At 73.8% G+C, this 54845-nt stretch carries 45 protein-coding genes; 25 read left to right on the top strand and 20 right to left on the bottom strand.

Features of this window, described 5'->3' with window-relative positions; all coding sequences use genetic code 11:
• The 6 genes from Cco03nite_RS30765 to Cco03nite_RS30790 all read right to left on the bottom strand — a co-directional run.
• Positions 1-1768, bottom strand: a 1768-nt coding sequence (locus Cco03nite_RS30765; RefSeq protein ID WP_203696496.1) for an N-acetylmuramoyl-L-alanine amidase, incomplete at its 3' end; no start/stop codon positions are given.
• A gap of 26 nt (positions 1769-1794) precedes the next feature.
• Positions 1795-3243, bottom strand: a complete 1449-nt coding sequence (locus Cco03nite_RS30770; RefSeq protein WP_203696498.1) for an FG-GAP repeat domain-containing protein — start codon at positions 3241-3243, stop codon at positions 1795-1797.
• A gap of 232 nt (positions 3244-3475) precedes the next feature.
• Complete coding sequence (locus Cco03nite_RS30775; protein ID WP_239167796.1) at positions 3476-5761, bottom strand: exo-beta-d-1,3/1,6-glucosidase; 2286 nt, start codon at positions 5759-5761, stop codon at positions 3476-3478.
• 65 nt (positions 5762-5826) lie between these two features.
• Positions 5827-6888 (bottom strand): LacI family DNA-binding transcriptional regulator, encoded by a 1062-nt coding sequence (locus Cco03nite_RS30780; RefSeq protein ID WP_203696500.1) that lies wholly within the window; start codon positions 6886-6888, stop codon positions 5827-5829.
• A gap of 147 nt (positions 6889-7035) precedes the next feature.
• Complete coding sequence (locus Cco03nite_RS30785) at positions 7036-7560, bottom strand: hypothetical protein (RefSeq protein WP_203696502.1); 525 nt, start codon at positions 7558-7560, stop codon at positions 7036-7038.
• A gap of 18 nt (positions 7561-7578) precedes the next feature.
• Positions 7579-8166, bottom strand: a complete 588-nt coding sequence (locus Cco03nite_RS30790) for a DUF998 domain-containing protein (RefSeq protein WP_203696505.1) — start codon at positions 8164-8166, stop codon at positions 7579-7581.
• Positions 8167-8321: 155 nt separating this feature from the next.
• Between Cco03nite_RS30790 and Cco03nite_RS30795 the strand changes: the two genes are divergently transcribed.
• Together Cco03nite_RS30795 and Cco03nite_RS30800 are read left to right on the top strand one after the other, a co-directional pair.
• Positions 8322-9218 (top strand): GNAT family N-acetyltransferase, encoded by an 897-nt coding sequence (locus Cco03nite_RS30795; protein ID WP_203696507.1) that lies wholly within the window; start codon positions 8322-8324, stop codon positions 9216-9218.
• A 47-nt stretch (positions 9219-9265) separates the two neighbouring features.
• Positions 9266-9790 (top strand): DinB family protein, encoded by a 525-nt coding sequence (locus Cco03nite_RS30800; protein WP_203696509.1) that lies wholly within the window; start codon positions 9266-9268, stop codon positions 9788-9790.
• A 12-nt stretch (positions 9791-9802) separates the two neighbouring features.
• Here Cco03nite_RS30800 and Cco03nite_RS30805 read toward each other — a convergent pair whose 3' ends face one another.
• A complete protein-coding gene (locus tag Cco03nite_RS30805; RefSeq protein ID WP_203696511.1) occupies positions 9803-10156 on the bottom strand; it encodes a MerR family transcriptional regulator in 354 nt (117 codons plus the stop codon).
• Positions 10157-10216: 60 nt separating this feature from the next.
• Between Cco03nite_RS30805 and Cco03nite_RS30810 the strand changes: the two genes are divergently transcribed.
• On the top strand, positions 10217-11323 hold the full coding sequence (locus Cco03nite_RS30810; protein WP_203696513.1) for an oxidoreductase: 1107 nt from the start codon (positions 10217-10219) through the stop codon (positions 11321-11323).
• Positions 11324-11406: 83 nt separating this feature from the next.
• On the opposite strand, the gene Cco03nite_RS30815 is transcribed toward Cco03nite_RS30810, so the two are convergent.
• Positions 11407-12036 (bottom strand): TetR/AcrR family transcriptional regulator, encoded by a 630-nt coding sequence (locus Cco03nite_RS30815; RefSeq protein WP_203696515.1) that lies wholly within the window; start codon positions 12034-12036, stop codon positions 11407-11409.
• Positions 12037-12172: 136 nt separating this feature from the next.
• Between Cco03nite_RS30815 and Cco03nite_RS30820 the strand changes: the two genes are divergently transcribed.
• From Cco03nite_RS30820 to Cco03nite_RS30830, 3 genes are all read left to right on the top strand, one after another.
• A complete protein-coding gene (locus Cco03nite_RS30820; protein WP_203696517.1) occupies positions 12173-13081 on the top strand; it encodes a C40 family peptidase in 909 nt (302 codons plus the stop codon).
• Positions 13082-13443: 362 nt separating this feature from the next.
• Positions 13444-14028 carry a hypothetical protein gene (locus Cco03nite_RS30825; protein ID WP_203696518.1) on the top strand — a complete coding sequence of 195 codons (585 nt, stop codon included), beginning with the start codon at positions 13444-13446 and terminating at the stop codon, positions 14026-14028.
• A 33-nt stretch (positions 14029-14061) separates the two neighbouring features.
• Positions 14062-15834, top strand: a complete 1773-nt coding sequence (locus tag Cco03nite_RS30830) for a hypothetical protein (protein WP_203696520.1) — start codon at positions 14062-14064, stop codon at positions 15832-15834.
• Between the two features lie 14 nt (positions 15835-15848).
• Here the strand turns inward: Cco03nite_RS30830 and Cco03nite_RS30835 are convergent, their stop codons facing one another.
• A complete protein-coding gene (locus tag Cco03nite_RS30835) occupies positions 15849-17054 on the bottom strand; it encodes an RNA-guided endonuclease InsQ/TnpB family protein (protein WP_203696522.1) in 1206 nt (401 codons plus the stop codon).
• Positions 17055-17209: 155 nt separating this feature from the next.
• Between Cco03nite_RS30835 and Cco03nite_RS30840 the strand changes: the two genes are divergently transcribed.
• The 10 genes from Cco03nite_RS30840 to Cco03nite_RS30885 all read left to right on the top strand — a co-directional run bounded on the left by Cco03nite_RS30840 (position 17210) and on the right by Cco03nite_RS30885 (position 29099).
• Entirely contained in the window at positions 17210-18829 is a 1620-nt protein-coding gene (locus Cco03nite_RS30840) for an NHL repeat-containing protein (protein ID WP_203696524.1), read from the top strand.
• A 20-nt stretch (positions 18830-18849) separates the two neighbouring features.
• The gene (locus Cco03nite_RS30845) at positions 18850-19863 is read left to right on the top strand and encodes an AAA family ATPase (protein ID WP_239167797.1); all 1014 of its coding nucleotides are present in this window, start codon (positions 18850-18852) and stop codon (positions 19861-19863) included.
• The gene (locus Cco03nite_RS30850) at positions 19860-20975 is read left to right on the top strand and encodes a DUF58 domain-containing protein (RefSeq protein ID WP_203696526.1); all 1116 of its coding nucleotides are present in this window, start codon (positions 19860-19862) and stop codon (positions 20973-20975) included. The genes Cco03nite_RS30845 and Cco03nite_RS30850 overlap by 4 nt, the downstream gene beginning before the upstream one ends.
• Positions 20972-23239, top strand: a complete 2268-nt coding sequence (locus Cco03nite_RS42975; protein WP_203696528.1) for a transglutaminase TgpA family protein — start codon at positions 20972-20974, stop codon at positions 23237-23239. The genes Cco03nite_RS30850 and Cco03nite_RS42975 overlap by 4 nt, the downstream gene beginning before the upstream one ends.
• Positions 23240-23311: 72 nt before the next feature.
• On the top strand, positions 23312-24055 hold the full coding sequence (locus Cco03nite_RS30860; RefSeq protein ID WP_203696530.1) for a hypothetical protein: 744 nt from the start codon (positions 23312-23314) through the stop codon (positions 24053-24055).
• A gap of 137 nt (positions 24056-24192) precedes the next feature.
• A complete protein-coding gene (locus Cco03nite_RS30865) occupies positions 24193-25044 on the top strand; it encodes a S1C family serine protease (RefSeq protein ID WP_203696532.1) in 852 nt (283 codons plus the stop codon).
• Between the two features lie 50 nt (positions 25045-25094).
• Complete coding sequence (locus tag Cco03nite_RS30870; RefSeq protein WP_203696534.1) at positions 25095-26129, top strand: AAA family ATPase; 1035 nt, start codon at positions 25095-25097, stop codon at positions 26127-26129.
• 71 nt (positions 26130-26200) lie between these two features.
• Complete coding sequence (locus Cco03nite_RS30875) at positions 26201-27085, top strand: DUF58 domain-containing protein (RefSeq protein ID WP_203696536.1); 885 nt, start codon at positions 26201-26203, stop codon at positions 27083-27085.
• A complete protein-coding gene (locus Cco03nite_RS30880) occupies positions 27082-28059 on the top strand; it encodes a VWA domain-containing protein (protein ID WP_203696538.1) in 978 nt (325 codons plus the stop codon). Before Cco03nite_RS30875 ends, Cco03nite_RS30880 begins: the two co-directional genes overlap by 4 nt.
• The gene (locus Cco03nite_RS30885; RefSeq protein WP_203696539.1) at positions 28059-29099 is read left to right on the top strand and encodes a VWA domain-containing protein; all 1041 of its coding nucleotides are present in this window, start codon (positions 28059-28061) and stop codon (positions 29097-29099) included. The genes Cco03nite_RS30880 and Cco03nite_RS30885 overlap by 1 nt, the downstream gene beginning before the upstream one ends.
• On the opposite strand, the gene Cco03nite_RS30890 is transcribed toward Cco03nite_RS30885, so the two are convergent.
• Together Cco03nite_RS30890 and Cco03nite_RS30895 are read right to left on the bottom strand one after the other, a co-directional pair.
• Positions 29096-29845 carry a hypothetical protein gene (locus Cco03nite_RS30890; RefSeq protein ID WP_203696541.1) on the bottom strand — a complete coding sequence of 250 codons (750 nt, stop codon included), beginning with the start codon at positions 29843-29845 and terminating at the stop codon, positions 29096-29098. The two genes, Cco03nite_RS30885 and Cco03nite_RS30890, sit on opposite strands and share 4 nt — an antisense overlap.
• 58 nt (positions 29846-29903) lie before the next feature.
• Positions 29904-31913: an RCC1 domain-containing protein gene (locus Cco03nite_RS30895; RefSeq protein ID WP_203696543.1), complete on the bottom strand. Its 2010-nt coding sequence runs from the start codon at positions 31911-31913 to the stop codon at positions 29904-29906.
• Positions 31914-32169: 256 nt separating this feature from the next.
• Here Cco03nite_RS30895 and Cco03nite_RS30900 point away from each other — a divergent pair, with 256 nt between their 5' ends.
• Entirely contained in the window at positions 32170-33261 is a 1092-nt protein-coding gene (locus tag Cco03nite_RS30900) for a winged helix DNA-binding domain-containing protein (protein WP_203696545.1), read from the top strand.
• 47 nt (positions 33262-33308) lie between these two features.
• Here the strand turns inward: Cco03nite_RS30900 and Cco03nite_RS30905 are convergent, their stop codons facing one another.
• Together Cco03nite_RS30905 and Cco03nite_RS30910 are read right to left on the bottom strand one after the other, a co-directional pair.
• Positions 33309-34040: a hypothetical protein gene (locus Cco03nite_RS30905; protein ID WP_203696547.1), complete on the bottom strand. Its 732-nt coding sequence runs from the start codon at positions 34038-34040 to the stop codon at positions 33309-33311.
• Positions 34041-34058: 18 nt separating this feature from the next.
• Positions 34059-35114 carry a hypothetical protein gene (locus Cco03nite_RS30910; RefSeq protein WP_203696554.1) on the bottom strand — a complete coding sequence of 352 codons (1056 nt, stop codon included), beginning with the start codon at positions 35112-35114 and terminating at the stop codon, positions 34059-34061.
• A gap of 84 nt (positions 35115-35198) precedes the next feature.
• Here Cco03nite_RS30910 and Cco03nite_RS30915 point away from each other — a divergent pair, with 84 nt between their 5' ends.
• Positions 35199-35567, top strand: coding sequence for a hypothetical protein (locus tag Cco03nite_RS30915; RefSeq protein WP_239167799.1), 369 nt, complete (start codon positions 35199-35201; stop codon positions 35565-35567).
• Between the two features lie 85 nt (positions 35568-35652).
• On the opposite strand, the gene Cco03nite_RS30920 is transcribed toward Cco03nite_RS30915, so the two are convergent.
• Complete coding sequence (locus Cco03nite_RS30920; protein ID WP_203696558.1) at positions 35653-38466, bottom strand: ATP-binding protein; 2814 nt, start codon at positions 38464-38466, stop codon at positions 35653-35655.
• Between the two features lie 130 nt (positions 38467-38596).
• Between Cco03nite_RS30920 and Cco03nite_RS30925 the strand changes: the two genes are divergently transcribed.
• The 3 genes from Cco03nite_RS30925 (at position 38597) to Cco03nite_RS30935 (ending at position 41103) form a co-directional block, all read left to right on the top strand.
• A complete protein-coding gene (locus Cco03nite_RS30925) occupies positions 38597-39925 on the top strand; it encodes an MFS transporter (protein WP_203696560.1) in 1329 nt (442 codons plus the stop codon).
• Positions 39926-40066: 141 nt separating this feature from the next.
• On the top strand, positions 40067-40423 hold the full coding sequence (locus Cco03nite_RS30930; RefSeq protein ID WP_203696571.1) for a VOC family protein: 357 nt from the start codon (positions 40067-40069) through the stop codon (positions 40421-40423).
• Positions 40424-40500: 77 nt separating this feature from the next.
• Positions 40501-41103, top strand: a complete 603-nt coding sequence (locus tag Cco03nite_RS30935; protein WP_308440671.1) for an HAD family hydrolase — start codon at positions 40501-40503, stop codon at positions 41101-41103.
• A 60-nt stretch (positions 41104-41163) separates the two neighbouring features.
• On the opposite strand, the gene Cco03nite_RS30940 is transcribed toward Cco03nite_RS30935, so the two are convergent.
• On the bottom strand, positions 41164-44493 hold the full coding sequence (locus Cco03nite_RS30940; protein WP_203696575.1) for a S8 family serine peptidase: 3330 nt from the start codon (positions 44491-44493) through the stop codon (positions 41164-41166).
• Positions 44494-44851: 358 nt separating this feature from the next.
• Entirely contained in the window at positions 44852-45304 is a 453-nt protein-coding gene (locus Cco03nite_RS30945; RefSeq protein WP_203696583.1) for a MarR family winged helix-turn-helix transcriptional regulator, read from the bottom strand.
• A 59-nt stretch (positions 45305-45363) separates the two neighbouring features.
• Between Cco03nite_RS30945 and Cco03nite_RS30950 the strand changes: the two genes are divergently transcribed.
• Complete coding sequence (locus tag Cco03nite_RS30950; protein WP_203696585.1) at positions 45364-46479, top strand: hypothetical protein; 1116 nt, start codon at positions 45364-45366, stop codon at positions 46477-46479.
• Positions 46480-46483: 4 nt separating this feature from the next.
• Here the strand turns inward: Cco03nite_RS30950 and Cco03nite_RS30955 are convergent, their stop codons facing one another.
• Together Cco03nite_RS30955 and Cco03nite_RS30960 are read right to left on the bottom strand one after the other, a co-directional pair.
• Positions 46484-46987 carry a hypothetical protein gene (locus Cco03nite_RS30955; protein ID WP_203696587.1) on the bottom strand — a complete coding sequence of 168 codons (504 nt, stop codon included), beginning with the start codon at positions 46985-46987 and terminating at the stop codon, positions 46484-46486.
• Positions 46988-47034: 47 nt separating this feature from the next.
• Positions 47035-47334: a hypothetical protein gene (locus Cco03nite_RS30960; protein ID WP_203696589.1), complete on the bottom strand. Its 300-nt coding sequence runs from the start codon at positions 47332-47334 to the stop codon at positions 47035-47037.
• Positions 47335-47551: 217 nt separating this feature from the next.
• Here Cco03nite_RS30960 and Cco03nite_RS30965 point away from each other — a divergent pair, with 217 nt between their 5' ends.
• The 3 genes from Cco03nite_RS30965 (at position 47552) to Cco03nite_RS30975 (ending at position 52734) form a co-directional block, all read left to right on the top strand.
• Positions 47552-48493 (top strand): alpha/beta hydrolase, encoded by a 942-nt coding sequence (locus tag Cco03nite_RS30965; RefSeq protein ID WP_203696591.1) that lies wholly within the window; start codon positions 47552-47554, stop codon positions 48491-48493.
• A 259-nt stretch (positions 48494-48752) separates the two neighbouring features.
• Complete coding sequence (locus tag Cco03nite_RS30970) at positions 48753-50411, top strand: beta-1,3-glucanase family protein (protein WP_203696593.1); 1659 nt, start codon at positions 48753-48755, stop codon at positions 50409-50411.
• A gap of 190 nt (positions 50412-50601) precedes the next feature.
• Entirely contained in the window at positions 50602-52734 is a 2133-nt protein-coding gene (locus tag Cco03nite_RS30975; protein WP_203696601.1) for a bifunctional diguanylate cyclase/phosphohydrolase, read from the top strand.
• 222 nt (positions 52735-52956) lie between these two features.
• Here the strand turns inward: Cco03nite_RS30975 and Cco03nite_RS30980 are convergent, their stop codons facing one another.
• Both Cco03nite_RS30980 and Cco03nite_RS30985 read right to left on the bottom strand, forming a co-directional pair.
• Positions 52957-53979, bottom strand: coding sequence for a LacI family DNA-binding transcriptional regulator (locus Cco03nite_RS30980; RefSeq protein ID WP_239167798.1), 1023 nt, complete (start codon positions 53977-53979; stop codon positions 52957-52959).
• A gap of 136 nt (positions 53980-54115) precedes the next feature.
• On the bottom strand, positions 54116-54845 hold a 730-nt coding region (locus Cco03nite_RS30985), incomplete at its 5' end, for a substrate-binding domain-containing protein (protein ID WP_203696605.1).

The following is a 54845-nucleotide window of genomic DNA, read 5'->3' on the forward strand; positions in this document are numbered from 1 at the left end:
GACCCGGGCCGAACGACGAACCATTGGACAGGCCCACGATCACGTCGGCCGCGGTCGCCGCCGCACCCTGCGTGAACGTGATCAGGTCGTCCTTGCCGTCGCCGTTGACGTCGCCGAGCGCCGGGAACTCGTTGGCCGGCGAGAAGAACTCGTGCCACTTCACACCCGCGCCGAACGACGAACCGTTGGACAGCGCCACGTACACGTCACCGGCGGCGTCATGCGTGAACGTCACGATGTCGTCCTTGCCGTCACCGTTGACGTCACCGACCGCGGGCACCTCCGCGCCCGGCGCGAACCAGTCGTGCCACTTGGCGCCACCGAGGAAACCGGTGCCCGTCGACAGGGCGACGTAGACGTCACCGGCGGCCGTACCGGTGGTGCCGTGGGTGAAGGCGACGATGTCGTCCTTGCCGTCGCCGTTGAAGTCACCGGTCAGCGCGGTCTCGCCGGTCAGCGCGAAGAAGTCGTTCCACTTCACCGACGTGCCCGCGAAGCCACTGCCGGTCGAGGTCGACACGTACACGTCGGCCAGCGAGCCGTGCGTGAACGTCACGATGTCGTCCTTGCCGTCCCCGGAGAAGTCCGTCGGCGAACCGCCGAAGTACTTCGCGCCGCCGCCGGAGTTGACCAGCGACATGTAGTAGTTCCAGTTCCAGTGCGGGCCCGGGTCGGTGTGGTCGTTGCCCGGCATCTCGTTGTGGCCCCGGATGTGGGCGCGGTCGCGCGGGATGCCGAACTTGCCGGTCAGGTGCCGGGTCAGCGCCGCCGAGGAGCGGTACATGGCGTCGGTGAACCAGGCCGGGTTGTCGACGAAGCCCTCGTGCTCGATGCCCAGCGCGTACGGGTTGGCCGAGCGCGCGTGGTAGGCGGTGTCGCCGTCGCGCACCATCTGGGTGACCTCGCCGTTGCTGGACTTCACCACGTAGTGCGCGCTGACGCCCGCGGACGGGTTCTGGAACCAGCTGACCGTGCCCGCGTACGAGCCCTGGGTGACGTGGATGACCACGGTGGTGATCGCCGACGAGCGGCCCACGCCGTAGTTGCCGGCCGCCGCGGAGATCCACCGGGCCGGCGGGTATTCCGGCAGCGCCGCCGCGGCGGCCAGTGGAGCAGCGCCGGAGGCGGCGAGCGGGCCCGACGCCGTGGACGGGCCGGACCCGGCCGGGGCGACCGCGGCGTAGCGGCCGAGCTGCGGCTTGACCGCGCTGCCCTGGACGGCGATCAGCTCGCCGGACTCGGCGCGGCCGGACAGGCCGCTGTTGAGCAGGCCGTACACGTGGTCGGCGTAGAGCCGCGCGGTGCCGTCCTCGGCCGCGGCCGAGTACTTGGCGACGACCGGGTACCAGGCCGCGAGCCGGGTACGGTCGGCGGCGCGCAGGCCGAGCTCGTCGGCGTACGAGCGGAGCACCGCGGCGGCCCCGCGGATGTTGGCGGCGGTGTCGGCCTTCAGCCGCGCCGCGGACTCGCCGGTGATCTTCGCGGCCAGCGGCAGGCTCCGGTTGCCGGGGTTGTCGGCCAGGTGCATGACGCCGTAGCCGTTGGCGGAGCTGGGCAGGCCGTCGTGGCCGTCGAGGCGGCTCTCGCCGTAGCCGACGGCGACGAGCAGGTCACGGGGCACGCCGGAGGCGGCGGCGGCGCGGTCGAAGGCGGCGGCGACGGGCGGGGCCGGGGCGGGCGCGGCGAGCGCCGGGGTGGCCGCGGTCGCCAGTGCCGCGGCGAGCGCGGCGCCGAGCAGGGCGGCCCGGTGGGGCGTACGGGATGGCATGGTCGTCCTCTTTCGGGGGTGGGAGGTCAGAGGGTGGTCTCGCCGGTCAGGCCGAAGAAGTCGTGCCACTTCGCGCCGCCGAGGAATCCGGTGCCGGTGGAGATGCCGACGTACACGTCGTTGGTCGCGCCCTTGGTGAAGACGATGATGTCGTCCTTGCCGTCGCCGTTGACGTCGCCGAGGATCGGGAACTCGCCCGCGGTGCAGAAGAAGTCGTTCCACTTGACGGTGGTGCCGGCGAAGGACGTGCCGGTGGAGACGGCGGCGTACACGTCGGCGTCGGCGTTGCAGGTGAACGTGACGATGTCGTCCTTGCCGTCGCCGTTGACGTCGCCGACGCGGGGCAGCTCCGCGCCGACCGCGAACAGGTCGTGCCACTTCAGGCCGGGTCCGAACGACGAACCGTTGGACAGGCCCACGATCACGTCGGAGGCCGTCGCCGGGCCCTGGGTGAAGGTGATGATGTCGTCCCTGCCGTCGCCGTTGACGTCGCCGACCGCCGGGTACTCCGCCGCCGGGGCGAAGAACTCGTGCCACTTGACGCCCGCGCCGAACGAGGAGCCGCTGGACAGCGCGACGTACACGTCACCGGCGGGGTTGTGGGTGAAGGTGATGATGTCGTCCTTGCCGTCGCCGTTGACGTCGCCGACCGCGGGGACCTCCGCGCCGGGGGCGAACCAGTCGTGCCACTTCGCGCCGCCGGTGAACCCGGTGCCGGTGGACAGGGCCACGTACACGTCGCCCGCGGCGGTGCCGGTGGTGCCGTGGGTGAACGCGACGATGTCGTCCCGGCCGTCGCCGTTGAAGTCGCCGGCCAGCGCGGTCTCGCCGCCGAGGGCGAAGAAGTCGTTCCACTTCACCGACGTGCCCGCGAAGGCGCTGCCGGTGGACGGGGCGGCGTACACGTCGGCGAGGGTGTTCTGGGTGAACGTCAGGATGTCGTCGCGGCCGTCGCCGGTGACGTCGGTGGAGGCGTTGGCGGCCGTCTCGGCGACGCGCCGGGCTTCGGCCCACAGCGCGCGGGCCTTGCCCTCGACCTGGTCGTAGCGGTCGGGGAAGCCGGAGCGCTGCACGCACTGGGCGACCTGGCCGGGCCGGTAGCCGGGGTTGTCGCGGGCGCAGCCGATCGCCCGGCTGAAGTACTGCGTGGAGGCGTAGACGACGTCCATGATCTGCTCGGGGGTGCCCCAGCCGTAGTCCCAGCGCTGCTGGAACACGCCGAGCGAGGACTTGTCGCCGCAGGGCAGGTTGTTCATGTGGGACTCGACCCAGCCGGCCTCGAAGCCGGAGAGCATGACCTTGTCGTTGACGTTGAGGCTGCGGGCCGTCCGGTAGACCATGACGATCACCGCGGGGTCGTGGTTGGCCGGGATGGACGTGCAGGCGGCGTGCGCCGCCGGGGCCTGGACCGCGACGGCGACGGCCGTGGCGGCGAGAGTGGACAGGATCAGGCCGGTGAGGGTACGGCGAATCATCGTTCCTCCGGATCGGGGGTGCCGGGGGCGAGGGGGTGTATGGTGCTGGAGGGTGGCGTGAAATCGATATCACGCGAAACTTACCGCCGTGCCATATCGGCGTCAAGAAATGAATCTACATAAACGTATATCGATCAATAGGGCGGTTCGACATCGCTCCGCCGCTCCCCGGAAAACGGAGAACGGCGGCCCCCGAAGGGAACCGCCGTTGCTCGACGTGCCTCGCACCGTCCTAGGCGACGACCGTGAACGCCGCCCGCCCCAGGTCCTCGATCCGCGAGGACGGGCCCACCCGCAGCTCGAACTCACCCGGCTCGACCACCCGGACGCCCTTCGCGTCCACGATGGAGCAGACGGCCACCGGCAGCTCCAGCTCGACCACCCGGGCCTCCCCCGGCGCCAGCGGCACCTGCCGGTACGCCTTCAGCTCCTGCTCGGCCCAGGTCACCGAGGTCACCGTGTCGCTGACGTACACCTGGACGGTCTCCAGCGCCGGCCGCGACCCGGTGTTGCGCAGCTCCACCTGCGCCCGCACCGAGCCGCCGAGGTCCACGGTCGGCGTCAGCACCCGCAGGCCCGAGTACTCCACCGTGGTGTAGCTCAGGCCCTGCCCGAAGGCGAACGCCGGGGCCTGCGTCAGGTCGGCGTAGCGGTGCCCGTGCTGGCCGCGCACCTGGTTGTAGTAGGTCGGCTGCTGCCCGGCGTGCCGGGCGAACGAGATCGGCAGCCGGCCGCTCGGCTCGATCAGCCCGAGCAGCAGCTCGGCGACGGCCCTGCCGCCGCGCATGCCGGGGTTGGCGGCGTACACGATCGCGGCCGCGTCGGCCACCGACGGCGGCAGCACCAGCGGCTTGGAGCTGAGCAGCACCACGATCAGCGGCTTGCCCGTCGCGGCCAGCGCGTCGAGCAGCGCCACCTGGCCGCCCATCAGCTCCAGGGTGGCGGTCGAGCGGTACTCGCCGACCAGCTCGATCCGGTCGCCGACCACGGCGACCACGTAGTCGGCCCGGCTCGCCTCGGCCACCGCCGCCGCGATCATCGCCTCGTCGACCGGGGCGGGCAGGGCGACGTCGGGGCGTGGCTGGCCGTCCGGGAAGAACTCGCCCTCCGGGTCCGGCCCGGTCACGACGATGTCCGCGCCGCGGGCGTGGGTGACCGTCCACCCGGCCGGGGCGACCTCGCGGAAGCCGTCGAGCACCGTGGTGATCATCTCGCGCGGGTGGCCGTCGGGCAACCACTCGGCCTGGCCGGACGCGCCGGCCCAGTCGCCGAGCTGGGTGTGCGGGTCGTCGGCGTTCGGGCCGACGATCGCGATGGTGCGGGCCGGGGCGTCCGGCGCGGCGGCGCGGCCGTCCGGTCCGGCGGTCAGGCCCCCGGCCAGCGGCAGCGTGCCGTCGTTGCGCAGCAGCACCAGCGAGCGCCGGGCGACCTCCAGGTTCAGCTCGGCGTGCGCGGCCACGCCGATGACCTCGGCCTGGCGGGCGGCGTCGGGGTGCCGGGGATTCTCGAACAGGCCCAGCTCGAACTTCAGGGTCAGGATGCGGGCGACCGCCGCGTCCAGCTCCGACTCGTCCAGCAGGCCCTTGGCCACCGCGTCCTGCGCGCCGTCGAAGAAGTCGGGCGTGGTCATCACCATGTCGTTGCCCGCCTTCACCGCGGCCGCCGACGCGGCCGTGAAGTCGGGGAAGATGTGCTGCTCCCAGACCATGCGCCCGACGTTGTCCCAGTCGGTGACCAGGGTGCCCCGGTAGTCCCACTCGCCGCGCAGCACCTCGTTGAGCAGCCAGTCGTTCACGGTGACCGGCACGCCGTCCATCGACTGGTAGCCGAGCATGAAGGTGCGGCAGCCCTCGCGGGCGACCCGCTCGAACGGCGGCAGGAACCACGAGCGCAGCTTGCGCCGGGAGATGTCGGCCTCGCTGGCGTCGCGGCCGCCCTGCGTCTCGGAGTAGCCGGCGAAGTGCTTCGCGCAGGCCAGGATCGCCGTCGGGTCGGCCAGGCCGTCGCCCTGGTAGCCGCGCACCATCGCCGAGGCGAACTCGCCGATGAGGAACGGGTCCTCGCCGAACGTCTCGCTGACCCGGCCCCAGCGCAGGTCCCGGGCGATGCACAGCACCGGCGAGAAGGTCCAGTGCACGCCGGTGGCGGCGACCTCGACGGCGGTGATCCGGGCGACCTGCTCGACCAGCGCCGGATCCCAGGTCGCGGCCATGCCGAGCTGGGTCGGGAAGATCGTCGCGCCCTCCCAGAACGAGTGGCCGTGGATGCAGTCCTCGGCGATCAGCAGCGGGATGCCCAGCCGGGTGCGCCCGGCCAGCTCCGCCGCCTCGCGCACCCGCTCCGGCGAGGCGTGCAGGATCGAGCCGACGTGGAACTCCTCGACCAGATGGCGTACGCCGTCGCGGGCGGTGAGCTGGAGCATCTGCCCGACCTTCTCCGGCAGGGTCATCCGCCCGACGAGGTCGGCGACGCGCTGCTCGGTCGGCAGCGTGGGGTCGAGGTACGGCAGGGAGGACACAGGTTTCCTTTCACGGACACCGGCGGTGTCCTGGCTGGCGGGGGTGGGAAAGCGCGGCGGGCCGGTCAGCGGCGTCCGGTGAGCGCCGACGTCCGGTGCAACGAGCGGGCGGGCGGGATCAGCAGGGCGGCGTCGGGTCCGGTGCTGTCCCGCACGACGAGGTCGATGGCGAAGAAGCGCCGCCAGTGCGGCGCGGCGGCGCCCTCCAGCAGGGCCCGGGTCGCGGCGGCGGCCATGTCCTCGACCGGCAGCCGCATGCTGGTCAGCGGCGGGCTCATGCAGGCCGCGACGACGCTGTCGTCGAAGCCGACGACGGCGATGTCGCCGGGCACGCGCCGGCCCGCGTCCGTGATCGCCTGGACCGCGCCCGCCGCCATCTGGTCGCAGGCCGCGAAGATGCCGTCGACGTCGGGGTGCTCGGCCAGCAGCCGGGCGGTGACCGCGTACCCGCACTCGCGGCTGAAGCCGCCGTCGACGGCGAGGTCGGCCAGCCCCAGCTCGCGGACCGCCTCCAGGTGGCCGGCGCGGCGGCCCGCCGCACAGGTGTTGCTCTCGGGGCCGTGGATCGCGGCGATGCGGCGGCAGCCGATCCGGTGCAGGAAGGCGACGGCGTCGTACGCCCCGCGGCTGTTCTCCGGTTCGACGGCGGGCACCTGCGGCGCGGTCGCGCCGAGCGACACCACGCGGCGGCACCGGGCGTGGAACCTGGCTGCCAGCTCGGGCGGCACGTTGACCAGCACCGCGCCGGCCGTGGCCGACTGCGCGACCCGGTCGATCAGCTCCGGCGCGCCGGCCGGCTCGGTCACGTTGACGCGCAGCTGCACGTCGCCGCCCGCCAGCGCGGCCATCACGCCCGCGATGACGCGGCTGTAGTACGGCACCGCGCCGAACATGTGCGCGTCCGTGCGGCACGCGATCACGACCAGGTCGAGCACGTCGCGGCGGCCGGAGGCCAGGGCGCGGGCGGCGGCGTTGGGCCGGTAGCCGAGGTCGGCGACGACCCGGTTGACCCGGTCGCGCAGCTCCTCGGAGACGCCCCGGGCGTTGTTGAGCACCCGCGAGGCGGTGGCGCGCGACACCCCGGCCTCGTGGGCCACGTCCTCGATGGTCAGCTTCCGGTACGGCATGGGCACTCGCAATCTCGGCACGGCAGGACGTCCCCGTCGCACGTCCCGTCGGCACCATAGTTTGGAGAGCGCTCTCAAGGGAACCCGGTATGACGATGCTCCACCTGCCGGGATCACGCTCTCCAGACGGCGCGGCGCGGGCCTGCCCTAACTCCGGCTCCACCGGGCCAGCGAGCCCCACTCGCCGAAGCCCGGCACCGGCTCCCACTGCGTGCTGACGTCCACGCCGGCACGGTCCTCGACGGTGCGCTGCTGCGCGGTGTCGTCGCTGATGACGCGGCGGGCGCCGCCGTCCTCGCGGAACTCGAACCAGGTCACGCAGGTCGCCCCGGACAGCGTCGCCGCGTCGGCGTCCGGGTAGTCCCACTGCGTCATGCCGCCGAGGAAGAGCAGCTCACCGCTGCGCCGGAACGAGTAGTGCAGGCACTGGCGGCCGTAGGCGTCGAAGAACCAGACCCCGGCGTGCCCGTTGTCCCAGGCGATCTCGATGACCACGTCGGGCACCCCGCTCGGCGGCGCGGCCGGGATCACCGCGTACGGCTCACCGGCGGCGTCCCTGGCCTGGGCCTCGTCGGCGGACAGCGGCTCGACCGGCTCGTGGCGGCGGAAGTTCCACCGTCTGCAGTAGACCGGCGGTCCGGCCGGATCGTGCCCTGCGATGTGGACGGTCACGCCGCTCCTCCCCCGTGGTCAGGCGTGACTCACGGTAGACCGAACGGGCCGCGCTGGGCAATCGCGGCGGGCCCGCACGGCGAGCAGAGCGAGCAGCACCACCTCGGCGAGCAGCAGATACCGCTCAGCCGCCCCGATCAGGAAACGGTCGGCGAGTGTCGCGCTGGCCAGCATGAGGGCCGCGAACCCGGCGGCCGTGGCGGCGGTCCAGCGCACGGCCCGGCTCACCGGGCGCAGCGTCACCGCGGCCAGCGGCAACGCGACGAACGCCAGCATCGAGGCGTATCGGTGCACGTAGCCGGTCGTACTCAACGGCCCGAGATCCGTCGGAGCCAGCGCCGCCACCGTCATGGCCGCGCCGAACAGGGCGAGCAGGACACGGGGCGCGGTCTGGCGCAGCGCGGGCAGCAGGCACCAGGCGGACAGCCCGAAGACGACCATCGCCGCGTCGGTGGCCCCGCCGCGGTCGTGCACCGCGAAGTCGCTGACGGTCAGCGAGACGTGGCTGAGCTGCGGGTCCGGGTCCACCTGACCGACCGCGGCGAGCAGCGCGGTCAGCGCGGTGCCGGCGAGGCCCGTCCCGGCGAGGAGGCGTCTGTCGATCATGCTTCGACGGTAGGCCCGGTCGCGCCACCGAGCCTCCGGCGATCACCCTGCCCGGACCCCTGCCTGTCCGGCCCGCCGGTCCGGGTCATCCCCGACTTCGCGCATCGGTGGAAAACCGCGCGACCGTCCCGGCGATCGCGGTTAGCCTCCGCCGCATGACGCTGCGGGCCTATGCCGGACCGGTCGACGACGAGCAGATCGAGCGGGTACGGCAGGCGGCGCTCGCCGCCGACGGCGACGTCTGGCTGCCCGGCCCCGGCGGTGACCTGCCCGCGGAGGCCTGCGTGGTCGCTCAGGACGCCGGTGAGATCGTCGGCTTCGGCCGCCTGGATCGCTGGACCGAGGACGACGGCACCGAGATGTTCCTGGTCACCGGCTTCGTACACCCCGCGCATCGGGAACGCGGCCACGGCACGGCGATGCTGCGCCGCCAGGAGGCGTACGCTGCCTCGCTCGGGTCCGGAGCAGCCCATCAGCAGCTCGGCGGTAACGCCGACGGCAGCCGACCGGGCTCGCGGCAGCTGCTGCTCGATCACGGCTACCGGGTCGCGTTCACCGTCGTCGACCTGAGCCGGCCCGTTGCCGCCGCCGTGCCCGGGGCGCTGCCACCCGGCCTGCGGATCCGGCCCGTGCTGGCCGCGCACCAGCCGCGGATTCACGCCGTCATCGTGGAGTGCTTCACCGACAGCGGGCACGGGTTCATGCCGACGGACCTCGACACCCATCTCGCGGGAGTGCGCGACACCGACCTGTGGGCGGTCGCGTGGGACGGCGACGAGATCGCCGGACTGGTGATCAGCGAGCGGGAGGGTGACGGCGTCGCCGACTCGCCGTGGGTCGCGGTGCGGCCCGCATACCGGCGGCTGGGTCTGGCCTCGGCGCTGCTCGCCCACAGCCTGGCGGCCATGCGCGAGCACGGCGTCAGCGTCGCGACGATCCGCACGGTCGCCGAGAATCCGCACCGGACTGTGCAGCTGTACGAGAGGGCCGGATACCAGGTGGTACGGCGGATGCCCCGCTACCGCAAGCCGCTGGCCGCCGCCTCGAGCTGATCCGTCCGCGCCCGGAATTCGGTTGCGGCGATCGCGATGATGTCGCCATGGCATGGATTGCGCCCGAGGTCGCGTGGGCCCGCACGGACATGGCCTGCGGCGAGCGGGAGATGTTGGAGCAATGGTTGCAGCGGCGGCGGGCATTCCTGCTGCGCAAATGCGCCGGTCTCACCGCCGATCAGCTCAAGACGGCTTCCGTCGCACCGTCGAACCTGACCCTGCTGGGCCTGCTGCGGCACATGACCGGCGTCGAGCGGTTCTGGTTCCGGACCAAATACCTGCACGAGGACCTGCCGGACCTGTACTGCACCGATGAGCACCCCGACGGCGACTTCGAGCTCGTGGCCGAAGCCGACGCCGCAGCCGACCACGCCCGCTTCCTGGCTGAGACCGCCGCATGCGACGCCGCCGTCGCCGGGTTCGACCTGGACGCCCCCGCCGACGATCCCAAGGCCCCGACCGGCGAGGTCAACCTGCGCTGGGTCTACATCCACGTCCTGGAGGAGTACGCCCAGCACACCGGCCACGCCGACCTCATCCGCGAGCGGATCGACGGGTCCACCGGCGTGTAGCACTCGCCGTGACTATGCCTGTTCGGCGACGGCATAGTGGTCCACCAGACCCGCGAGGACCTCGCGGGTCCGCTGCATCTCGCGGAGCTGCTCGTCCACCCGGGTCAGTTCGTCGCGCAGCCGCGCGGCCAGTGCGGGAGTGCGGATGGCCTGCTCGGTGATGCACGGCAGCACGTCGTAAATGGTGCTGCTCGACAACCCGGCGGCCAGCAGGGAGCGGATCAGGGCGACCCGCTCGACGGCCGTCGGCGGGTAGTGCCGCTGACCGCCGGTGCTGCGGCCGCTGCCGAGCAGCCCTTGGTCCTCGTAGTAGCGCAGCGATCGCGGGCTCGCCCCGGTCGCTTCCGCCAGTTCGCCGATACGCATGCGGAGACCTGCCTCACAAGACTTGACCCTGACGTCAATGTCAGGTTCTACCTTAACCGCATGACCGACCTCATCGCACCCGCCACCACCGCCGGCGCCCTGCTCGCACCGGTGCTCGAACCGGTCGCCATGGCCGGTCTGCGACTGTCCACACGCTTCGTCATGGCCCCGATGACCCGTTCCCAGTCGCCCGGCGGGGTCCCGACGCCCGCCGTCGCGGGCTACTACCGCCGCCGCGCCGAACACGGTGTCGGGCTCATCATCACCGAAGGGGTGCTGGTCGACCACCCCAGCGCCGGGCACGAGGACGCCGTGCCCCGGATGACGCCGGGTCCGGCAGAGGACGGCTGGCGGCACGTCGTCGACGAGGTCCACTCCGTCGGCGGGCGGATCGCGGCGCAGCTGTGGCACCTGGGCAGCCTGCGCGAACCGGTCGACGGCCTGGCGGCCTGGTCGCCGTCGGCGGTCCCGGAGCCGGGGCGTCCCGCCGGCCACGCGATGTCGCTCACCGACGCCGACACGATCCTGACGGCGTACGCCGACGCGGCACGGGTGGCGGCACGCGCCGGATTCGACGCCATCGAGATCCACGCCGCGCACGGCTACCTGCTCGACGAATTCCTGTGGCCGCGCACGAATCGCCGCACGGACCGGTACGGCGGGTCGACGGCCGGCCGGGCCCGGTTCCCCGCCGAGGTCGTTCGCGCCGTGCGCGCCGCCGTCCCCGCGGACATGCCGCTGATCGTACGGTTCTCCCAGTTCAAGGAACGCGACTTCGACGCGCGCATCGCCGACTCCCCGGCCGAGCTCGCCACGATCCTGGAAGCCTTCACCGACGCCGGTGCCACCGTGCTGCACGCCTCCCAGCGCAGATTCTGGCAGCCGGTGTTCCCCGGCTCGCCGCTCAACCTCGCGGGCTGGGCCAAGCAGATCACCGGCCTGCCGGCCATCACCGTCGGAGGAGTCGGCCTCACCCGCGACTTCCTCGAACCCGGCCGGGCGAACTCGCTGACCGGCCTCGTCCAGCGGCTCGCCGCCGGAGAGTTCGACCTGGTCGCCCTCGGTCGCATCCTGCTCGGCAATCCCGACTGGGTCACCCTGGCCGCCGAGGACCGGATCGACGGCATCGAGGACTACCGCAAGGAGCACGAGCACACGTTCGCCTGACGGCGGGCTGTCCGGCCAGGGCACATCGCGGACCGAGCCAACCCCGCCGGGCGGATCACCAGGTCGAGGCTCCGGTCCGGGCGTCAGGAGCGAGTGGTCACGGGCGCGGCGGCGTGCAGGGCGGTCAGGGCCGCGTCGAGCGCGGCCGACAGCGGCTCGATGGAGCGGGTGGCCTGGGTCAGCAGCAGGCCGCCCTGCACCGAGGCGAACACGGCCAGGGCCAGGCGGTCGGGGTCGGCGTCGGGGCGCAGCAGGCCGCTGTCGCGCATACGCCGCAGGCCGTCCCGCAGGTGTCCGCACCAGCTGTCGAGGTGCCCGGCGACCTGCGCGGCGGCCACGGGGTCGGTGCCGGTCAGCTCGCTGACCAGGGTGCCGACGGGGCAGCCCCAGTGCGGCTGGGAGCCGTAGTGGGCGAGCAGCGCGTCGCGCCAGCCGTCCCAGGCCGCCCAGGTGTCGAGCGATTCCAGGTAGGGCCGCTGCGCCTGGAGCACGCGTTCGAACTGGTATGCCGCGATGGCCATGACGAGTTCGGTCTTGCCGCCGGGAAAGTAGTGGAACAGCTGGCTCTTGCTGGTGAGCGTGCCGGCGCGGACGTCGTCGAGGCTGGTGCCGCCCACCCCGCGCGCCAGCACCAGGTCCGCCGCCGCGGCGACGATCCGGGCGCGCGTGGCGGCGCCCTTGGCGGTGAGCCTGGGCGCGGTAGCGGTCGTCATCAGTACATACTAGCTAGACTGGACCAGAAGGTCCAAACTTTGAGCGAGCCCTCCCACGCCATGGGCGACCCTGACCCGATGAAGAAAACTTTTGTAGGCTCCCCGGTGACATAGCTATTTCCTACAGGGGGAGCCCATGAACGAGCCGACGCGGACCATGTCGGTGGCGGTCTCCGCCGCCGGACTCTGGACCTCCCCCGACGTCGTACGCCCCCTGGACGCACCCGCCCTGGGCACACCCGCGCGGCTGCGCGCGTGGGCCGCGGCGCAGGGCCCCGACGAGCGCCGCGACCTGTGGGGCCGGCTCGACAGCCAGCTGCTGCTGGGCGAGACCGTGCTCGTCGCCGAGGTCCGCGACGGCTGGGCCCGGGTCAACGCCCCGCTGCAGCCGTCCCGCAAGGACCCCCGCGGCTACCCGGGCTGGCTGCCGTTGGCCCAGCTCGCCGCCCCCGCCGAGCCCACCGGCGAGCAGGTGGTGGTCACCGAGCAGGTCACCGAGCTCAGAGACGGCCCCGACGGCCGGGTCGTCGCCGACGACGTCAGCTACGCCACGGTGCTGCCCGCGCGCCGGCGGCAGGACTCGTTCACCGAGGTCACGCTGCCCGGCGGGGGCACCGGCTGGCTGGCGGACAAGCATCTCGACACCTATCGCGCCCGCGGCCCGCTGCCCACGACCGAGCAGCTGGTCGCCGCGGGACGGCTGTTCCTCGGCCTGATGTACCTGGCCGGCGGCACCCACGGGCTGATGCTCGACTGCTCCGGACTGCCCCACCTGATCTACCGCCGGTTCGGGCACAGCGTCCCGCGCGACGCCAGTGACCTGGCCCTGCTGGGCGAGCACGTCGAGGTGGCCGAGCTGGCCCCCGGCGACCTCGCGGTGTTCCAGAACGACGAGACCGGCGACGTCTACCACACCGGTATCTGCACGGGCGGCGAGCAGCAGGTGCTGCACGTCTCCCAGCCCGACTGGGCCTGCCTCGACGGCACGCTCAGCGAGCGCCGCCGCCGCCATCTGGTCTCGGGCCGCCGGCTGCGGTCCGAATAGGGCGCCCGGTCACCCATACGAGGACGCGCGCACCGGCCGCCCGTTTGCATCACACATCCATCCGGGTGCATGCCTGCGGCGGACGGTCCGTCCATACTCGACTGTCGCCGACCCCCTGAACAGTACGGATCGCCGGACGTGCGAACCCGATCGGGTGACTGTCGCCAACGCGACATGTCCGCCACGGTACGCGAACCGCGCTCATGAGCCCGGCTGCCTGGCCGTACGCATGATCCAACTGCCGTGAGATCGATCCCTGCCGCTCATTCAGGTTTGCGGGCAACTCGGCCGGTGTCGGGCGCTTCGCCGGGAGTGCTACCTAGGGACTCTTCCCCAGGAATCGGCAGAGGAGACGGACCGGCGTGCTCGCGGACGATGAGACCAGGCAGTGGGCGCAGCGCCTCGCGGCGGCGACCGCACCGCAGGAGACCGGCATAGCCGACGGCGTCGTCGAGGCGTACCTGGCCGGCGGGGCCCAGCGCGAGGCGATCCTGCGCCCCGGCCGCTCCGGCTCCGGCTCGGCGGGCATCGAACTGGTCACCGCGCTCGCCGCGGTGCTGCAGGCGATCGACGTCGCCGGGGTGCACCTGAAGGCGCTGCTGGACGCCGAGGCCACCGGCAACTCCCTGAACCTGCTCGCGCTCATCGTCGGAATCAAGGCGTACCGCGCCTCGCAGGCCAACCGGCCGCCGCAGGACCCGCCGGTCGACCCCGAGCTGGCCGCCCGGGCCAGGGCCGCGGTGGACCGGCTGCAGACCTCCCTGGAGAAGTCCGGGCTGCCCGCCGAAGAGGCGCACGAGCGCGCCCTCCTGATCATCAAGGAGCTGCTGGAGTCGCCGGCCTCCGCCGCGGCATTCGTCCGCCGGGTCAGCGCCGAGGCCGCCGCCGAGCCCGGTGCCGGGCCGCCCAACCGTTCGCGCCGCTGGTTCCGCCGCGGCGGAAACTGAGATGGGCCCGCACCGGCCGCGGCGACCGGTCCGATGACCGCCACCGCACCGGCGTCGGCCGTCGCCCCGCCGCTGCCACGACCGCTCGCGCCGCCCTGGCTGTGGCTGTTCTTCGCGCTGTGCCTGCTCAGCACGGCGTGGAACCTGCCCAGCCTGCTCACCGACCCGGTGACGGCGTTCCAGGCCGTGTTCGACCGCGGCTCGCACGCCGACGCCACCGTGACCGCGATGCTCGCGGTGCTGGCCGTCTGCTCCGCGCTGCCCACCCTGCTGATCGGCCTGGCTCTGGTCGCGGTGCTGCTGCCGCGGCTGCGCGGGCGGCTGGTGGAGCGGCGGCTCGTGCCGCCCGGCGCGCTGCCGGTCCGCGCGGCGTCGGCCGTCGCGCAGATGCAGTCCTTCGTGGACACCGTGCAGCGCGGGGTGGTCGTGCGGCTGTCCGCCGCGCCGGGCAACGGCGGTGCGCAGGTGTACGCCGCCGACTGGCGCGCGCCGCGCATCCTGGCGTACCCGCCGCTGGTCGCGCTGTGGGAGCAGGACCCCGCCGCCGCCCGCGCGATCCTGGTGCACGAACTGGGCCACATCCGCAACGGCGAGCACCTGCTGGTCGGGCGGCTCGGGCCGTTCGCGCTGCTCGCCCGCGCCTGGGCGCCGGTCTACCTGGCGCTGCTCGCCGCCCCGCCGCTGCTCCTGCCGATCGCCGACGAGCAGGCGTTCGAGGTGGCGGGCTCGCTGCTCGGCGGGGCGGTGACCGCCGCGCCGTCCGGGCTGATCGCGCCGGTGCTCGCGCTGTGGGTCGCCGAGCTGACCGCCGACCGGGTCGCCGCCGAGGACGGCCGCGCGCAGCCGCTGGCCGGGACGCTGTCGCGGGGCCGCCGCGCGTTCGGCCGGCTGCTCACCCACCCGCCGCGCTGGCTGCGCCGGGCGCTGCTGCGCCGCCCCGACCCGGCGACCGTGGCGGTGCTCGCGGCGTGGCCGCTGACCTTCCTCGGCGAGCTGGCGCTGCTCGGGGCGGCCGCGCTGGTGGCGTCGGCCGGTGAGCGGTGGACGCTGGCGCAGGCCTGGCACCACTACACCGGCGCGGGCTACGGTTTCGCCTCGGCCGGGCTGCGCACCTGCCTGGTCGCGGGCCTGCTGCTGCTGTGCTGGCCGTGGCTGAGCGGCGGCTGGCCCGCGCTGTGGACGCGCGGGCGCGGGCCCGTACGGCGGCGCACCGGCACCGCGCTGCACGTGGCCGCGGCGCTGATCCCGCTCGCCGTGGCCGCGGCCGTGTTCGCCGTACGGCCGGTGCCGCCGGCCCAGCTGTGGAGCCTGGACTACCCGGCCCGGCTGACCGCCGAGCTGAGCGGCGTCGGCTCGGCCACGACCCCACGACCCGGGCCGGACCTGCCCGAGGGCGCGGGACCCGGCTGGACGGGCGGCCCGCTCACGTACCCGGTGCGGCTGCGGACCGTCGCGGTGGTGTCGCTGACCCGCCTGGGCGGCAGCGACGGCCGCGCCGCCGAGGCGAACGCGATCCTGCTCGGCAGCACCTGGGAGTTCACCGCCGACGGCCGGCTCGTGTGCCGGCCCGCCGGCGGCCGCAAGCCGGTGGGCGGCACGTTCACCGCGGACGGCCCGTGGCACCTGTCGGTGGCCGCGTTCCCGGCCGACTTCACCGACCTCGCCTCCGACAGCATCACCGGCCGGTTCGACTTCACCGCGACCCCGCCGCGGGCCGAGCTGCAGTGGTCCATCGGCTGGTCGGCCGACGGCGACAACAGCTTCTATCAGACCGTCGTCACGCTGATCCCGCAGGACACGCCTTGACATCCTCCCCGCCCCTAAAGGACGGGAATTCCCTTGGTCGCCCTCGGGTCTTCCTGCTTCACCGACGACTGCCCCATCCGAGAGGACTCTCGTTGAGGTCTTACACCGTCTCCACAGGCTGTCACCGCCAGCCCGGCGGCCAGGATGTTACGTGCCGCATTGACGTCACGGTCGTGGACAGCACCGCACCGGCACGTCCACTCCCGCACGTCCAGCGGCATCCGTTCAGCGAGCGAGCCGCAGGTCGAGCAGAGCCGGGTCGATGGGAGCCAGCGGTCCACGACGATCAGGTCCCGGCCGTGCCAGGCGGTCTTGTACTCCAGTATGGTGCGCAGCTGCCGCCAGGCCGCGTCGCTGATCGCGCGGGCCAGCCGGTGGTTCTTGACCATGTTCGCCACGGCCAGGTCCTCGATCACGATCGTTTGAGTCTCACGAACGAGCCGAGTCGTCAGTTTGTGCAGGTGGTCGCGCCTGCGGTCGGCGATCCGGGCATGGATGCGGGCGACCTTGACCCGGGCCTTGGTCCGGTTGGCCGAGCCCTTCTGCTTGCGGGCCAGGTCGCGCTGGGCACGGGTCAGCCGCTGCCGATCGGCGCGATCATGCCTCGGGTTGGTCACCTTCTCGCCGGTGGACAGGGTGAGCAGGCTGTCCAACCCGGCGTCGATCCCGACCGCGCCCGTGGCGGGGGTCTGTTCGATGATGTCGTCGCAGAGCAGGGACACGAACCAGCGTCCGGCCGGGTCGCACGAGACGGTCACCGTCGACGGCGACGCACCGTCCGGCAGCGGCCGCGACCACACGATGTCGAGGGGCTCGGTCATCTTGGCCAGGGTCAGCTGGCCGTCGCGCCACCGGAACGCGCTGGTGGTGTACTCCGCCGACCGGCGCGAGCGCTTCCTGGACTTGAACGTGGGGTGCTTGGCGCGTCTGGTCCAGAAGTTGGTGTAGGCGTTCTGCGGGTGCCGCAGCGCCTGCTGCAACGGCACGCACGATACCTCGTTCAAGAACGCGAGGTCGTCGGTCTTCTTCCACCCGGTCAGCAGGGCCGAGGTGGCGTTGTAGCCGATCCGCTCCTGCCGCTGGGTCCAGGCCTCGGTGCGGGCCTGCAACGCCATGTTGTAGACCAGCCGGACACACCCGAACGTCCGCGACAGCTGCGCGGCCTGCACGTCAGTCGGGTAGAAGCGGTACTTGAACGCGCGCTTCACCGCCCTGGACACGGCCGTAATCCTAACAGGACTGTCGCCGGGTTTCGTACTGGCGTACGGGTGAACGCCGGTCCGCCTCGGCGGCGGATCGGCTACGTCTGTCCTGCTCCACAGGAGTTCCGTTTCCTCCCCAGCCTGAAGGCCGGAGTATCCACGGAAGGAATCTGATGACACCTCTGCCGTCCTTCGCCCGCTTCTACCGCCGCCACCTGCGGATCAGCGGCACCGTGAGCACCCTGCTACTGGTCGCCGGGCTGACCGCGGCGGTGCTGCTGCCCGCCCCGCCGGCCGCCCGGCCCGCGCTGGACATGACCCGCGCGAGCGCGTGGCTGGAGAGCACCACCATCGGTGCGGTGTCGCTGGTCAGCGCCACGGCCGGCCGCGTCGTGACGGTCACCGCCCTGCCCGGCGCGGCCGGCCACCGGATGTCGGTGCAGCAGGACGGGCCCGACCCCTATGTGTCCGATCTCGACGCAAACACCGTCACCCGGGTCGACGGGGCACGGTTGACCGCCGACCCGGCGGTGGCGTTCCCCACCCCGGTCGACCTCGTCACCGCGGGCAGCGACCTGTACGCCGTCTCCATGACCGCGGGCACGGTCACCAGTGTGGACCCGGTGACCCTGGCCGAGGCCGTCCCGCTCGGGCTGCCGCATCCGCCGCTGAGCGCGGTGCTCGCCGGGCCCGACGGCACCCTGTGGGCGCACATGACCCTCAACGGCACGCTGGTCGGCCTCCGCGACGGCGCGATCCGGACGAGCACACCGTCGGCGTTCTACACCGAGCCGGTCGCCCTGGCCGAGGTGGACGGCACGGTGGTGCTGGCCAACCTCGCCAAGGGCATCGTCGTCGCGCTGGACGAGCGCGGAGTGCCGGCCCAGCGCTGGGCGGCGCTGCCCGCCACCGGCCCGACCGCGCTCGTCGCCACCCGGGGCGCGGACGGCGTCCTGCCCGTCGTCCTGCCCGGCCGGGGCGAACTCCTGCTCAGCCGCCCCGGTGACGCCCCCGCCGAGATCGTCGACCTGCGCGCCGGTTCCGCGGCACGGCTGGGCAGGCCGGTGTCGGCGGGCGGTGTGGTGTACGTGCCCGACGACGCCACCGGCCGGGTGCTGCGCTACGCACCGGGGCGGGGCCTGCTGTCGCCGCTGTGGATCACCGCGGGCCCGGCGAGCCTGCGGGTCATCGCCCGTGACGGCCTGGTCTGGGCCCACGACGCCGACGGGCCGCACGCGGTCGTCGTCGACGGCGACACGGTGCGCAGCCTGCTCAAGTACACCGTGCCAAGCCCGAGTGCCGTCCCGTCGGCCGCACCGCCGAGCGCCGCCGCGCCGCCCTCGCCCGGCCCGTCCCCCGTGCCGCGCCGCGACCCGGTGCTGCGCCTGCCGATCACCTACCGGACCGTGTCCATCACGTCGTTCACGCAGCTGCAGGGTCAGCCCGCATGGGTGGCCGGGATCAAGGACCGGCTGCTGCCCGGCACCTGGCGGCTGACCAAGTCGGGCTCGATCTCGTACACCGCGCCGGGCCTGGCCGCCAACATGCAGCCGGTGCGCGGCACGTTCTCGGTGTCGGGCAGCCGGGTCGGCTTCCGCGGCAGCAAGACCTACCGGGACTCGGTCGCGAACAACTCGCTGACCATGTCCGGCACCATCACCGCCGGTCCACGGCCGGTCATGACGGTCACCTTCAACTCCCGCAGCGAGACCGTCGCGATCGTCAACGGGCAGACCTTCCGGACCGTCGTCGTCTCCCGCTACCGCGCCACGCTCCGGCTCAGCGCCGGATGAACCCTTCGGAAAGGACACATATGACCGACCTGCGGAACGGGACCGTCCTGGCCCAGCAGCCCCCGCCGCCTCCGCCGGACGTGGCGGCGTTCGCCCGCAGCTTCCGCAGCCTCACCGGCGTCGTCGAGCAGACCGTGCACGGCCAGGCCGACCACGTCGCGCTCGCGGCGACCTGCCTGCTCGCCGAGGGCCACCTGCTGATCGAGGACGTGCCCGGGGTCGGCAAGACGTCGCTGGCCACCGCGCTGGCCGCGGCGTTCGGCGGGCGGTTCCGCCGCATCCAGTTCACCGCCGACCTGCTCCCCGGCGACATCACCGGCGTCACCGTGTACGACCAGCGTCGCAACGAGTTCACCCTGCACAAAGGCCCGGTCTTCGCCAACGTGGTGCTCGCCGACGAGATCAACCGGGCGTCGCCGAAGACCCAGTCGGCGCTGCTGGAGGTGATGAGCGAGCAGCAGGTCACCATCGACGGCACCCGCCACCGGCTGGAGTCGCCGTTCCTGGTCGTCGCCACGCAGAACCCGGTCGACCACGACGGCACGTACCCGCTGCCCGAGGCGCAGCTCGACCGCTTCCTGATGCGGCTGGAGCTGGGCTACCCCGACCACGGCGCGGAGCGGCAGATCCTGGCCGGACACCGGGGCGGCGCGGCGACCAGGCCGCGCCCGGTCACCGCGCTCACCCCGGAGCAGGTGCGGGACATGGCCGCAACCGCCCGCTCGGTGCACGTCGACGACCAGGTCGCCGACTACATGATCCGGATCGCGGCGGCGACCCGGGCGGCGGAGCAGACCCGGCTGGGCGTCAGCCCTCGCGGCACCGTGGCGCTGCAGCGTGCCGCGCAGGTGTGGGCGGCCGCGTTCGGGCGGGAGTTCGTCACCCCCGACGACGTCGTCGCGCTGGCCCCGTGGGTGCTCACGCACCGGATCCTGCTGACCGCCGACGCCGAGTTCGCCGGGGCCACCGCGGCCGGTGTGGTGCAGGCGGCGCTGGACGCGGTCCCGGTGCCCCGCCAGCCGGTGCGGCCGTGACGGCGTCCGGGCTCACCCGCGCCGGGTGGGCGGTGGGCGCGGTCGCGGTCGGCGCACCGGCCGGCGGTTACCTGCTCGGGTACGCCGAACTGCTGCTCCTCGGCCTCGCCGCCGCGGTCGCGCTCGCCGTGGCCGGGATCTCGGTGTGCGGCGCGCTGCCCGCCGCGGCGTACCTCGACCGGCTGCCCGCCCGTACGCAGCGCGACACGCGGACGTCCTGCCGGCTGGTGGTACGCGCGCCGGAGCGCCGCCGCAGCCGCGCGTGCACGGTCCACGTCCAGGTCGGCGACGCCCGGGTGGCCGTGACCGTGCCCGCGCTGGCGGCGGGGCGGGACTGGACCGGCCCGGTGTCGCTGCCCACCGGCCGGCGCGGCGTCGTCACCGTGTCCGCGCCGCGGCTGTCCCTGGTGGACGCGCTCGGCCTCTGCCGGCGCGAGCGCACCGGGCAGGGCGGCGGCAGCCTGTGCGTGCACCCGGTGGTCGCCGCCGGGCTGCCGGCCGGGCGCTCGCCCGCCGGGGACGGGCACCCGGCAGGCCAGCCGGCACCGGCCGGCCTGACCCACTGGGGGCTGCGCGACTACCAGCCCGGCGACGACCTGCGCCGGGTGCACTGGCCGTCCAGCGCGCACACCGGCCGACTGCTGGTACGGCAGTTCGAGCAGGACCTGCAGCCCGGCCTGACCCTGCTGATCGACAACCGGCCCGACGCCGACCCCGACGGGTTCGAGCTCGCCCTCGACGTGGCCGCGACGCTCGCCGTCGCCTGCCTGTCGGCAGGAGCGGGCTGCGAGGTCCGCTTCACCGCCGGGCCCGGCTGGCGGCCCGCGAACCCCGCGACCGCCCGCGCGGGCCTGCTCGACCTGCTCAGCCGCACCACGGTCGCCGCGTCCGGGCAGCTCACCCCCGCCCGGCGCGGCGGGGCGGCGGCGCTCGCGGTCGCGGTCACCGCCCGGCCCGACGGCGCCGACCCGGCGCTGCTGGCGCACCTGTCGGGGCTGGGCCGGCCGGTCCTGGTGCACACCGGCCCCGCGGCGGCGGTCACGTCGCTGGCCGCCTTCACCGCCGCCTGGCCCCGGCTCGCCGCGACCGCCCGCTCCCGGGCGCGCCGATGACGGCCCCGGTCACGGCGTCGAGGGGTCGCGTCCCGGCATCGGCGACCGCCGGGCGCGGGCCGCTGGGCGGAGCATCCCTGCCGACCTGGCTCGCCGCGGCCGCCGCCGGGATGTGCGCGGCGGCCGGCTGGCTGCGGGTGCTGCCCGGCACCCGGATGGCGCTGCTGCTGGCCCTGGCCGCGACCGCGCCACTCCTGCTCGCCGCGGCGTCCCGGCTGCTGCGGCGCACGGCGTCCACTCGCGACACGCGGCCAGACGGCGGCCCACGGCCGCCCACCGCTCCCCCGCCGGCGCCTGCGCCCGTGTCCAGGTCCGTGCCCGCGTCCACGCCCGTGCTCATGCCGGTGCCGCTGACGCTGGGGTTGTCGCTCGCGGTCGCGGCACCGGTCGCGGCGGCGGGCTTCTGGGGATCGCCGGCGCGGTTCGCCCAGGCTGCGGCGGCCGCCGTCGACGGCTGGGCGCACCTGCTGGCGACCACGGTGCCCGCCGGTCCGGCTCCGCTCCTGGCGACCGGGCCGTTCCTGCTGGTGTGGGTGGCCGCGGCGATCACCGGCGAGCTGCTGGCCCGCACCACGCGCGCCGCCTGGGCGGTGGTGACGCCCGCCGCCGTCGTCTTCGCAGCGTCGTGCGCGCTGGCAGGCGGCACGGCGTACGCGGTCACCGCCGCGGCGGCGTTCACCCTCGGCGGCGTGCTGCTGCTGCGTGCGCGGGCCCGTGACCTGCGCGGGCCCGTTCCCGTCGCGACGCGTCCGGCGCGCGTGGCACGGGTGGCGCGGGCCGGGGCGGCGGCCGTCGCGGCCCTGGCGGTCGCCGCCGTGGTCGTCCCGCACCTGCCCGCACGGCCCCGGGTGGACCCTCGTGACCACGTGACCGTTCCCGACACGCCGCTGACCGGGGTCAACCCGCTGGACCGGGTGTCGCCGTGGCTGTCCACGCCGGACACCGAGCTGTTCCGGGTCACCGGCGACGGGCCGCTGCCGCAGCGGCTGGCGCTGGTCGCGCTCGACGCGTACGACGGCCGCACCTGGACCTCGACGGCGCGCTACCGGCCCGCCGGGTCGGGTGTGCCGCATGCCCCGTCCGGCGGGCGGCGGCTGACCGTCGAGGTCACCGTCGCGGGGCTGGGCGGCGTCGCGCTGCCCGCGGTGGAGCGCCCGGTGCGGCTGGACGGCCCGGCCACGCTCGCCGTGGACCCGGACACCGGTCTGCTGCTGGACACCGGCGGTCTCGCCCCCGGGCTGCGGTACACGATGACGAGCCTGCTGCCCGCGCCGCCGCAGCCCGCCGACGTGGACGCCGCACCACGCGACCCGGCCCCGGCAACGGCCCTGCCGCCCGGCGTACCGGCCGAGATCGACGCCCTGGCCCGGACCGCGATCGGCGGTGAGACCCGCCCCGGGGCGCAGGCCCGGCTGCTCGCCGCGCACCTGTGGGCCAGGGTCCGCAACGACCCGGGCAGCGCGCCTGGCCACGGCTACGGCCGGCTCGCGGCAGTGGCCGCCACGGGCGTCGGCGGCGCCGAGCAGATCGCCGCCCTGTACGCCGTCGCCGCACGCGGCCTGGGCCTGCCGGTGCGGCTGATCGTCGGGTTCACCGTGCCGGAGGGCGCGAACGGGCTGGTGCGCTCCGGCGATGTCGCCGTATGGCCGCAGGTGCGCCTCGGCGGGCTGGGCTGGGTGTCGTTCGGCCCCACCGCGCAGGCCGCGCCCGGCTGGCAGGCGGCTCCCGCGCCGACGGCCGCGCCGCTGCCCTCGACGCCACCCCGCGTCGTGCCGGGCGCGGGCGTGCCGACGCCCGGTGACCGGCTCGCCTCGGACGGGCCGCTGCCGGTGCGCCGCCCGGACTGGCCGCTGATCGCGCTGATCGCGGCCGCGGTGCTGGCCACGGCGTGGCTGTCGCCGCGGGTGGGCCGCGCCGTGCGCCGTCGGCGGCGGCGCTCCCGGCCCGTCCCCGCCGACCGGATCGCGGCAGCGTTCCAGGAGGTCGTCGACACCGCCGCGCGCGCCGGGTCGCCCGTCGCGGCCAGCGCCACCGTGCGGCAGGCGCTCGACCGGGTCGACACCGCCATCGACCGCCGCCGGCCGCCCGACAACGACTTCGCCCCCCGCCAGGCCGACCTGCACGTGCTGCGGGAGCTGACCGAGCGTGCCGTCTACGGCGCGCGGCCGCTCACCACCGCCGAGGCCGACGACGCCTGGGCCCGCGCGGACCGGCTGCGGCGCAGGCTGCGCCGGCCCGCCCCACTGCGGCGACGCCGCCCCTGAACGCGGGCCCCGGCGCACCTCCGGGGCCCGTTCGAACCGTCCATCCATCCCCGACCGGAGGAACCACCCCCGATGAGGACCACCGTTTCCGTACGAGCGCTGGCGGCCCTGGCCGCGGGCGTGGCCCTGGCCGTCACCGGCGGCCTGCCCGCGTCGGCCGCGCCCGCCGAGGATCCGACCATCGTGCTCAGGCTCGACGACGCGTTCGCGGCCAAGCCGGCCGCCCAGCAGAACCCCAGCCTGCGCGGCTGCGCCGGCATCCCGGGCGGATCCGCCGAGGGCGTCGACGGCTGGGTGTTCAACCAGCCCGTGCCGACCACTCTGAAGGCCGTCTACCTGATCAGCTACCAGAGCGCCGACCTGAGCGAGGCGTACCTGCTGGGCGTCAACGACGCCGGGGTCACCCGGCTCACCCCCGACGGCGAGCCGCCGGTGCCGGCCACCCCTCCGGCCGGGGTCGCGGGCGGGCTCATCGGGCCGAGCGGCGTCGGCGGCGTGTGGCTGCAGACGCCGTCTGGCTGGCACCTGGTCGAGGGCCTGATGCGCGCGTACGTCGCCGAGGCCGAGCGGACCACGTTCGACCTGGTGAAGGTCTGCCGGGTCGGCGAGGAGCAGCCCCCGGCCAGCCCGCCGGCGAGCGCGTCACCGCGGCCCGGTTCCGCGTCGCCGGTTCCGGGCACGGGCGGCGGCCTGCCGGTGACCGGCCCGCGGCTGTGGCTGCTCGCCGGTGCGGGAACCGCCCTGGTCATCGTGGGTGGACTGCTGCTGCTGGTTCGCCGTCGCCGGGTGGGCGTGGACGACTCGCTCGCGTCCTGACCACTGCCGGGTCCCCGCGGGTGTACGCCCGCGGGGACCCGCATGCACGGGTCATCGGTGTGGCGACCGGACCGGCGCTGCCGGATCTCCGATGAAGCCCTGATTGAACATTCAGCTTTCGGCCCTAGGCTCAAAGGATGCTGAGTCGCGCCGGAAAACTCGACCGCCTCCCGGACGCGCCCCCCGCAGCCGCACCGGTGCAGGCCGAGCCCGTGCCGGCGCCGCCGTCCCGATGGCGGCTCGACCGGCGTGCGCTGGTCGCGGCCGGTGTCGCGGTGGCGCTGGCGGTCACTGCGGTGGTCGCGTTCCGGTGGGGTGCGGCAGGATCCGACAGCCCCGCCGTCGTGACGCCGACCCCGTCACCGTCGGACGACGGCACGCTGACCGTGGCCGAGGTCTACCAGGTCCTGCTCCCGTCGGTGGTGTCGATCCGGACCACCGGCGCGGGGCGCTCGCCGTCGTCGGCGTCGGGCACCGGGGTGCTGGCCAACGCCGACGGCACCATCCTGACCGCGCTGCACGTGGTCAAGGGCGCGGCCGCGATCGAGGTCACCTACGCCGACGGCAGCACGACCCCGGCGACCGTCGCGGCCGCCGACCCGGCCAAGGACATCGCCGCCCTGGCCCCGAAAGACCTGCCCGCGGTACTGGTCCCGGCGGTGCTCGGCGGCACCCCCGGCATCGGCGAGCAGGTCGTCGCGATCGGCGACCAGCTCGGCCTGACCGGCTCGGCGACCACCGGCGTGGTGTCCGGCCTGGAGCGTTCGGTCACCGTCGCCGACGTCGGCAAGCTCGGCGGCCTCATCCAGTTCGACGCCGCGGTCAACCCCGGCAGCTCCGGGGGGCCGCTGGTGAACATGCGCGGCGAGACGGTCGGCATCGTGGTCGCGCTGGCCAACCCGACCGACGCCGGCACGTTCATCGGCGTCGGGTTCGCCGTGCCGATCGTGACGGCCGCGGCCGCCGGCGGCCCCCCGCCGCCCCTGTGACGTCCCACGACCACACCCGCCACCACCCTCGATCCGAACAGGACGGACCCATGCACACACCCGCTTCCGGCAACGGCCACCGGCAACCCTCCCGCCCGGGCGGGACGTCCCCGGCTGCCGGCCAGAGCACCGTGGAACAGGTGCTCTACGAGGTCAAGAAGGTCATCGTCGGGCAGGATCTGCTGCTGGAGCGGCTGATGGTCGCGCTGCTGGCGCGCGGGCACATCCTCGTCGAGGGCGTGCCGGGCCTGGCCAAGACGCTGGCCGTGAAGTCGCTGGCGGAGGCCGTCGGGGGGCAGTTCCACCGGGTGCAGTTCACCCCCGACCTGGTGCCGGCCGACATCACCGGCACCCGCACCTACCACCAGCACAGCGGCGAGTTCCAGGTGTCGCTCGGGCCGGTGTTCACGAACCTGCTGCTCGCCGACGAGATCAACCGCGCGCCGGCGAAGGTGCAGAGCGCGCTGCTGGAGGTGATGCAGGAGCACCAGGTCACCATCGGCCGGGAGACGCACCACGTGCCGGAGCCGTTCCTGGTGCTGGCCACCCAGAACCCGATCGAGTCCGACGGCACGTATCCGCTGCCCGAGGCGCAGGTGGACCGGTTCATGATGAAGGTCCTGGTGGGCTACCCGACCGCCACCGAGGAGTTCGTGATCGTCGAGCGGGCGGTCAGCCCCGGCGCGGCGATCCAGCGCATCATCGACCCGGCCCAGCTCATCGAGCTGCAGCGGCAGGCCGACCGGGTCTACGTCGACCCGTCGCTGATCGAGTACGCGGTCCGGCTCACCGCCGCGACCCGCGATCCCGGTCTCGTCGGCCAGCCGCAGCTGGCCCGGTACGTCACGTACGGCGCGAGCCCGCGCGCGTCGATCAACCTGGTGCTGGCCGGGCGGGCGCTGGGATTCCTGCGCGGGCGGGACTACGCGCTGCCCCAGGACCTGACCGACCTGGCGCTGGACGTGCTGCGGCACCGGCTGGTCATGTCGTACGAGGCACTGGCCGACGAGGTCGGCGCGGACGCGGTGCTGGACCGGATCATGTCCGCCCTGCCCGTGCCGGAGCTCGCCATGCAGGGCCGCTGAGTCATGAGCGAGCGCAGCGAGCGAATCGGCGGGCTCAGCGATGCCGCCGACGAGCGCAGCGAGGAGAAGGCATGACTCAAGCATCCGACCGGTTGCTGCGTCGGCTGGAGTGGCAGGTGCTGCGCCGCCTCGACGGGCGGTTGCAGGGCGGGCACCGTACGGTGTGGCGCGGGGCCGGGCTCGACTTCAGCGACGTGCGCGCGTACACGCCCGAGGACGACGTCCGGCACATCGACTGGAACGTCACCGCGCGCATGGACGAGCCGTTCGTGCGCCAGTACACCGAGGACCGCGACCTGACCGCGTGGCTGGTGCTGGACCGGTCCGCGTCGATGCGCGGCGCCGGCCGCCACGGCAAGGACGCGACGCTCAACGAGCTGGCGGTGTGCCTGGCCCGGCTGCTGACCTACCGCGGCAACCGGGTCGGCGCCATCCTGTTCGACAACCGGCACCAGCGGGTGATCCCGCCGCGCACCGGCCGCGACCAGGTGCTGCGGCTGGCCCACGAGCTGGACGCGCCCGCGCCGCGCACCGACGCCGGGGCCACCACCGACCTGTCGGCGATGCTGCGGCTGGCCGCGGCCACGGCCCGGCGGCGCAGCCTGGTGCTGGTGCTGTCGGACTTCATCGGCGACCCCGGCTGGGAGCGGGCGCTGGCGCTGCTGTCGCACCGGCACGAGGTCGTCGCCGTACGCATCGTCGATCCGGCCGAACTCGACCTGCCCGACCTCGGCATGATCTTCGTCGAGGACGCCGAGACCGGCGAGCAGCTGCTCGTCGACAGCGGCGACCCGCTGCTGCGCCGCCGTCTGGAGGCCGAGGTGCAGGCCCGGGAGGACGGGCTGGCGGGCACGATGAACCGGGCCGGGGTCGTGGCCCATCGCGTCACCACCGACACCGACCTCGTCGACGCCCTGGTCGACATGGTGCGCCGGACGAGGCGGAGAACCCGATGACCGTGCAGTACCCGTTCCTGATCGCCCTGGCCGTGGTCGGCACCGGCGCCGCGGTGCTGGCGTACCTGCGGCTGCAGCGGCGGCGCACGGCCGTGCTGCGCGGCGCGGGGCTCGGCCTGACCGCCGCGGGCGGCCGTGGCGCGATTCGCCGGCACCTGCCGTACGTGCTGTTCCTGGCCGCGCTGCCGATGCTGCTGGTCGGCCTGGCCCGCCCGCACGCGGAGCTGCCCGTGCCCCGGGTGTCGGGCACGGTCATGCTGGTGTTCGACGTGTCGAACAGCATGGCCGCCACCGACGTCGCCCCGTCCCGGCTCGCCGCCGCGCAGGCCGCCGCGCAGGGTTTCGTCGACGCGCAGCCGTCCACCGTGGACATCGGCGTGGTCATCTTCGGTCAGGGCGGCCTGCTGACGCAGACCCCGACCCCCGACCGGGCCGCGGTGAAGAACGCCATCACCCGCCTGTCCACCAGCGGCAGCACGTCGCTGCGGCAGGCGATCCTGACCGCCCTGTCGGCCGTCGTCGGCAAGCCGGTCGAGCTGCCGGCCGAGGAGGACGCCGCCCCGCCCGACCTCGGCTACTGGGGCTCGGCGACGATCGTCGTGTTCTCCGACGGCCAGGAGACCGAGAGCCCCGAGCAGGCGCAGGCGGCCGCCGCGCTGGCCGGCGCGGCCGGGGTGCGCATCGAGACCGTCGGCATCGGCACCCCCGAGGGCGCGACCGTCGAGGTCGAGGGCTTCCAGGTCGCCACCGCGCTGGACGAGCAGCTGCTCACCGAGCTGGCGGCGGTCACCGGCGGCACGTACCACCCGGCCCGTGACGCGGCCGCGCTCGACGACATCCACCGGTCCATCGACCTGCGGATCACCACCGAGCCCGAGCACATCGAGCTCACCGCGCTGTTCGCGGGATCCGCGCTGCTGCTGCTGACCCTCGGCGGACTGCTGATGATCCGCTGGTACGGAAGGATCGTCTGATGTCGCTCGCCTGGCCGTGGGCGCTGGCCGCCCTGATCGTGGTCCCGCTGCTGCTGGTCGCGCGCTGGTGGCTGAACCGCCGCCGGCGCAAGGTGGCCGTGCGGGTGTCCAGCATCGCCCTGATCCGGGCCGCGCTGCCCGGCCGCTCGCGCTGGCAGCGGCGTTTCCCGGCGGCGCTGTTCGCGCTGGGGCTGCTCGCGCTCGGGCTGGCCGTCGCCCGGCCGCAGGCGTCGCTGGCCGTGCCGCAGGACTCCACGTCGATCCTGCTGGCGATGGACGTCTCGCAGTCGATGTGCTCCACCGACGTGCCGCCGAACCGGCTGGCCGCGGCCCGCGACGCGGCGCGGGAGTTCGTGCTGGCCCAGGACGACGGGACGCGGATCGGGCTGGTCGCCTTCTCCGGCATCTCCGGGCTGCTGGTCGAGCCGACCGACGACAAGCAGGCGCTGCTCACCGCGATCGACAACCTGCGCACCTCCCGCGGCACCGCCATCGGGCAGGCCATCCTCACCTCCATCGACGCGATCGCCGAGATCAACCCGGCGGTCCCGCCGACCGGGGTCGAGCTCGGCTCACCGGACGCCCCCGCCCCCGGCTCGTACGTCGCCGACACGATCGTGGTGCTGACCGACGGCGCGAACACCCAGGGCGTCGACCCGGTGACCGCGGCGCAGGAGGCCAAGGCGCGCGGGCTGCGGGTGTACACCATCGGTTTCGGCACCACCGATCCCGCGCCGCTGATCTGCAGCCCCGACCAGATGACCGCGGGCTCCGGCGCGCGGCCGGAGTGGCGCGGCGGCGGAGGCGGCCGGCGGGCGCAGCTGATCGACGAGGACACCCTCGGCGAGGTCGCCGAGCTGACCGGCGGGGAGTACTTCCGGGCGCAGGACGCCGAGCAGCTCGTGGACGTGCTCACCGACCTGCCGGGCACGATCGTCGTGCAGAAGCGCGACGTCGAGATGACGGTCTGGTTCGTGCTCGCCGGAGCGCTGCTGGCCGGCACGGGCGTGGGCCTGTCGCTGCGCTGGAACCGCTCCTAGGCGGTTCCGGCGATCCGTACGTGGCTGCTCAGGCCGCCGAGGAACTCGCCTTCGAGGTCGAGCGCGAGGTCCTCGTCGCCGCCGTGGGACAGGCCGCCCAGCCGGTTGACCTCGAGGTACCAGGGGGAGACGCCGTCGCGGATGCCGTTGGCGGACATGGCGGTGCCGCCGAGGTGCTCGTCGTGGAAGCGGTCGTACAGGTCCGGCACGTCGACGTAGGCGTCGCCGTCGCCCGGGTACGCCACGGGTGCCACGCCCGCGTTCGGGTCCTCGCGCGGCAGCAGCCACAGCCCGCCGAACCGGCCGTACCGCTGCATGACGGCCGCGATGTCGCGCTCGCCGTCGGCGAGATCCGCGGCGGCCGCGGGCCGGTCGGTCCGGTCCCCGTTCAGCTCGTCGTGGGTGAGCCAGACCATCGCGAACAGGTGGTCGACGCCGTCGTCGGCGAGCTGCAGCTGCGGATGCCGCACCGGCTGCGCCAACCCGGGCAGCGGGTCCTTGAAGTAGAGCTCGTCGTTCCACTGGAACACGGAGACGGCGTGCAGGTCCGGCCCGCGACGGCGGTACTGCTCGGGCAGCCACAGCGTGAAGCAGTGCATCATCGGCTGGCCGGTGCGGGGCGAACGCGGCCAGGTCCGCAGGTCTATTCCGGGACCCCGGGGACCGGCCCACCCTGCCGAGATCTCGTCACGGCCGCGACCGGTCACCTCACCGCCGACCTGAAGGTCGTACGCCTCTGCCGTCATGGCGCATGACCCTACCCGCGCGGCACCGGCCGGACGGGTAGGGCCCGACTGCGCCCGGTCACGCGGGCGGCAGGACCACGGTCCAGCCGATGGCGCGGGCCGAGGCGACCGTGCTCGTCGCCGTCACCGCGGGCCACGGGCCGGCCGCCACACCGCCGGTGTCGGCCGCCACCGCCACGAGCCGGCCGCCGCCGCTGCCCGTGGTCGTGGTGCGGGCGGTGACCGTGCCGGGCATCGCCCAGCTCGCGGTCTCGCTGACCTTCTGCACCCAGTAGCTCACCACCGTCGACCCGGCCGCGGTCACGCTGACCGCCGCCGTCGGGTGGGTGGTCTTGCTCGCGGTGTCCTCGAACGCGGCGGCGGTGACCGGACCCGCGCCCGAGTACGCCATGACGACCAGGCTCGCCTTGGTGATCGCGTCGAACGTGGTGCTCACCGACGAGCCCGCAGTGCCGGCGACCGCGGTGCGGGTGAACAGCCACGACACCATGTCGGCGCCGTCGGTCTTCGTGCTCAGCAGCGTCCAGCCGGCCGGGGTGGTGGCCGTCGCGCCCCGGTTGGCGGACACGAACAGCAGCAGCGTGTCACCCGGCTGCACCGCGGCGGGCACGGTGACGGCGGGCCGGATGACGTTCGCGTCGACGCCGGTGGCGGCCCGGTAGGCGACGGTGCCGCCGGTCGGCGGGGTCGTCGCGGTGACGGTCCGGGTGAGGGAGTCGGTGGCGCCGTCGTCGTCGGTGACGGTCAGGGTCACCGGGTAGCTGCCCGCAGCGGCGTACGTGTGCGACGGGCTCGGCCCGGTGGCCGTGCCGCCGTCGCCGAACGTCCACGCGTACCCGGTGACGTCGCCGTCCGGGTCGTCCGAACCGGAGCCGTCGAACGTGCAGGCCAGCAGGGTGCACGAGGAGCTGAACGCCGCGACCGGGTCCTGGTTGGCCGGCGGGTTGCCGCCGTCGGGAACCAGCACGACCGAGTACGCCTGGCCGCCGCCCCCGGCCACGGTGACGCCGGAGATGCCCGGCACCGTGATCGCGGTGGGACGGCTCGTCGTGGTCCCGTCGCCGAGCTGCCCGTCGGCGTTGTAGCCCCACGTCTTCACGGAGCCGTCGGCCATCGCGGCGATGCCGTGGTCGCGGCCCGACGCGATCGACACCGCGGAGGCAACCCCGGTCACCGACACCGGCCGGGTGCGGTTGGTGCTCGTCCCGTCGCCCAGCTCGTTGCGGTAGTTGCGGCCCCAGGACAGCACCTGGCCGTCGGCGCGCAGCGCGTACGAGTGGTGCGCGCCCGCGATCACGTCGGCGATGCCGGACGCGAAGATCTGCACGGGCGTGGTCCGGTTGATCAGCGTGCCGTCGCCGACCTGGCCGTACGCGTTCCAGCCCCACGCCCACAGCGAACCGTCGGCCAGCCGGGCCAGCCCGTGGTCGCGCCCGCCCGCGAGCTTCTGCACGTTGGTGAGCGTGCCGACCCGTACCGGCGAGGTCCGCCGGGTGGTCGTGCCGTCGCCCAGCTCGCCGTTGGTGTTCTGGCCCCAGCCGTACGCCTGCCCGTTGGCCCGGATCGCGTAGCTCATGTCCCGCCCGGCGGCCAGCGACACGGCGTCGGTGAGGCCGGTGACCGCGACCGGTGAGGTGCGGTTGGTGGTCGAACCGTCGCCGATCTGCCCGGTCGTGTTCAGGCCCCACGCGTAGACCGACCCGGACGCGGTGCGCGCCAGCGAGTGGTCGTGCCCCGAGGCCACCTCGACGATGCCGGTCAGGCCGGGCAGCATCACCGGTGACAGCCGGGTCGTCGTGTTGCCCGTGCCGAGCTGCCCGAACGCGTTGCCGCCCCAGGTCCACACGCGACCGCCGGCGTCGAGCGCGACGACGTGGTCACGGCCGCCCGCGATCTGCACGATGTCGGTGAGCCCGGGCACGGTGCCGGGGGTGCGGCGGGCCGTGGTGGTGCCGTTGCCGAGCTGCCCCAGCCCGTTGCCGCCCCAGGTCCAGGCGGTGTGCGTGACGTCGGCGGCCGCGGTGACGGCCGGCGTCGCGACCACCACCAGCAGGGTCGCCAGTGCCACGCCAATGTGCTTTACCGACACGCGCATCCGCGAACTCCCGACTGAGTAAGGTCTGCGCGAACCTAACGTCTGGGGCAAGCCTCGCGGCAGGGCCGGTTCAGCCATTTCCGGGTCATGATTCCGACCGGTCGCACCGCCGAGCCGACCCGGCGGACCGGCCGATCCGGCGAAGCCGAAAGGACGCCGCCGGTCCGCGGAGGCGTTGCCGACGGCACGGGTTCCGGTGGCTGTCGGGCCAGGTGGATACGCTTGACCGATGATCGATCGGCAACAGGTGCTGAACTTCCGGATCCGCGCCCAGCAGCTCGACCGGGCGGCGGGCACGCTCGCCGGCACCGCCGTGCTCGACCTCGGCGTGCAGGACACCGGGCCCGACGGCGCGGCCTGGGCGCTGGCGGTCCGCGGGGTCGACGTGGCCGCACTGTCCGACCAGGACACGGTCATGCTGTGGACGGTCCGGGGCGCGCCGCACCTGTACCGCCGGGCCGATGTGGGCCGGATCGCGGCGGCGGTCGAGCCGTTCTCCGACGCCGACGCGGGCAAGCGCATCTACGACGCGGCCAAGCCGCTCAAGGCCGCCGGCATCGCCAACCTGGCCGCGCTGGACGAGGTCGCCGCCCGGATGCGCGAGGTCGTGACCAGGCCGACGGTCAAGGGCGACGTGTCGGGAGCCGTCGCGCAGGTCCTGCCGGAGCCGTACCTGCGCTTCTGCCGCCCCTGCGACGCCATCCACCTGTACGAGATGCCGTTCCGGCTGGCCGCGCTGCGCGCTGGCCTGGAACTGGAGTCCGGCACCTCTCCCCCGGTCCTGCGGCGCATCACCGGATTCCGCAAGGCGGCCGCGCCGAGCGAGCAGTTCGACGTCGTACGGGCGTACCTGCGGCTGCTCGGCCCGGCCACCCCGAAACACGTCGCCGACTACCTCGACGCGCCGGTCAAGGACGTGCAGGCGCACTGGCCCGACGACGTGATCGAGGTGACCGTCGACGGCGAGCGCCGCTGGCTGCTGGCCGCCGACGAGCCCGCCCTGGCCTCGGCCTCCGCTGACGTGACCCGGCTGCTCGGCCCGTACGACCTGTTCTTGCAGGCCAAGGACCGGTCCACCCTGGTCGCCGACGCGGCCCGCGCCAAGCAGCTGTGGCCCGTGCTGGGCCGCCCGGGTGCGGTGCTGTCCGGCGGCGAGCTGGTCGGCGTCTGGCGTCCGCGCAAGTCGGGCAAGAAGTTCACGGTCGCCGTCGAGCCGTGGGGCACGATGCCCGCGCGGGTCCGGCAGGCGGTCACCGAGCAGGCCGAACGGCTCGCCGCATACCGCGAGGTCAAGCTCACCGGCGTCGAGTTCGCGGGCTAGTCACGCCGACCGGTCCGCGACCCCGGTGCCGCAGGTCCGGTCACCCGTCACGGACAGGCGTCGGGGCAGTCGTCGACGCCGTAGGAGACCGGCTGCCACCAGCCCTGGTCCTCGCGGGCGCTCAACCGGTCGGCCTCGCGGGCGGCGAGCGCCAGCTGGCGCGTCGTACGCGGCACGGCGGCCACGAACACCGCCCCGACGTGACGGCAGAGCAGGGGGCCGTGCTCCAGAGGCCGCATCGGTTCACCGGCGAGCATGGCCAGGTCCTCCAGGCGCCAGCCCAGCGGCCCGGCGACCTGCTGCAGCGCGGGCAGCGATTGGCCTCCGCCGCCCAGCATGCGCCTGATGGTGGGTAGCGCCAGTCCGACGAACGGCAACTCCCGCAGGCCCAGGCCGCGGTTGCGCAGGAGACCGTCCAGCACGGCCGCGAACGGCTTCGGATCGGCCGGGTCGCGGGCCGGGCGGGACTCGGGCGCCGCGCCCTCGTCCGGCATGCTCGACAGGAATTCGCCCAGGGCGGCGAGCTGCGGATGGCCGCAGAACGTCACCCGGTAGCCGAACTCTCGCATGACCTCGCCGTCCCGCTCCGGCGGCAGCAGACTCCCCGGGACCGGACGGCCGGCGACCACGAGCACATCGGCCAGCGGCAGGCCGAGCTCGACGGCGACCTCTTCCAGCCGTGATGTGTCGTGGTCCCGCCCGCTCTCCAGCAGGTCGCGCAGCACCCGGGCCCGGGTCATGGCGTACGCCTGCTCCGCTTGCCGAATGTCTGCATCCACCGCGGCGGCGCCTCGACGTCAGGCGGCGAGGCCGACGGCCCAGACGCCGGCCAGGGCGAGCAGCGCGACGACGGCCGTGACCGGGAATGGGCGGCGCAGCGGCACGTACGGCGGCGCGAGACCGATCGGCTCCCCTGCTGCCACGCTCCCGGCGCCGGCGGCATCGGACATGGTCGTGGTGTCGTCCAGGTTCTCCAGCCGCGCGTAGAGCGCGTCCGCGGTCTCGCTCATCCACTGCCACGTCCGCGGGTCGCAGCAGGACAGCGACCGCAGGTGGGAGTAGACGAAGAGGCGGCTCTCGACGACCTCCACGTCGAAAGCGGTCTTCCCGGGGCCGGTGAGCCGGCCGACGATCTCCGGCGTGAACAGCGAGCGGGCCCAGGCTTCCGCCTCGGGCGCGCAGACGAGCTGGAATTCCTCCTCGAACGGGCCGCGCAACGGCGTGCGCCTGGCGTTCGCGGCAAGGCGCGGCGCGGGCAGCCGCCGTTCGTGGGCGCGGGCGGCGAGCACGACGTGCGGCATCGGCCGGCCGAGCGTGAGGGCGAAGTAGGACCAGCTGAGCGGCTCCCCCGCCCGCCCCCGCGGAATCCAGGCGTGGTGGTTCGCGACCTCCAGCGGACGAGCCCCCGAGCGGCGCAGCCGGGCCGAGGAGCGGCGCAGCGTGCCGTGCTGGAAGATGAGCCCGGGCAGGTCGGGTTCCTTGACCTCGGGAGTGAAGTCGAACCCGTTGGCGGCCGCGAACCGGTGCAGCCGGAAGAGTTCCTCCCGGTCGCCCTTCTTGACGTGGGCGACCAAGCTGAACGCGCCGGCGACGAGGCAGGCCGCGGTACCGGCCGACAGCAGCAGGACACGGTCCCGCAAGGGCGACGTCTCCGTCCCCAGCGCGACCAGGGTCAAGACGACGAAAACGAGGGTCGCGACGGCGGCTGCCGTGACCGCGTAGAGAACGAGCAGGCCGAGCCAACCGTTCCACCGCGAGCGGCGCCCGAGAACGCGAGTGGCGAACTGCCGCAGCTCGGGGCGGGTCGAGGCGAGGGTGAGGGACGTCGTGTCGAGTTCACTGCTCAAGAGCACGGCGCCACCATACGCGTGCCGCGGCCGACGTGATGCCTGCGCAGGTCCGTCCGGCTGGTTGTTACGGTCGCGAGCGTGGACAGCATGCCTCGCGCCGACCGGGCCGACGTCCGGGAGACCGACGACGCGTCCACGCTGATCCTGTCCGCCGGCGGGGTGCACGTCGTGATGATCCGTCGGCGCTACGACGGCGGATGGGGCGATACGGACGAGGTGATCAACAGCGCCGGCGAGGTGGCGACCGGGGCGGTGAGCTCGTGGACGCTCATCGGCAGCGTACTGACCCTGGAGCTGGGCCGAAGCGCTGCGGCGCGGCTGGGCTTCCCGCGCGACTACCGGGTGCGCCTCGACCTGACGTCCGAGGCGTTCTCGCTGGCCAGGTCCAGCCTCCTGGAGATCCTTCACACGGAGTGCTTCGTGGTGGACACACCCGAGGGCCGCGTCACCAGTTGAATCCGACTCACCTACCGGGCACGCCGCGCGTCCTCGCGCGCGGCGACCGCCTTCCCCGGTCCAGGCGCATCCCGGCCGTGGCCGGTCACCGCTGCGTCAGGCGCGGGGCGGGAGCCATCGGGGCCAGGCCGAGTGCGGCGACGGCGGCCGTGCCCCGGGCGGCGTCACTTCCCCCGGCCAGCACCAGGGTCCGGGCCGACTGGTAGCGGCAGCCGGCGGCGTCGAAGGCGTCCACGGTGGCGAGCAGCCGCTCCCGGTCGCCGTCGAGCAGCGCCTGCGCCCGTGCCACGATCGCGTCGGCGACCGGGTTGCCGGCCACGGCTGTCCGCGCCGCGGCCACCCGGTCTGCCGCGTCCGCGCTTCCGGCGAGCACCGCGGCCTCGGCGCGCAGGGCCACGTACCAGTGGTGCCAGATCCAGGTGACCCACTTCCACACGTCGGCGGGCTCGGGGGCCATGCGCCGCAACGCCAGGTCGGGCTGGCCCTCGTGGAGCAGGCCGAGCGCGTCGAAGACCGCCCCGTAGCCGTAGGTGTGCTCGGGCGGGGTGCCGAGCTGCCGCAGGATCGCGGTCCAGTCGCGCCGGGCCTCGGGGTCGTCGCGCAGCCCGTGGACCATCGCGACGGCCGCGACGGCGGGGCCGAGCACGGACCGGGCCGGGCTGCCCGCCCGCTGCCAGGCCTCCAGGAAGCGTTCGCCGACCGCGAGCACCTCGTCGACGTCGCCCGCGAGCGCGTCCACGACCAGCAGCCAGCTCGTGGCCCGGTGGCCGACCTCGGCCAGCAGCGGGTGCTCGGCCAGCCGCCGCCCCCAGCGCCGCGCAGCCGGCAGGTCGCCCGCGCCGAGGGCGGCCTCGGTGGCCATGCCGAGGGCGTCGAGCAGTTCGTGGGTCGCGGCGGGGGTCTCGGGTAGCGGCGACAGCAGGGAGACCCTGCGCCGGGCCGTGGCCGCGGCGGCGAACGCGTCGCCGGCCCAGCTCTGCGCGCCGGTGAGCGCGTCGAGCGCGGCGGACTCGGCGAGCGGGTCGCCGGTGCGGGCGGCGAGGTCGACGGCCAGTTCGGTGCGCGCGGTCGTGTCGTCCACCGCGTTGTCGGCCGGGCCCTGGGCCGCGCCGAACGCGTCGGCGAGCACCCCGGCCTCGGCCAGCGCCACGGCGGCCCGGGCGGCCGGGTCGCCGCCGGCCAGTTCCCCGGCCTGGGCGACGAGGGCGATGGTCTCCTCATGCGGCGGGAGCTGCTCGAACTTGCTCCAGAAGCGGTGCGCGTTGGTCGCGGCGGTGGCCAGGTCGCGGGCGGCCCCCGCGGTGTCCCCGGCCTGGCGGGCCGCCTCGGCGGCGGCGCGGTGCAGGCGGTACATGTCCTCGCCGCGCATGCGGCAGCCGGCCACGGCCGCGGCGGTGCGCAGCAGTTCCGCGGCCGTGGCCGGGTCGTCGGTGAGGGCGGCGGCCTGCTCGTAGCGCATCTGCGACTCGCCGACGTAGGTGCGGGTGAAGCTCAGCTCGGCCATGTGCCGGGCCAGGTGGTGCATGTCCGTACGCTGCTCCGGCCGGTCGGCGGCCCAGGCCAGCGCGGCGCGCAGGTCGTCGGCGGTGGCGTCGAACCGGGCGCGCAGGTCGGTGCGTGCCCCGGTCATGTCGGCGGCCTGGGCCAGGCACCAGCGCAGGTGCCGGGCGCGGGCGTCGTCGAGTTCACCGGCGTCGGCGAGCCGCTCGATGCCGTACTGGCGGATGGTCTCCAGCGCCCGGTACTCGGTGCGGTGCGCCGTCGCGGTCACCGCGAGCAGGCTCTGCTCGGCCAGCCGGGCCAGCCCGTCGGCGACGACCGGCGACTCCAGGCCGGCCACCCGCGCCGCCGCGTCGACGGTGAACGGGGCGACGAACACCGCCATGCGGCGCAGCAGCGCCTGGTCGGCCGGGTCGAGCAGGGCGTGGCTCCAGTCCAGGGCCGCCCGCACGGAGCGGTGCCGCTCGTCGGTCCGGGAGCCGCCGGACAGCAGCCGCAGCTGGTCGGACAGGCCCGCGGTGAGGCCGTCGAGCCCGAGCGTGGGCCACCGGGCGGCGGCCAGCTCGATCGCCAGCGCCACCCCGTCGAGCCGTTCGCAGACCGCGGCGATGTGCTCGCGCAGCACGGTGTCCGGCGGCCAGCGCAGCTCGCTGACCCGGTCGAGGAACAGCGCGACCGCGTCGGATTCGCCGTCGCCGGCCAGCGACATCGGCGGGACCTGGTACACCCGCTCGAACGGCACCATCAGCCGGGCCCGGCTGGTGGTCAGCACGGTCAGCCGGGGGCAGGTCGCGAGCAGCCGCTCCAGGAACGGCGCGACGCCGTCGCGGACGTGTTCGCAGTTGTCGAGCACCAGCAGGGCCTGCCGGTCGGCGAGCGCGGCGTACACCGACTCGTCCATGGCGCGGCCGGGCTGCTCGCCGAGGCCGAGGGCGGCGGCGACCGAGCCCGCGACGACGCACGCGCCGGGGTCGGTGACCGGGACCAGGTCGACGAACCACACGCCGTCGGCGAAGTCGCCGGCCGTCTCGGCGGCCGTGGCCAGCGCGAGCCGGGTCTTGCCGACGCCGCCGGGACCGAGCGCGGTCACCTGCCGGTGCGTCTTGAGCAGGCCTGCCAGCTCGGCGCGTTCCTGCGTACGGCCGACGAACGAGGTCAGCGGGGTCGGCAGCACCGGCGCCGGCTGGGCGTGGTCGGCGCGGGTCAGCTCGGACGCGCGCTGGGCCAGTGCCCGGCGGTCCGGGGCGTCGACCTTGCGCAGCAGCGAGGACACGTGGCTCTCGACGGTCCGCACCGAGATGAACAGCCGCGCCCCGATCTCGGCGTTGCTGAGGTGTTCCCCCAGCAGCGCCAGCACTTCGGATTCCCGGGCCGAGATGTCCACCGTCGTCGCCGTCATGGGCCCCATTCTGGCGCACCGCTACGTGCCGTGATTCCGCGGTGCTTTCCGTGGTCGGCACCGATGCCCCGGCGACGTGTCGCGGCGAGGCTCAGATCAGGCGCATCGGACCTCGGAACCGGAGCACGACATGAAGCAACTGCGAAACGGCGCGCGGTCCTGGATCGGCTCCGTCGGCCAGCTCGGCAGGCGCCCGGCGCTGCGCTGGATCCTGCCCGCGCAGCTGGTCTCGGCCCTCGGCGACGGCATGAGCATGGTCGCGGTGGCGTGGCTCGCGGTGCAGATCGCGCCGGACGGTCAGGCCGGTGTGTGGACCGGGCTGGCGGTCGCGGCATACGCGCTGCCGGCCCCGGTCGGCGCGGCCCTGCTCGCCCCGCTGATGCGCCGGCTGCGGGCCGCGCAGCTGGTCGCGGCGGACGCCTCGGTGCGCGCGGTCACGCTGGGCACGGTCGCGGTGCTCGCGGTGACCGGTCTGCTGGAGCCGGCGGTCTTCGTCGCGCTGCTGGCGGTGTCGTCGCTGCTGCACGCCTGGGGCAGCGCCGGGGTGTACACGCTGGTGGCGGAGCTGCTGCCGGAGGACGACCAGGTCACCGGGAACGCGCTGCTGTCGACGTTCGCGCAGTCGGCGTTCGTGGCCGGCCCGGCGCTGGCCGGCGGGCTGACCGCGCTGACCGGGCCGGGCTGGGTGATCGGCGTCGACGCGGCGAGTTTCGCCGTGCTCGCGGCCGCCGCGTGGGCGCTCGCCGCGCGGCAGACGGCCACCGCCACCACCGCCGCGGACTCGCCGGACGCCCCGGCGAGCAGCGGCTGGCGGGCCATCCTCGACCGGCCGCGCCTGCTCGGGCTGCTCGCCGTCACCTGCGTGTTCTTCTTCCTGTACGGCCCGGTCGAGGTCGCCCTGCCGGTGCACGTCGCGCACGGCCTGCACGGCTCACCCGGCCTGCTGGGCCTGTACTGGACCGCGTTCGGGATCGGCGCGACGCTCGGCTCGCTCGGGGCGGTGCTGCTGCGCCACCTCCCGCCCTGGCAGGTCGTGGTCGCCGTCATCGTCGGCTGGGGTGCCGCGCTGCTGCCGCTCGGGTTGACCGACGCCGTCGTGCCCGGCCTGGTCGGGTTCGCGGCCGGTGGGTTGATCTACGGCCCGTTCACCGCCATCTCCACCGCACTGTTCCAGCGCGGCACCCCGCCGCAGGTGCTCAGCCGCGTGCTCGCCGCCCGGTCCGCGCTGACGACCCCGGCCACCGGCCTGGGCACGTTGCTGGGCGGGCCGGTCGTCACGGCGATCGGCGGCCGCAACACGCTGCTGATCTCCGCGCTGCTCACGATCGCGCTGGGCCTGTCCGTCGCGGCCGCGCTGCGGTTCGGCCGGCGCGGGGCGGGCACGGCCGCCGCACCCGCCCCGGCCCGGACCGTGTCGCAGGGCGGCCCGCTCGTCGCCGTCGGCGCGCAGCAGTCGTAGGCGGTCCGCACCGGCGTTCCGTGGCCGGTTCCGTGGCCGCCACGGATGTCCGCGCACCTCGGAAACGACAAGCTTTAGGCAGTTCCCCGGCAGACAGCCTGCTGAACGGGCCGCGACGGCCCACGACCCACAGGAGTGACCATGACCGCCTCGTCCACCCTTGGCGCCAAGACCGTGCTGCACCCCGTGTCCGACCTCGCCGCCGCCAAGGCCGTGTACAGCGCCCTGCTCGGGGTGGCGCCGCAGACCGACTCCGCCTACTACGTCGGCTTCGACGCCGCAGGCCAGCAGATCGGCCTGGTGCCCGCCGACGGGCCGCAGGGCCTGACCGCGCCGGTCACCTACTGGCACGTGCCGGACATCGAGGCGAAGCTCGCCGAGGTGACCGCCGCGGGCGCGACCGTGCGGCAGCCCGCGCAGGACGTCGGCGGCGGCCGCCTCGTGGCCACGTTCACCGATCCCGACGGCAACGTGCTCGGCCTGATCCAGGACTGCTGAAGGCACCCGCTCAAAAACGGTCAGGGCGGCCCGGATGATCCGGGCCGCCCTGACCCGCGGGTAGCCTGCTGCGAGTGATGCTGCCGCTGCCGCCCGGGGAGTTCCGGGCCTACCTGTTCGACTGCGACGGCACCGTCGCCGACTCGATGCCGTTGCACTACCGCGCCTGGTCGCAGGCGGTCGGTGAGTGGGGCTGCGACTTCCCGGAGGACCTGTTCTACGCGTGGGGCGGCCGTACGGTGCCCGACATCATCGCCGGCCTGAACGCCACTCGCGGCCTGGCGATGCCGGTGGCCGAGGTCGACGAGCGCCGCGAGGACCTGTACCAGCGGCTGCTGCCGCAGCTGACCGCGGTGCCGGAGGTGCTCGCGCACATCGAGCACGCCCACGGGCGGGTCCCGTTCGCGGTCGTCTCCGGGGGCGCCCGCGCGTCGGTCAGCGCGTCGCTGGACAGGCTGGGCCTGCTGGACCGGTTCGACCTGATGGTGTGCGCGGAGGACTACACCCGGGCCAAGCCGGACCCGGAGGCGTTCCTGCTGGCCGCCGCGGGGCTAGGGGTCGCGCCGGAGCACTGCGTGGTGTTCGAGGACACCGACCTGGGCGTCGCCGCGGCGACCGCGGCGGGCATGGCGTGGGTACGCGTGCCGCCGCCCTGGCAGCGCGGGACCGTGCCGGCCTGACCCGCCCACGGAAAAGCCGGGGTGCGCAGGTTCGCGCACCCCGGCTTCAGTTCACTCCGGTCAGGGCTGCAGACCGGCGGTGCCGGGCCGCTGCACGATGACCGCGGAGTTGACCACGGTGACACCGGGCACGGTCGAGGCGGTCATCTCGGTGGTGAGAGCGCCGAAACCGGTCTGGATGCCGCGGACGTTGATCGTGTAGGACACCGTGCCGCCCGGAGCCGGGTCGGTGCTGGTGACGACCAGGTCCTCGGTCGGCAGGGTGCCGACCGGGAGCTGCTCGCCGCCGGTGCCGTCCGCGCTCTCCGCGCCCACGATGTACGCCTGACCACCCGGGTCGGCGGGCAGCGCGGCCGCGTCGTACGCGTACGAGATGTCCTGGGTGCCGTTGACGCCGATCCAGATCTGGAAGTGGCGGTTGGAGTTGGTGCCCCACACGTCCACCTGCCACTCGATGACCAGCCAGGTGCTGACGCCGTCGGTCAGCGTCGCCACCCGCGCGCCCTCGTCGTTGGTGCCGTCGAGGTCGCTCCAGAACGGGGCCAGCACGTTGTTCGGGCGGGCCGGGTCCGGGATCTGGGTCAGGTTGCAGCAGTTGTTGTCCTCGCTGGTCGCGCCGCCGACGACGGCGTAGCCGTTGGAGAGGACACCGATGCTGGTGTACGTGATGCCGTTGTACACGTACGGCGGCACGTTGTAGTTGATGATGGACTCGTCACCGAGCGGGTCCGGCGCGATGCCGAACGCCGCCAGCGGGAGGTAACCCGCCGGTCCCGCACCAGGGGCGATCGACGGAACGCCCGGCTTGGCGCCGGCGAGCGTGACGTCGTTCTTGGTGACCAGCCACGGGGTGCTCACGGTCGCGCCGGTCGCGCCGGTGGCCTTGAGCTTGCCGTTGAGCATCGTCTTGAGGTCGACGTCGGCGTCGGCGAACGCGTTGTTCGTCGCGGTCACCGTGCAGGTGGTGTTGCCCGACAGCGGGATGGTGCCCGCGGCGCAGGTGCTGGCCAGGCTGACGTTGCCCTGCTGCGGCACGAAGGCCACCGGCAGGTGCAGGGTCGGCATGCCGGCCCGGGTCGCGTCGAGGTCGATCTGGCCGAAGTACTGCCCGGTGGGCGCGCTCGACTCGATGGTGACCTTCAGCTTCACGGACTTGCCCGGGTTCAGCGTGAACGTCGCCGGCGCCACAGTGATCTTGCTACCGGCCGGGGCCGTCGCGGTGACCTTGTAGCTCTGGGCCTTGTTGCTCACGTTGGTCGCGGTGCGGAACGTGGACAGCCGGCCCGGCAGGGTCGGCACGTTGATCGACGGCAGGTTCAGGTGCACCGCCGCGAGCGGGTCGTTGCCCAGCGCGAACATCCGCTCGGCGGTCTCGTCGAAGGTGATGCCCGGGTTGGACGCCTTCGTCAGGTCCAGGCGGCCCGCACCGTGGTCGAACGGGTCGGCCGGGGTGACCGTGTCCTCCTTGACGACCGACGTCTTCGCCGTGGTCATCATGGCGGACTTGATCTGGCCGGGCGTCCACGTGGGGTGCGCGGCCTTGAGCAGCACGGCCGCGCCCGCGATGTGCGGGGCGGACATGGACGTGCCGGCGATGGCCTGGAAGTACTCGCCCGCCGGGCCGCCCTCGACGGCGTCGGGGGTGGGCGTGTTGCCCGCCAGGATCTGCACGCCCGGGGCGGTGATGTCGGGCTTGATGCCCAGCCCGCCCGGGCCGCGCGACGAGAACGCCGCCATCACGTCGGCCTGGCCGTTCTGCTTCTGGCCGGCGGTGAAGGACGCGGTCACGCCGGCGGGGTGCGCCGCCACGAACGCGTTGAACTGCGCGCCGTCGGCCAGGTGCACCGTCGGCAGGTAGTGGTTGTCGGTCTCGATGTCGGCCAGGGCGGGGTTGAACAGGATCATGCCTGCCGCGCCGCCCGCCTTGACGTTGTAGCCCTTCTCCACGCGGGCGTTGCCGCCACGCTGGCAGGCCACGATCTTGCCGGCGACCGACGCCGGGGCGGCGGTCGTGCACAGCGGGTCGCCGTACGACGACGACAGCACCACGGGCAGCTCGGCGACACCGGCGGTGATCGACGCGCCGTGCAGCACCAGGGTGTCCGCACCCGACTTGAGGGTCAGCGTGGACACGAACTCGCGGACCTGGGTCGACGCCGCGACCGTGGTGACCCACGGGGACACGTGGTCGGTGGTCGCCGAGCCCGGACCGGAGTTGCCGGCCGAGGCCGACACGAAGACACCGGCCGCGTACGCGTCGAGGAAGGTGAGCTCCACCGGGTCGGTGAACGGGTTGCTGCCACCGGAGATCGAGTAGTTGATCACCGATACGCCGTCGAGGATCGCCTGCTGCGCGGCGGCGGCCAGGTCGGAGCTGTAGCCGCCCTGCGGGCCGAGGGCCTTGTACACCGACACCCACGCACCCGGGGCGACGCCGTTCAGAGGTCCGCGCTCGACGCCGAACACCGTCGCCGAGGTGAGCTTGTTGCCCGCCGCGGTGGACGCGGTGTGCGTGCCGTGGCCGCCGCTGTCGCGCGCCGACGGGTACAGGTCGTCACCGGTCTGCGCGTCGTAGGTGTCGAGGAACTTGCCGCCGCCGATGAGCTTGTTGTTGCAGACGAACACGTCCGTGGCGGGGGTCAGCGGGTTGTCGCCGAAGTTGCAGGTACGCGGCGTGCCGTCGGCCTTGGCCGGCGGAGCGCCCAGGTTGCCCTGGTCGGCGAAGGACGGGTGCTCCGGCCACGCACCGGTGTCGATGACACCGATGATGATGCCCTTGCCCGCGTTGGCGGTGCCGCCCAGGCCGGGGTAGAGCGAGGTCGCGCCGATGAACGGGGCGCTGGCGTCGGTGAGCGTCTGGCGCAGCTCGTCCTTCTGCACCGCGGACACACCGGGGATCTTCAGCACGTCGGCGATCTTGTTGGCGGGCACGACCGCCGCGACGCCGCCGTACACGGTGCGCAGCCGCTGCCCGGCCTTGGCGCCCTTGACGTTGCCGAGGGCCTTGACGAACGCGTCCTCACGCTGGGCGAGGTAGCCCTCGTAGCGCTTCTCCGCGGCGTTGCCCGACAGCTTCTTGCCGGTGACGCGCGGGCTGGTCGCGGCGTAGCCGTCGATGCCGCCGGCGTAGGTCGCCACGGCGTCGACGTCGAGCTTCACCAGCACCGGCACCAGGGCGGTGTCGGTGCGGCCGAGCAGCGACGGGTCGGTCTGCGCGAGCCGGCTGCTGGGGGTCTTGTCCGCCGTGATGTGCGACGTCGCGGTCACCTTGTTCGCCTTGAAAGGCGAGGGCTGCGGGGCCGCCATTCCGGCAGTTGTCCACGTCGCGCCGGTCAGCGGCACGACGAGGACCCCCACGAACGCAGCTCGTAGCCACTTGGGTGGTCTCATCCGGACACCTTTCTAGGGCCTTAGCGGAGATGGCGGCGCACGGAGCCGCAGAGCGGTCCGGAACAGGAGAGCGCCGCTAGGGGGAATGCGAAGGGATCGTTGCACGAGAAGGCAATCCGGCACCAGTGTCCCAACGGTCGGAAGCCCGTCCCTGAGCGTCCGAACTGGATACAAACGATGCGCGCGCAAGAACCGAACCGGCAGCGTATGCCCAGCTGAAGGCCGGTTCCGATGGCGCAATCAAAAACAGCCGCGCGAGCGCGGCCGTTTCTCCGAGGCATGTCGATCCGGCCGGTCGATGCAGGGAAGCGACACGCGCATCCTCCGGCCTTTTCCGGACATTTCTTGGTTCACCCGGTCATCGGGCGGCGTCGTCCGGCGCCTTTCCCGCGGCGAGGTGGCGCAGCACGCGGTGGAAGACCGCCCAGTCGCTCGCGCCGACCTCGTCGCGCCAGCGCTGCTCGGTCTCGGCGAGGATCTCCAGGATGCGCGCCTGCAGGCGCAGGCCCTTGGCCGTGGGGCGGACGATGCGGGCGCGCCGGTCGGCGGGATCCGGGTCGACGTGCAGGAAGCCGGCCTGCTGCATGGTGGCGACGAACTCGCCGAGGGACTGCTTGGTCATGCCGACGCGGGCGGCGAGTTCGGTGGGCCGCAGGCCCTCGGCGGGGGTCATCGACAGCAGGCGCAGGTGGGAGCCGCGCAGGTGGTGCGGCTCGTCGGCGACCTCGGCCTCCATGCCCCGCCGGCCGGCGGTGAGGGCCTGTCCCAACAGGTCGAACACGTGCGGGTGAGCGCCGTTGACCGAACTCATCAGGCTACCTTACTATCTCTCCAAGTCGTCAGGTAGCCTTACTATCCCCGGAGCCGGTGATGGAACTGTCCGCAACGGAAGTGGCCGAGGTCGCCAAGCTCGTGCTCGGCACGGACATCGAGCCCGGCGCCTGGCGCGTCGAGCCGATCGCCTACCAGTCCGGTTCCCCCGCCACCGGCGGCCTCGCCCGCGTACGCGGCACCGGCGGCGGCCGCCCGTGGAGCGTCTTCGTCAAGCTGGTGCACCACGCCCGGCACTGGCCGCTGCTGCACCTGGTGCCGGAGGTCTTCCGGGCCGAGCTCGTCGACAACCTGCCCTGGCGGCAGGAGCTGGCGATGTGGGAGCCGCCGTTCGCCGGGCACCTGCCCGACGGGCTGCGGGTCCCCCTCCTGTACCGGATCACCGAGCTGGACGACGACCGGCTGCTGCTGTGGATGGAGGACGTCGACGCCATCGCCGACGCCGAGTGGACCCTCGACCACTACCGGCGTGCCGCCACGGCGCTCGGCGGGCTCGCCGCGCGGCGCAGCACCCCGGAGCTGCTCGCCGGGGCGGGTGAGCCGGGCTGGGCGCTGCGGATGCTGGTCGGCAACCGGGTCATGCGCGGCTCGGTCCCCGCCCTGGCGGACGACCGGATCTGGGCGCACCCGCTGGTCGTGTCCACGGTCGACGCCCGGCTGCGCGACGACCTGCGCCGCATCGCCGCGGCCCTGCCCGAGATCATGGACCGGCTCGACGCGCTGCCGCAGGCGCTCGCGCACGGCGACGCCAGCCCGCAGAACCTGCTGGCCCCGCGCGGGGAGCCGGGCACGTTCGTGGCCATCGACGTCGCGTTCCAGTGCCCGCTCGCGATCGGCTTCGACCTCGGCCAGCTGCTGGTCGGCCTGGCCCACGCCGGGCACGTGGCGGCCGCCGCGCTACCGGCGATCCACGACGTGCTCGTGCCTGCCTACCTCGAAGGAATGCGCGCCCACGGCGTCGACGCCGACCCCGACGCGGTCGCCTACGGCTATGTCGGGGGGCTGGCCGCCCGCGCCGCCCTCACCTCGCTGCCGTACGAGACCCTGGGCGCCCCGCAGACCGAGCAGCTCACCACCCTGTGGCGGCAGCGCGCCGCGCTCACCCGGTTCCTCGCCGACCTCAGCCTCACCCTGATCCAGCCCGTCCCCGCCTAGCGGGTCAGCGGCTGTCGCGGCCGGCCTGGCGGCGGGCTCCGGCGGCCCGGGACGAGGCCTGGCGTTTGCGCAGGCCCGGCGAGTCCGGTGACCGGTCGGCGACCTGGCTGCTCGGCCGGGCCTTCGCCGGCGGGCGGGAGGGCCGCGGCGGAGTGGTGTTGCGGCTCTCCTTGGCCAGCTGCAGGCGTTCGGCCTTGAGCTGCTGGGCGCTGGCTTTCGCGGCGACCGCGACGGCGCGGCTGACCCTGGCGAGCGCGTCCTCGAACACCTCGGCCTTCTGCCGGTCGCGGGTGCCCTTGGGGTTGGCCTTGCCCCGGCCCCCGGACTCGGCGACGCGCAGGCCCGACTGGCGGCGGTAGAGCTTGACGTACTTGTTGCGCGCCCGCCGGATGCGGTCGTGCAGGTCGAGCAGGCCGTCTTCGTCGAGGCCGGCGAGCCGCTCCCGCTCGGTCTCGCGGACGAGCATCGTCTCGTCCTCGGTGAGCGTGTTCATGATGGCTGTGCTCATGGGCTCCCCCGACCTCGCGCGGCGGTCTGTTCACGCACTGTCGCAGGTCATGGTATGTCCGAGGCGGACGGCGACGGGCGGGAATGCGACATCGGGCCGGTGCTCACGACAGGCGGGATGCGCTGGGTGTCGAGCAGGCCGGGCCATTCCGCGGCGAAGCGGCTCACCGCCTCCAGCGCCTTGAGCCGGTCCTTGCCCGCCTCCCGGGCCGCCTCGTCGTCGATCTTGGCACCCATCAGGCGGCCGTCCATCTCCCAGCGCGGGTAGCCGGCTAGGCGTCCGGCGGTCTGCACGGTGCGCGCCACGAACCGGCGCGACAGGTTGACGAGCTTTTCCTCGATCCCCACGGCAGCGCTCCCCTCATCCCCGGCTACCTGCGGAAACGACCGACGTTCCCCCTCGATCATGCGGCGGCGGCAGCTCGTTGCGCGAACGCTCTTTCAGCTTTGAGTCGTTTTGCGCATCGACGGACCGGACCGCAGCACATTGACGTACGTTGCCACAGCCCCCAAGATGTCTCTCTATACGAAACACTGTTTCGCCTACAGAAACGGGAGCATCGTCTTGAGAACATCGAGCCATCGTGTACGGCGTGCCGCCGTCGCCGCTCTCACCGCCGCCCTCGCCGCGGTGACCGCGGCGCTGGCCGTGCCCGCGCCCGCCTCCGCCGCCTACTCCTCCGTCGCCGTGTACGCGAGCACCGTCAACGGCGACGCCGCCGACGTCTACCACCCGGTCACCGGCTCGCCGCACGACCCGTGGCCGGTGGTGCTGCTGCTGCAGGGCGCCAACGTGGACAAGGCGCAGTACTCCGGCTACGCCGCCAAGGTCGCCTCGTACGGCTTCGCGGTCGTCGTGCCGAACCACTTCCAGGTGCTGTTCGGCCAGCCCGGCCTCTACGCCACCGGCGCGCAGGCCGGCTGGACCGTGACCTGGGCCCAGGCCGAGAACGCCCGCGCCGGCTCGCCGCTGCTGGGCGCGCTCGACCCGGGCAGGCTGCTGCTGCTCGGGCACTCGTTCGGCGGCGCGGCCGCGCTCAACCTGACCACCGGCCTGTGCACCCCGCCGTTCTGCACCGTGCCGTCGCCCGCTCCGCCGCAGCTGAAGGCGGTCGCGCTGTACGGCGCCAACAACACCCAGCCCGGCACCGGCACCACCCCGCCGGTGGCCAACACGGTCCCGGTCGCCCTGATCCAGGCGAACGCCGACGGCATCGGCAGCCCGGCGAACGGCTACGCCACCTACCAGGTGCTCGTCTCGCCGCCGAAGCTGTACGTGAGCCTGCTCGGGGCCAACCACTACGGCATCACCGACACGCAGAACCCGGCCGGCGCGCGGCCCGACCTGTCCCCGCAGACCCTCGCCCAGGCACAGAGCGTGGAGACCGCGGCCCGGTGGAGCGCCTACTGGCTGCGCGCCCAGCTCGGCGACCCGGTCGGCCAGGCCTGGGCGTACGGCTTCGGCGACCTCGTCGACGCCAACGTGACCACGGAGTTCGTGAACTGACCCGGAACCGGGACACCCGAGCCGGGCCGCGCCGTGCGCGCGACCCGGCTCATCATCGTTCACCGTCTATTGACCGGGATTTGCGCGCACCGTATCGTGAGAGCGCTCTCTCAAGCATTCGGAAACGCGCGTCATCGCGAGGTAGCCCTGAGTCGCGGTGACACCGGACCGGCCCGCGCCCGACCGGGCTTGGAGAGCGCTCTCGCAGTCGCCCGCTGCGGGATCCGTCCACCTCATCGAGAATGTGAGGTTCCGCGACATGCGTACCAGACGAAAAGTCCTCGGCGCGCTGGCCGCGACCGCGCTGGCAGTCCCGCTGGCCGTCGCCGCGACCGCCTCGCCCGCCCAGGCGATCGGACCCGACCCGCTCCCCGTCACCGTCACCAACAACACCGGCCGCGGCGACGCGGTCTACCTGTACGTCATCGGCGTACAGCTGTCCACCGGCCGGCTCGGCTACGTCAACGCCGCGGGCGCGTTCACGCCGTGGAGCGGCGGGCAGATCCCGCCGTCACCGGCCCCCGACGTGTCGATCGCCGGCCCCGGCAACGGCGGCAGCAGCACCATCCGCTTCCCGCGCGGTTTCTCCGGCCGGGCCTACTTCTCCTTCGGCGAGAAGCTCAAGTTCTTCCTCACCCCCGACGGCCTGGTCCAGCCCGCGCCGTGGGCGTCCGGCGACGCCAACTACAACATCCTGTTCGACTGGAGCGAGTTCACCTACAACGACGCCGGCCTGTGGATCAACAGTTCCCAGGTCGACATGTTCTCGGTGCCGCACGCGGTGACGGTGACCGGCGCGTCCGGGGCGACCAAGCGCACCGGTGACGTGGTCTCCAACGGGCGCAACAACGTGATCAGCCAGATCCGGGCGCAGTCGGGCTGGGCGAACACGGTCTACACCCGCCCGTCGGACGGCACGGTGCTGCGCGTGCTCGCCCCGGGCAAGGCGGCCGGGGCCGGGCTGTTCAGCGCCACCTACCTCGACGGGTACATCACCTCGGCGTGGAACGCGTACGCGTCCAAGACGCTGACCGTGGTGCCGTTCACCGACCAGCCCAACACCCGCTACTTCGGGCGGACCAGCGGCAGCGTCATGAATTTCACCAACTCGGCGGGCCAGCAGGTGGCGTCGTTCAACAAGCCGACCAGCGCCCACGTGTGGGGCTGCGACGGCAACCTGCAGGCGCCCAACGACCTGGTCGTCGGCCCGATCGCGCGCACCCTGTGCGCCGCGCTCAACCGCGGCACGCTGGGCACCATCGACACCCAGCCCAGCACCAACGCGGCCCAGTTCTACCAGAACAGCCCCACCAACCAGTACGCCAAGATCATTCACGCGAACATGGCCGACGGCAAGGCGTACGCGTTCGCCTTCGACGACGTCGGCGCGTTCGAGTCGCTGGTCCACGACGGCGACCCGCGCTCGGCGAGCATCGTGCTGAGCCCGTTCGGCGCGGGCGGGCCCCCGCCGAGCGGCCCGATCTCGTCGACCACCTGGTACAGCGTGATCAACAAGACCAGCAACAAGTGCGTCGACGCCCGCTCCTCGGGCACCGCGAACGGCACCGCGATCCAGCAGTACACCTGCAACAACAGCTTCGCCCAGCAGTACCTGTTCCAGCCGACCAGCGGCGGCTACGTGCGGATCAACAACCGCAACAACGCCAACCAGGTGCTCGACGTCAACGGGGTGTCCGGCGCCGACAACGCGCTGATCCACCTGTGGACCTACGGCGGGGGCAACAACCAGCAGTGGCTGCCCGTGTCCGAGGGCGGCGGGTACTACCACTTCGTGTCCCGGCACAGCGGCAAGTGCCTCGACGTCCCCGCGGCGTCGACGGCCGACAGCGTCCAGCTGGTGCAGTACACCTGCAACGGCACCGGGGCGCAGTCGTTCCGGTTGACCGCGCAGCCCTGACCGGGGCGGGGCGGTGCCGACGGGTGATCACCCGTCGGCACCGCCCGTCGGGGCGAACCTCGGGGAGCGCCCCCCGACCCGGAAACTGTGCCAGACTTGGACAGAGGGTAGTTTTCTCACCACCGGGAGGCTCGTCACGGCGGTAGACGAGGGCGCACTCGAGACCCGGACGGCCGGATGGGACCGGGTCGTGGTGAGCGTCGTGCTCACCGGCATCGCCTGGCTGGTGCTGTACGCGATCCTGCTGCGGACCACCCGCGACTCCCCCGACGCCTCCCGCCTGGTCGGCGAGGTGATCTACCTGGCGCCGATCGCGGCCGCGACGGCGCTGGCCGTCTACGCCGCCCGCCGCACCCGCCAGCGCGTCGGCACCGCCTGGCGGCTGCTGATCGTGTCGAACTCGCTGTGGCTCATCGGCGAGGCGACCTGGGCCGTGTACGCCTACACCTCGCCCGAGGGTGCGCCCGTGCCGTCGTTCGCCGACGCCGCCTACCTGCTCTCGTACGCCGTGGCGCTGCCTGCCATCGTGGTCGGCCTGGGCCTGGGCATGCTCGGCCGAACCCAGGGGCTGCTCGACGCCCTGCTCGTGGCCGCCGGCGCGGCGGCGATCGGCTGGCAGACCCTGATCAGCCCGCTCGTGCCCAGCAGCTGGACCGTGCCCGCCCTGGTCACCTTCCTCTATCCGGTGTTCTCGGTGAGCATCGTCAGCATCCTGGTGGCGGTCCTGCTCAGCGGCGCGCGCCAGGTGCCCCGCTCGATCATCCTGGTGGGCGCCGCGTTCGGCCTGTCCGCCGTCACCGACGGCGCGTACGCCTACCTGACCGCCGTCGACAAGTACCAGAGTTCCAGCTGGGTGAACCTCGGCTGGCAGATCGAAGCCGTCCTGCTGTGCGTGGCGGCCGTCGTGGCCGGCCGCCGGCGTGAGGCCGACCAGCCCCGCGCCCTCGACCCAGACCTGGCGTTCCTGCCGGCCGTGGTGGCCGTGCTCGCCGTCGGCGGCCTCGCCGTCGCCGACCTCGTGCTGGTCGGCCGGCTCAGCCTGGTGACGCTCGTGGTCACCATGGTGTTGCTGCTGGGCCTGCTGGTACGCCAGGTGGTCGCCACCCGGGACCGGGCCCGGCTCACCCAGGGGCTGCGCACCGCCGCGATAACCGACCAGCTCACCGGCCTGTACAACCGCCGCTTCTTCAAAGAGATGATCGACGTCGAGGCCGACCACGCCGAACGGCGCCGCCTGCCGCTCAGCCTCATCCTCATCGACCTGGACCACTTCAAGGAGGTCAACGACACCTACGGCCACACGGTCGGCGACGCGGTGCTCGCCGACGTCGCCCAGCGGCTGCGCCGGGAGGTGCGCGGCAGCGACCTGCTGTGCCGCTACGGCGGCGAGGAGTTCGTCTGCCTGCTGCCCGGCACCCCCGCCCCGGCCGCGTACGAGCTGGCCGAACGGCTGCGGCAGACCCTGCGCAGCACCCCGACGGCCATCGCCGGGGTGCCCGAACCCGTGACGCTCACCGCCTCGCTCGGGGTCGCCACCGACGAGCCCGGGCGCGGCCGGATCGACACCGACGCCCTCATCGACGAGGCCGACCAGGCCGTCTATCGCGCCAAGGCGCTCGGCCGGGACCGCGTCGTCGGCTCCGGCCAGCCCGCGGCGACCGCCGCGGACCCGGTCACCGACCTGCCCTCGGCGCTGGTGTGGATGGCCGACCGGATCGACCGGGCGCTGGGCGACCAGCAGTGCGCCGCCGCGGTGTCGCGCTGGGCGTTTCGCACGGCGTCGCGGCTCGGGCTGGACGAGGCCACCCAGCGCCGCACCGCGGCCGCCGCCCGGGTGCACGACATCGGCCGGATCACCAGCCTGGCCGCACACCAGCCCGACGAGCCGCGCGGCGTCGGCCGGGCCGAAGACCTCGGCCATCCGGCGCAGGGCGCACGCCTGCTCGTCGAGCTGGCCGGACGTCCCGACCTGGCACAGCTGGTCGCTGCGCACCACGAGCGCCACGACGGAGCCGGCTACCCGTACGGCCTGGCCGGCTCGGACATCCCGGTCGGCGCGCGGATCATCGCCGTGTGCGACGCCTGGGCCGTGCTGCGCAGCGGCGACCCGGGCCCGCCGGGGGCGCCGCCGCCGGACGGTCGCGACGAACTGGCCCGGGGGCGGGGCACCCGATTCGACCCTGCGGTCCTGGACGCGTTCCTGTCCCTGCTCGACGACGGCGCGCTCGACGACCCGGCGCGTTTCACCGAGCCGGGTGCCGCGCCGCCCGCCGTGCCGGCCTCCGCCGTCGCCGGAACCGAGCAGCGCACAGCGCCTCGCTGAGCCCGGCCGCCCGCGGCAGGCGCTACGAGCCGGTGCGCCCGGCAGCGGCGGCGGCCTGATCGGGGCCGCCGCCGCCGCACCCGGTATGCGGGCCTGACCGGGCAGGTGGCTCCGCATCGGAGAGTCACTTCGAGAGCTGGGCACACATCGATGGAGGTGATCACCATCCTGGGCGCCCGGCCGAGAAGGAGTCAAGAGCTTCCGGAAACTATCGGCGTATCCCTATCGAACGCGGGGCGGCGCGGCGCTGTCGCGTACGACGAGTTCGGTGGCCAGCTCCATCCGCGGGCTCTCCACGTGCTCACCCCTGGCCAGGCGGAGCACCGTGCGGGCGGCGACCATGCCCATCTCGGCGAGGGGCTGGCGGACCGTCGTCATCGGCGGCGACGACCAGCGCACCTCGGGCAGGTCGTCGAAGCCGACGACGCTGACGTCGTCGCCGACCCGCAGGCCCTGCTGGCGTACGGCCTCGTACACGCCGAGCGCCATCTGGTCGCAGGAGGCGAAGATCGCCGTCGGCGGGTCGGGCAGCCGCAGCAGGTGCGTGCCGCCGGCGAAGCCGGACTCGTGGTAGAAGTCGCCCTGGTAGACGAGCCCGTCGTCGATCGGCAGCCCGGCCGACTCCATGGCGGCGCGGTAGCCGTCCATCCGGGCCCGGCTGCACATCAGCTGGGGCAGGCCGGTGATGAACCCGATGCGCCGGTGGCCGAGCCGGATCAGGTACTCCGTGGCGGCCAGGCCGCCGGCCCAGTTGGTGGCGCCGACGGTGGGCGCGTCCTGCTGCGGGATGCCGTCGGCGTCGACGAGCACCACCGGGATGTTGAGCCGGCGCAGCTCCGCCTGCAGCGGCGGCTCGACCATCGACGTCACGAAGATGACGCCCTCGGTGGCCCGGTTGCGCACGCCGTCGAGCCACTGCTTGGCCGAAGCGTTGCGCCGGTGGATGGCCGAGACGACGGTGCCGACGCCGGCGGCGTGCGCGACGTCCTCGACCCCGCGGATGATCTCGACGGCCCACGGGCTGTCGAGGTCGGGGAAGACCAGGTCCAGCAGACCGGAGCTGGTGCGCGCGGCCGACGGGCGGCGGCGGTAGCCGTGCCGGGTGAGCAGTTCCTCGACCCGTTCACGGGTCTGCACGGCCACATCGGAGCGGCCGTTGAGCACGCGCGAGACCGTGGGCACGGACACCCCGGCCAGGTCGGCGATCGCGGCGATGGTGACCTTGCGCGTTTCTTTCTCAGCCACAGAAAGCTCCTCGGGACCGGCGCGACGGCAGGGGGTGCCGCCGCAACGGCCGCCGGTCAGGGTCCGGCAGCCTGGGCTCAGCGTAGTCATGAAAGTTTCGCACGACTACCGATACTCGTTACCGGTCCTGATTCTGTCAGCTCCGCGGGGCTGCGGCGCTGTCGCGTACGACCAGCTCGGTGGCCAGCTCCACCCGCGGGCTCTCGACCTTCTCCCCCTGGGCCAGGCGCAGCACGGTGCGCGCGGCCAGCAGGCCCATCTCGGCCAGCGGCTGGCGGACCGTGGTCAGCGGTGGCGAGGACCAGCGGACCTCGGGCAGGTCGTCGAAGCCGACGACGCTGATGTCGTCGGCGACGCGCAGGCCGCGGCGACGGACGGCCTCGTACACGCCCAGGGCCATCTGGTCGCTGGAGGCGAAGATCGCGGTGGGCGGGTCGGGCAGCCGCAGCAGCTGGCTGCCGCCCGAGAAACCGGCCTCGTGGTAGAAGTTGCCGGGATGGACGAGCTTGTCGTCGACCGCGAGGCCGGCGGCCTCCAGCGCGGCCCGGTAGCCGTCGATGCGGGCTCGGCTGCACATCAGCTGCGGCGGCCCGGCGATGAAACCGATGCGGGTGTGGCCGAGGCCGATCAGGTATTCGGTGGCGCGCAGCGCACCGGCCCAGTTGGTCGCGCCGATGGTCGGCGCCTCCTGCGGGGGCACCCCCGCCGGGTCGACGATGACCACGGGGATGTTGAGGCGGCGCAGTTCGGCCTGCAACGGTGGCTCCAACGTGGACGTCACGAAGATGACGCCCTCCGTGGAGCGGGTGCGCAGGTTCTCCAGCCACTGCTTGGCCGCCGAGGTGCGCCGGTGGATCGCGGACACC

The sequence above is a fragment of the Catellatospora coxensis genome (assembly GCF_016862635.1).
In the GTDB taxonomy this organism is placed as follows: Bacteria; Actinomycetota; Actinomycetes; order Mycobacteriales; family Micromonosporaceae; genus Catellatospora; species Catellatospora coxensis.

Bases quoted from the DNA above. Each gene is read 5' to 3' on its own strand.
- Cco03nite_RS30875 (WP_203696536.1), top strand. From the start codon at position 26,201: ATGACTCAAGCATCCGACCGGTTGCTGCGTCGGCTGGAGTGGCAGGTG.
- Cco03nite_RS30820 (WP_203696517.1), top strand. From the start codon at position 12,173: ATGAACGAGCCGACGCGGACCATGTCGGTGGCGGTCTCCGCCGCCGGA.
- Cco03nite_RS30915 (WP_239167799.1), top strand. From the start codon at position 35,199: ATGCCTCGCGCCGACCGGGCCGACGTCCGGGAGACCGACGACGCGTCC.
- Cco03nite_RS30880 (WP_203696538.1), top strand. From the start codon at position 27,082: ATGACCGTGCAGTACCCGTTCCTGATCGCCCTGGCCGTGGTCGGCACC.
- Cco03nite_RS42975 (WP_203696528.1), top strand. From the start codon at position 20,972: ATGACGGCCCCGGTCACGGCGTCGAGGGGTCGCGTCCCGGCATCGGCG.
- Cco03nite_RS30900 (WP_203696545.1), top strand. From the start codon at position 32,170: ATGATCGATCGGCAACAGGTGCTGAACTTCCGGATCCGCGCCCAGCAG.
- Cco03nite_RS30935 (WP_308440671.1), top strand. From the start codon at position 40,501: ATGCTGCCGCTGCCGCCCGGGGAGTTCCGGGCCTACCTGTTCGACTGC.
- Cco03nite_RS30805 (WP_203696511.1), bottom strand. From the start codon at position 10,156: ATGCGTATCGGCGAACTGGCGGAAGCGACCGGGGCGAGCCCGCGATCG.
- Cco03nite_RS30955 (WP_203696587.1), bottom strand. From the start codon at position 46,987: ATGAGCACAGCCATCATGAACACGCTCACCGAGGACGAGACGATGCTC.
- Cco03nite_RS30845 (WP_239167797.1), top strand. From the start codon at position 18,850: ATGACCGACCTGCGGAACGGGACCGTCCTGGCCCAGCAGCCCCCGCCG.
- Cco03nite_RS30830 (WP_203696520.1), top strand. From the start codon at position 14,062: ATGACCGCCACCGCACCGGCGTCGGCCGTCGCCCCGCCGCTGCCACGA.
- Cco03nite_RS30800 (WP_203696509.1), top strand. From the start codon at position 9,266: ATGGCATGGATTGCGCCCGAGGTCGCGTGGGCCCGCACGGACATGGCC.
- Cco03nite_RS30790 (WP_203696505.1), bottom strand. From the start codon at position 8,166: ATGATCGACAGACGCCTCCTCGCCGGGACGGGCCTCGCCGGCACCGCG.
- Cco03nite_RS30770 (WP_203696498.1), bottom strand. From the start codon at position 3,243: ATGATTCGCCGTACCCTCACCGGCCTGATCCTGTCCACTCTCGCCGCC.
- Cco03nite_RS30815 (WP_203696515.1), bottom strand. From the start codon at position 12,036: ATGACGACCGCTACCGCGCCCAGGCTCACCGCCAAGGGCGCCGCCACG.
- Cco03nite_RS30870 (WP_203696534.1), top strand. From the start codon at position 25,095: ATGCACACACCCGCTTCCGGCAACGGCCACCGGCAACCCTCCCGCCCG.
- Cco03nite_RS30950 (WP_203696585.1), top strand. From the start codon at position 45,364: ATGGAACTGTCCGCAACGGAAGTGGCCGAGGTCGCCAAGCTCGTGCTC.
- Cco03nite_RS30780 (WP_203696500.1), bottom strand. From the start codon at position 6,888: ATGCCGTACCGGAAGCTGACCATCGAGGACGTGGCCCACGAGGCCGGG.
- Cco03nite_RS30860 (WP_203696530.1), top strand. From the start codon at position 23,312: ATGAGGACCACCGTTTCCGTACGAGCGCTGGCGGCCCTGGCCGCGGGC.
- Cco03nite_RS30945 (WP_203696583.1), bottom strand. From the start codon at position 45,304: ATGAGTTCGGTCAACGGCGCTCACCCGCACGTGTTCGACCTGTTGGGA.
- Cco03nite_RS30810 (WP_203696513.1), top strand. From the start codon at position 10,217: ATGACCGACCTCATCGCACCCGCCACCACCGCCGGCGCCCTGCTCGCA.
- Cco03nite_RS30970 (WP_203696593.1), top strand. From the start codon at position 48,753: ATGCGTACCAGACGAAAAGTCCTCGGCGCGCTGGCCGCGACCGCGCTG.
- Cco03nite_RS30840 (WP_203696524.1), top strand. From the start codon at position 17,210: ATGACACCTCTGCCGTCCTTCGCCCGCTTCTACCGCCGCCACCTGCGG.
- Cco03nite_RS30920 (WP_203696558.1), bottom strand. From the start codon at position 38,466: ATGACGGCGACGACGGTGGACATCTCGGCCCGGGAATCCGAAGTGCTG.
- Cco03nite_RS30865 (WP_203696532.1), top strand. From the start codon at position 24,193: ATGCTGAGTCGCGCCGGAAAACTCGACCGCCTCCCGGACGCGCCCCCC.
- Cco03nite_RS30940 (WP_203696575.1), bottom strand. From the start codon at position 44,493: ATGAGACCACCCAAGTGGCTACGAGCTGCGTTCGTGGGGGTCCTCGTC.
- Cco03nite_RS30925 (WP_203696560.1), top strand. From the start codon at position 38,597: ATGAAGCAACTGCGAAACGGCGCGCGGTCCTGGATCGGCTCCGTCGGC.
- Cco03nite_RS30890 (WP_203696541.1), bottom strand. From the start codon at position 29,845: ATGACGGCAGAGGCGTACGACCTTCAGGTCGGCGGTGAGGTGACCGGT.
- Cco03nite_RS30930 (WP_203696571.1), top strand. From the start codon at position 40,067: ATGACCGCCTCGTCCACCCTTGGCGCCAAGACCGTGCTGCACCCCGTG.
- Cco03nite_RS30795 (WP_203696507.1), top strand. From the start codon at position 8,322: ATGACGCTGCGGGCCTATGCCGGACCGGTCGACGACGAGCAGATCGAG.
- Cco03nite_RS30885 (WP_203696539.1), top strand. From the start codon at position 28,059: ATGTCGCTCGCCTGGCCGTGGGCGCTGGCCGCCCTGATCGTGGTCCCG.